Annotated in this window: 50 protein-coding genes (1 of these 50 running past the window's edge); 36 read left to right on the top strand and 14 right to left on the bottom strand. The window is 70.4% G+C overall.

Annotation, left to right across the window (positions count from 1 at the left end; genetic code table 11):
* Together VF632_RS06130 and VF632_RS06125 are read left to right on the top strand one after the other, a co-directional pair.
* Window positions 1–103: the final stretch of a response regulator transcription factor gene (locus VF632_RS06130; protein ID WP_331021980.1), read on the top strand. 500 nt of this gene lie to the left of the window's left edge; only the last 103 of its 603 coding nucleotides appear in the window; the start codon falls outside the window, past its left edge; it ends in the stop codon at window positions 101–103.
* Window positions 103–651 (top strand): nuclear transport factor 2 family protein, encoded by a 549-nt coding sequence (locus tag VF632_RS06125; protein ID WP_331021979.1) that lies wholly within the window; start codon window positions 103–105, stop codon window positions 649–651. Before VF632_RS06130 ends, VF632_RS06125 begins: the two co-directional genes overlap by 1 nt.
* A 1-nt stretch (window position 652) precedes the next feature.
* Here VF632_RS06125 and VF632_RS06120 read toward each other — a convergent pair whose 3' ends face one another.
* Window positions 653–1,933, bottom strand: a complete 1,281-nt coding sequence (locus tag VF632_RS06120) for a radical SAM protein (RefSeq protein WP_331021978.1) — start codon at window positions 1,931–1,933, stop codon at window positions 653–655.
* Window positions 1,934–2,473: 540 nt separating this feature from the next.
* Window positions 2,474–5,053, bottom strand: a complete 2,580-nt coding sequence (locus tag VF632_RS06115; protein WP_331021977.1) for a TonB-dependent receptor domain-containing protein — start codon at window positions 5,051–5,053, stop codon at window positions 2,474–2,476.
* A gap of 219 nt (window positions 5,054–5,272) precedes the next feature.
* Here VF632_RS06115 and VF632_RS06110 point away from each other — a divergent pair, with 219 nt between their 5' ends.
* The 6 genes from VF632_RS06110 (at window position 5,273) to VF632_RS06085 (ending at window position 10,633) form a co-directional block, all read left to right on the top strand.
* Window positions 5,273–6,151, top strand: coding sequence for an aldo/keto reductase (locus VF632_RS06110; RefSeq protein WP_331021976.1), 879 nt, complete (start codon window positions 5,273–5,275; stop codon window positions 6,149–6,151).
* Window positions 6,152–6,165: 14 nt separating this feature from the next.
* On the top strand, window positions 6,166–6,606 hold the full coding sequence (locus tag VF632_RS06105) for an OsmC family protein (RefSeq protein WP_331021975.1): 441 nt from the start codon (window positions 6,166–6,168) through the stop codon (window positions 6,604–6,606).
* Entirely contained in the window at window positions 6,606–7,769 is a 1,164-nt protein-coding gene (locus VF632_RS06100) for a hypothetical protein (RefSeq protein WP_331021974.1), read from the top strand. Before VF632_RS06105 ends, VF632_RS06100 begins: the two co-directional genes overlap by 1 nt.
* Window positions 7,770–7,886: 117 nt before the next feature.
* The gene (locus VF632_RS06095) at window positions 7,887–8,090 is read left to right on the top strand and encodes a hypothetical protein (protein WP_331021973.1); all 204 of its coding nucleotides are present in this window, start codon (window positions 7,887–7,889) and stop codon (window positions 8,088–8,090) included.
* A gap of 146 nt (window positions 8,091–8,236) precedes the next feature.
* The gene (locus VF632_RS06090; protein ID WP_331021972.1) at window positions 8,237–8,683 is read left to right on the top strand and encodes a DUF1801 domain-containing protein; all 447 of its coding nucleotides are present in this window, start codon (window positions 8,237–8,239) and stop codon (window positions 8,681–8,683) included.
* A gap of 414 nt (window positions 8,684–9,097) precedes the next feature.
* Entirely contained in the window at window positions 9,098–10,633 is a 1,536-nt protein-coding gene (locus VF632_RS06085; protein ID WP_331021971.1) for a mercuric reductase, read from the top strand.
* 66 nt (window positions 10,634–10,699) lie between these two features.
* On the opposite strand, the gene VF632_RS06080 is transcribed toward VF632_RS06085, so the two are convergent.
* The gene (locus VF632_RS06080) at window positions 10,700–12,907 is read right to left on the bottom strand and encodes a S9 family peptidase (protein ID WP_331021970.1); all 2,208 of its coding nucleotides are present in this window, start codon (window positions 12,905–12,907) and stop codon (window positions 10,700–10,702) included.
* 189 nt (window positions 12,908–13,096) lie between these two features.
* Here VF632_RS06080 and VF632_RS06075 point away from each other — a divergent pair, with 189 nt between their 5' ends.
* The 6 genes from VF632_RS06075 (at window position 13,097) to VF632_RS06050 (ending at window position 18,838) form a co-directional block, all read left to right on the top strand.
* Window positions 13,097–14,464 carry an APC family permease gene (locus VF632_RS06075; RefSeq protein WP_331021969.1) on the top strand — a complete coding sequence of 456 codons (1,368 nt, stop codon included), beginning with the start codon at window positions 13,097–13,099 and terminating at the stop codon, window positions 14,462–14,464.
* A 277-nt stretch (window positions 14,465–14,741) separates the two neighbouring features.
* Window positions 14,742–15,602, top strand: coding sequence for an RNA polymerase sigma factor RpoD/SigA (locus VF632_RS06070; RefSeq protein WP_331021968.1), 861 nt, complete (start codon window positions 14,742–14,744; stop codon window positions 15,600–15,602).
* A gap of 292 nt (window positions 15,603–15,894) precedes the next feature.
* The gene (locus tag VF632_RS06065) at window positions 15,895–16,257 is read left to right on the top strand and encodes a type II toxin-antitoxin system RelE/ParE family toxin (RefSeq protein WP_331021967.1); all 363 of its coding nucleotides are present in this window, start codon (window positions 15,895–15,897) and stop codon (window positions 16,255–16,257) included.
* A 21-nt stretch (window positions 16,258–16,278) separates the two neighbouring features.
* Window positions 16,279–16,665, top strand: coding sequence for an XRE family transcriptional regulator (locus VF632_RS06060; protein WP_331021966.1), 387 nt, complete (start codon window positions 16,279–16,281; stop codon window positions 16,663–16,665).
* A 50-nt stretch (window positions 16,666–16,715) separates the two neighbouring features.
* The gene (locus tag VF632_RS06055; RefSeq protein ID WP_331021965.1) at window positions 16,716–17,951 is read left to right on the top strand and encodes a cysteine desulfurase-like protein; all 1,236 of its coding nucleotides are present in this window, start codon (window positions 16,716–16,718) and stop codon (window positions 17,949–17,951) included.
* 5 nt (window positions 17,952–17,956) lie between these two features.
* Window positions 17,957–18,838, top strand: a complete 882-nt coding sequence (locus tag VF632_RS06050) for a hypothetical protein (protein WP_331021964.1) — start codon at window positions 17,957–17,959, stop codon at window positions 18,836–18,838.
* A gap of 87 nt (window positions 18,839–18,925) precedes the next feature.
* Here the strand turns inward: VF632_RS06050 and VF632_RS06045 are convergent, their stop codons facing one another.
* Both VF632_RS06045 and VF632_RS06040 read right to left on the bottom strand, forming a co-directional pair.
* A complete protein-coding gene (locus VF632_RS06045; protein ID WP_331021963.1) occupies window positions 18,926–20,476 on the bottom strand; it encodes a M28 family metallopeptidase in 1,551 nt (516 codons plus the stop codon).
* A gap of 152 nt (window positions 20,477–20,628) precedes the next feature.
* Entirely contained in the window at window positions 20,629–22,605 is a 1,977-nt protein-coding gene (locus VF632_RS06040; RefSeq protein WP_331021962.1) for a M1 family metallopeptidase, read from the bottom strand.
* Between the two features lie 142 nt (window positions 22,606–22,747).
* On the opposite strand from VF632_RS06040, the gene VF632_RS06035 reads away from it, so the two are divergent.
* The 9 genes from VF632_RS06035 to VF632_RS05995 all read left to right on the top strand — a co-directional run bounded on the left by VF632_RS06035 (window position 22,748) and on the right by VF632_RS05995 (window position 32,293).
* Entirely contained in the window at window positions 22,748–22,942 is a 195-nt protein-coding gene (locus VF632_RS06035; RefSeq protein WP_331021961.1) for a hypothetical protein, read from the top strand.
* Entirely contained in the window at window positions 22,939–23,586 is a 648-nt protein-coding gene (udk, locus tag VF632_RS06030; RefSeq protein ID WP_331021960.1) for a uridine kinase, read from the top strand. The genes VF632_RS06035 and udk overlap by 4 nt, the downstream gene beginning before the upstream one ends.
* A gap of 121 nt (window positions 23,587–23,707) precedes the next feature.
* Window positions 23,708–24,127 carry a hypothetical protein gene (locus tag VF632_RS06025; protein WP_331021959.1) on the top strand — a complete coding sequence of 140 codons (420 nt, stop codon included), beginning with the start codon at window positions 23,708–23,710 and terminating at the stop codon, window positions 24,125–24,127.
* Between the two features lie 278 nt (window positions 24,128–24,405).
* Window positions 24,406–25,206, top strand: coding sequence for a class I SAM-dependent methyltransferase (locus tag VF632_RS06020; RefSeq protein WP_331021958.1), 801 nt, complete (start codon window positions 24,406–24,408; stop codon window positions 25,204–25,206).
* A 12-nt stretch (window positions 25,207–25,218) separates the two neighbouring features.
* Window positions 25,219–26,442, top strand: coding sequence for a Xaa-Pro peptidase family protein (locus tag VF632_RS06015; protein ID WP_331021957.1), 1,224 nt, complete (start codon window positions 25,219–25,221; stop codon window positions 26,440–26,442).
* Window positions 26,442–27,101 (top strand): GvpL/GvpF family gas vesicle protein, encoded by a 660-nt coding sequence (locus VF632_RS06010; RefSeq protein WP_331021956.1) that lies wholly within the window; start codon window positions 26,442–26,444, stop codon window positions 27,099–27,101. Before VF632_RS06015 ends, VF632_RS06010 begins: the two co-directional genes overlap by 1 nt.
* 690 nt (window positions 27,102–27,791) lie before the next feature.
* Window positions 27,792–28,823 (top strand): dipeptide epimerase, encoded by a 1,032-nt coding sequence (locus tag VF632_RS06005; RefSeq protein WP_331021955.1) that lies wholly within the window; start codon window positions 27,792–27,794, stop codon window positions 28,821–28,823.
* A gap of 1 nt (window position 28,824) precedes the next feature.
* Window positions 28,825–31,299: a primosomal protein N' gene (priA, locus tag VF632_RS06000; RefSeq protein WP_331021954.1), complete on the top strand. Its 2,475-nt coding sequence runs from the start codon at window positions 28,825–28,827 to the stop codon at window positions 31,297–31,299.
* A 370-nt stretch (window positions 31,300–31,669) separates the two neighbouring features.
* Window positions 31,670–32,293, top strand: coding sequence for an HNH endonuclease (locus VF632_RS05995; RefSeq protein WP_331021953.1), 624 nt, complete (start codon window positions 31,670–31,672; stop codon window positions 32,291–32,293).
* 443 nt (window positions 32,294–32,736) lie between these two features.
* On the opposite strand, the gene VF632_RS05990 is transcribed toward VF632_RS05995, so the two are convergent.
* The 3 genes from VF632_RS05990 to VF632_RS05980 all read right to left on the bottom strand — a co-directional run bounded on the left by VF632_RS05990 (window position 32,737) and on the right by VF632_RS05980 (window position 34,196).
* Window positions 32,737–33,096 (bottom strand): C4-type zinc ribbon domain-containing protein, encoded by a 360-nt coding sequence (locus VF632_RS05990; protein WP_331021952.1) that lies wholly within the window; start codon window positions 33,094–33,096, stop codon window positions 32,737–32,739.
* A 16-nt stretch (window positions 33,097–33,112) separates the two neighbouring features.
* The gene (locus tag VF632_RS05985; protein WP_331021951.1) at window positions 33,113–33,565 is read right to left on the bottom strand and encodes a PTS sugar transporter subunit IIA; all 453 of its coding nucleotides are present in this window, start codon (window positions 33,563–33,565) and stop codon (window positions 33,113–33,115) included.
* 94 nt (window positions 33,566–33,659) lie between these two features.
* Window positions 33,660–34,196 carry a nuclear transport factor 2 family protein gene (locus VF632_RS05980; protein WP_331021950.1) on the bottom strand — a complete coding sequence of 179 codons (537 nt, stop codon included), beginning with the start codon at window positions 34,194–34,196 and terminating at the stop codon, window positions 33,660–33,662.
* A gap of 229 nt (window positions 34,197–34,425) precedes the next feature.
* Here VF632_RS05980 and mutS point away from each other — a divergent pair, with 229 nt between their 5' ends.
* The 4 genes from mutS to VF632_RS05960 all read left to right on the top strand — a co-directional run bounded on the left by mutS (window position 34,426) and on the right by VF632_RS05960 (window position 42,443).
* Window positions 34,426–37,008: a DNA mismatch repair protein MutS gene (gene mutS, locus VF632_RS05975; protein ID WP_331021949.1), complete on the top strand. Its 2,583-nt coding sequence runs from the start codon at window positions 34,426–34,428 to the stop codon at window positions 37,006–37,008.
* Window positions 37,009–37,157: 149 nt separating this feature from the next.
* On the top strand, window positions 37,158–37,541 hold the full coding sequence (locus VF632_RS05970; RefSeq protein WP_331021948.1) for an energy transducer TonB: 384 nt from the start codon (window positions 37,158–37,160) through the stop codon (window positions 37,539–37,541).
* Window positions 37,538–38,959, top strand: coding sequence for a pyridoxal-phosphate dependent enzyme (locus tag VF632_RS05965; protein ID WP_331021947.1), 1,422 nt, complete (start codon window positions 37,538–37,540; stop codon window positions 38,957–38,959). Before VF632_RS05970 ends, VF632_RS05965 begins: the two co-directional genes overlap by 4 nt.
* 247 nt (window positions 38,960–39,206) lie before the next feature.
* Complete coding sequence (locus tag VF632_RS05960) at window positions 39,207–42,443, top strand: TonB-dependent receptor (RefSeq protein ID WP_331021946.1); 3,237 nt, start codon at window positions 39,207–39,209, stop codon at window positions 42,441–42,443.
* 435 nt (window positions 42,444–42,878) lie between these two features.
* Here the strand turns inward: VF632_RS05960 and fabF are convergent, their stop codons facing one another.
* The 5 genes from fabF to VF632_RS05935 form a co-directional block, all read right to left on the bottom strand.
* Window positions 42,879–44,138: a beta-ketoacyl-ACP synthase II gene (gene fabF / locus VF632_RS05955; RefSeq protein WP_331021945.1), complete on the bottom strand. Its 1,260-nt coding sequence runs from the start codon at window positions 44,136–44,138 to the stop codon at window positions 42,879–42,881.
* 113 nt (window positions 44,139–44,251) lie between these two features.
* Window positions 44,252–44,725: a type II toxin-antitoxin system RatA family toxin gene (locus tag VF632_RS05950; protein WP_331021944.1), complete on the bottom strand. Its 474-nt coding sequence runs from the start codon at window positions 44,723–44,725 to the stop codon at window positions 44,252–44,254.
* A gap of 113 nt (window positions 44,726–44,838) precedes the next feature.
* Window positions 44,839–45,912, bottom strand: a complete 1,074-nt coding sequence (locus VF632_RS05945) for a M42 family metallopeptidase (RefSeq protein WP_331021943.1) — start codon at window positions 45,910–45,912, stop codon at window positions 44,839–44,841.
* A 32-nt stretch (window positions 45,913–45,944) separates the two neighbouring features.
* Window positions 45,945–46,142: a hypothetical protein gene (locus VF632_RS05940; RefSeq protein WP_331021942.1), complete on the bottom strand. Its 198-nt coding sequence runs from the start codon at window positions 46,140–46,142 to the stop codon at window positions 45,945–45,947.
* A gap of 69 nt (window positions 46,143–46,211) precedes the next feature.
* Window positions 46,212–46,826, bottom strand: coding sequence for a CoA pyrophosphatase (locus tag VF632_RS05935; RefSeq protein ID WP_331021941.1), 615 nt, complete (start codon window positions 46,824–46,826; stop codon window positions 46,212–46,214).
* A 117-nt stretch (window positions 46,827–46,943) separates the two neighbouring features.
* Between VF632_RS05935 and ilvA the strand changes: the two genes are divergently transcribed.
* The 3 genes from ilvA (at window position 46,944) to VF632_RS05920 (ending at window position 49,378) form a co-directional block, all read left to right on the top strand.
* Complete coding sequence (gene ilvA / locus VF632_RS05930) at window positions 46,944–48,152, top strand: threonine ammonia-lyase (protein ID WP_331021940.1); 1,209 nt, start codon at window positions 46,944–46,946, stop codon at window positions 48,150–48,152.
* Window positions 48,149–48,454, top strand: coding sequence for an HNH endonuclease (locus tag VF632_RS05925; protein WP_331021939.1), 306 nt, complete (start codon window positions 48,149–48,151; stop codon window positions 48,452–48,454). The genes ilvA and VF632_RS05925 overlap by 4 nt, the downstream gene beginning before the upstream one ends.
* A 414-nt stretch (window positions 48,455–48,868) precedes the next feature.
* Window positions 48,869–49,378, top strand: a complete 510-nt coding sequence (locus VF632_RS05920) for a hypothetical protein (protein WP_331021938.1) — start codon at window positions 48,869–48,871, stop codon at window positions 49,376–49,378.
* A gap of 4 nt (window positions 49,379–49,382) precedes the next feature.
* On the opposite strand, the gene hisIE is transcribed toward VF632_RS05920, so the two are convergent.
* Window positions 49,383–50,066, bottom strand: a complete 684-nt coding sequence (gene hisIE / locus VF632_RS05915; protein ID WP_331021937.1) for a bifunctional phosphoribosyl-AMP cyclohydrolase/phosphoribosyl-ATP diphosphatase HisIE — start codon at window positions 50,064–50,066, stop codon at window positions 49,383–49,385.
* A gap of 192 nt (window positions 50,067–50,258) precedes the next feature.
* Here hisIE and otsB point away from each other — a divergent pair, with 192 nt between their 5' ends.
* The 6 genes from otsB to VF632_RS05885 all read left to right on the top strand — a co-directional run bounded on the left by otsB (window position 50,259) and on the right by VF632_RS05885 (window position 56,523).
* Window positions 50,259–51,026 (top strand): trehalose-phosphatase, encoded by a 768-nt coding sequence (otsB, locus tag VF632_RS05910; RefSeq protein ID WP_331021936.1) that lies wholly within the window; start codon window positions 50,259–50,261, stop codon window positions 51,024–51,026.
* A gap of 165 nt (window positions 51,027–51,191) precedes the next feature.
* A complete protein-coding gene (gene aroA / locus VF632_RS05905) occupies window positions 51,192–52,490 on the top strand; it encodes a 3-phosphoshikimate 1-carboxyvinyltransferase (protein WP_331021935.1) in 1,299 nt (432 codons plus the stop codon).
* 380 nt (window positions 52,491–52,870) lie between these two features.
* Entirely contained in the window at window positions 52,871–53,590 is a 720-nt protein-coding gene (gene cmk, locus VF632_RS05900; RefSeq protein ID WP_331021934.1) for a (d)CMP kinase, read from the top strand.
* A gap of 104 nt (window positions 53,591–53,694) precedes the next feature.
* Window positions 53,695–55,644: a 30S ribosomal protein S1 gene (locus VF632_RS05895; RefSeq protein ID WP_331021933.1), complete on the top strand. Its 1,950-nt coding sequence runs from the start codon at window positions 53,695–53,697 to the stop codon at window positions 55,642–55,644.
* 220 nt (window positions 55,645–55,864) lie between these two features.
* Window positions 55,865–56,092 (top strand): FitA-like ribbon-helix-helix domain-containing protein, encoded by a 228-nt coding sequence (locus tag VF632_RS05890; protein ID WP_331021932.1) that lies wholly within the window; start codon window positions 55,865–55,867, stop codon window positions 56,090–56,092.
* On the top strand, window positions 56,083–56,523 hold the full coding sequence (locus VF632_RS05885) for a PIN domain-containing protein (RefSeq protein ID WP_331021931.1): 441 nt from the start codon (window positions 56,083–56,085) through the stop codon (window positions 56,521–56,523). The genes VF632_RS05890 and VF632_RS05885 overlap by 10 nt, the downstream gene beginning before the upstream one ends.
* Window positions 56,524–56,644: the final 121 nt, after the last annotated feature.

Genomic DNA, 56,644 nt, shown 5'->3' with positions numbered 1-56,644 from the left:
GGAGGGCACCGTCCGCAACTATCTCTCCGCCGCCATCTCCAAGCTGGGGGCGGCCAACCGCGTGGAGGCGGCGCGGCTGGCGCGGGAGAAGGGATGGCTCTGATGCGTGCGAAGCTCGGGATCATGCTCGTCGTCCTGCTCGCCGCGTGCGGGCGTCCATGCGGCCCGCGGTTCACCATGTCGCCGCAGCCCACCGTCCAGGTAGATCCCGCGCCGGTCGTCGTGATCGAACCGCGGGACGTGGTCTCCGCGGCGCCCGCTCGATCCGTCGCGCAGTATTCGGTTGAGGTCGCCGCCACCGTGGCGCGCTTCCACCAGGCGCTGGAGGCCGGAGACAGCGCCGCCGTCCTGGCGCTGCTCGCGCCCGACGCGGTGATCCTGGAGTCGGGCGGGGTGGAGGACGTGGCGGAGTACCGCGGCCATCACCTGCCCGCCGACATCGAGTTCGCCCGTGCCGTCCAGTCCACCCGCACACCCGTGCAGGTCCGCGTACAGGGCGACGTAGCGTGGGCGTCCGCGACAAGCGTCGCTCAGGGCCAGTTTCGGGGACGCGCGGTCGCTGCCACAGGCGCGGAGCTGATGGTGCTCGCCCGCACCGCGGATGGCTGGCGCATCACCGCCATCCACTGGTCCAGCCGCACCCGCCCCTGACCTACCGGAAGGTGCCGGGGCTGACGCTGTAGGTCAGGTGATGGCGGCCGGTATCATCGTCCGGGCCCCAGAACCCAAGCTGCTCCGTCCACTTCACCGTCTGCAGGCGCTTGCCGCCCAACGTCAGGAACCCCGCCGCGCGCGTGGTGACCGCGCCCAGCTTCCGCAGGTCCGCCAAACCGCGCAGGACGGTGGTCGCACGCTCCGCCACGATGCGCTTCGCCGTCCCCGGCCCAATTCCTGGGACGCGCACCAGGTCTTCGTACGAGGTCGTCTTCACCTCCACGGGAAAGCGCTCCGGGTGGGCGAGCGCCCACGAGGTCTTGGGATCGTTGCCCAGCGGCAGGTTGCCGCGCTCGTCGAACACCACCTCGTCTGCCCCGAAGCCGTACTGGCGCACCAGGTAGTCGGCCTGGTACAGCCGGTTCTCGCGTAGCACCGGCGTTTCGGGCGCGTTCTCCAGAGGGGTGTCGCGGATGGGGCGAAAGGCGCTGAAGTGCGCGTGATGGATGCCGCCACGGGCGTACAGCTCCGTCACCTTGCCCAGCAGCGTGCGGTCGCTGTCGGGCGTGGCGCCCACGACGAACTGCATGGTCATTCCCGAGGCTCCGCCGGGGTGCAGCGGGTCGCCGGGCTTGCCGTCGCGCCGCTCCCCGCGCTCGCGCGAAACCAGCCTGCGCGCCTGCTCCAGGCTGGCCAGCGAGGTGTCGAGGCTCTTTTCGGGCGCGATCTGCGCGAGCGACGATCCGCAGGGCGCCTCCAGGTTCAGCGACACGCGGCTGGCCAGCGCCGTCAGCCGCTCGATCTGCGCCGCCTGCCCGCCCGGCACCATCTTCACGTGGACGTATCCGGTAAAGCGGTGCTTCTCGCGTAGCAGCTCCATCACCTGGATCAGGTCGTCCATCACCTTCACGGGCCGGCCGGGAATGCCCGTGGTGATGAACAGCCCGCTGCACCAGCCGCGATGGAAGGCATCGAGGAAGATCTTCACCAGCTCCTCGGGCTTCAGCAGCGTGCGCGGCATGGCGCGGTCGCGGCGCATGGGGCAGTAGTGGCAGTTGAAGCTGCACGCGTTGGTCATCAGGATGCGCATCAGCGACAGCTTGCCTTTGCCGGCCACGCGCAGCTCGCGGATGTTCACCGGCCGCAGCGCGCCCACGTCGTTGGCGTGTCGCAGCCGGGGCGGAAGCATTGCGCGGTCCTTACCAGGCGCCCCGTCGCGGTCGTCGCCCGCCAGGCCGATCAGCAGCTCCAGCTTCTGCTCCAACGTCATCGCATCCATCGAACACTCCTGCTTCGGGTTCTCTTCGTATCCGAATAAAACCCGAAGTGGATGACGACGCAAGACTCCGCCAACGCGCATCTGTCATCCCGACGGAGCGGCCCGTGGATTCCGCCCATACCTGCCGAAGCGCGTCTGTCATCCCGACGGAGCGGCCACGGCTGACCTGCCTGTACGCCTCACCCGGCAGCGACCGAGGGATCCGCCACACAGCAGGCGAAGCGCACGAGAGTCTTGGATTGCGCCCGGGTCCAAGGCGCACCGGAGTTTTGGATGCGCCACGCCTCATCGAGCGGGGTGAACCCGCCGCTCGGAAAGCGGAAAGCCCCGACGCGGGCCGCTGTCGCGTCCCGCTCGGGGCTTCACCTGCACGCGCATCCCACCATCCGAAGGGCGGCCAACCACGCGAGCAGTCCGCGAAGGCGGACTTCGTGCCTTTCCAGCCGCGACTTTAGTCGCCACAGCGGGGCCGGGTCAGCGGATGACCGCCTCCTCTTCCTGGACCCCGCGGAGCCGGGGGGTCGACGCGACGGTCAACGGTCAGCGGATGACCGACTCCTCCTGCTCCTCGTCTTGAGCCCGGTCGCGCCGGTCGCGTGGCGGGCGGCCGAACGCGTACGAGAAGCTCAGCGTGGCGCTGCGCGCGCTCCACTGGCTGCGGCCGATCTGCACGTGCGACGGGTCGCTCGTGGTGAACGACGAGCGGTACAGGTCGAACGGGTCCGTCACCATCAGGTTCAGCGTCGCGCGGTTGTTCCACAGCTGCTGGCGCAGCCCCACGTGCGTCATCAGCGACGACGACACGCGGCCCTGCGGCACGTCGCGCGCCGGGTTGTACGAGGCCATCCCCTGCATCGCCAGCGTCTCGGTGATCCGCGCGCTCACGTTCCCGCGCGCGCCCCAGCGGAACGCATCGCCCGAGTAGTCCAGCGCCAGGTTGCTGGCGTTGCGCACCTCGCGCGCACCGTTCACGCTCACGTTGCCGCTGATCCCCCCGATCGGCCGCACGGACACGCTCAGCGAGGTGCCGTACGATGTAAGCGAGGCCACGTTCTCCCACGTCACCGTCGACACGCCGGCCGCGTCCACCGTCTTGATCTGCGTCCAGTCGTTGTCCGTGCGGCGGTAGAAGGGCGAGGTGCGCAGCGTTCCGAACGCCGTGGTCCAGCTGGCGTCCAGGCTCACGGAGCTGGAGTACTGGGGCTCCAGCTCCGGGTTGCCCACCGTGCGGTTCAGCGGATCGGTGGACAGGTTCGTGGGATTCAGAATCTGCGGCCGCGGGCGCCGAACCCGCCGCGAGTACGAAAGGCGCAGGTCGCGCCCATCGCCCAGATCCCACCGAACGTTGGCGCTGGGAAAAAGGCTGAGGTAGGCGTTGTCGTACTCCTGCACCGCCCCGGGCAGCGTCAGCCTGGTGTCGGCGTGCTCGGCCCGCAGCCCGCCCTGCAGCGTGAACGCGCCCAGCGTGCGCGACGCGGTGCCGTACGCCGAGTGCAGCGTCTGCCGGTAGGCGAACGCCATGTTCGTGGCCACGATGCCCGGCTGGCCCTCGTCCGCGAACACCTCCAGCATCCGGTCGTCGTCGGTGTCCTGCACCTCGGCCCGGTATCCCACCTCCAGCCGCCCCTTGGGTCCCCACGGGCGCACGTAGTCGGTGCGCAGCTGCATCTCGCGCTCGGCACCCACGTCGTCGCGCACCCGCAGCTCCACGGGCTCGTCCGTGGGGCTGCCGTCGTTTTCGAAGAGCTCGCGCCGCGTGCGGCTGAACGTTTCGTCCTCGCCCGCCTCGAACTCCACATCGATGGAAAGCTCGTGCTCGCCGCCCATGAACACACCGCCGCCGCCGCCCCCAGGACCGCCGCGGCCGCCGCTGTATCCACCGGGTCCACCCGGCCCGCCATGCCCACCGGGTGCGCCCCGGCCCGGGGCGCCCTCGCCCCCACGCTCCGTCGTCCGCCGGCGCGCGGCGGCGGCAAAGCTGTGGCGGAAGCCCGCCGAGAAGTCCGCCGACACGCTGTTGCGGGAATCGTCGAGGGCGCGGTCGTACAGCTCCAGCGGGGTGCGCGCCTCGTTCATCCGGGTGTAGCGCGTCACGCCGTCGGCATCGTTCTGGTTCCGCCAGACGGCCCCTTCCGCGTGGAGCGAGGAGGCGCGGCTCAGCTGGTACTCGGCGGAGAAATCCAGGTTGCCGGAAAGGCCCTGGTCTTCGCGCCACGCGTCCTGTTCCAGCAGGGTCACGGGCGAGGCCAGCAGGTTCTGCCGCAGGTCGAAGCTGGTGGTGCGCCGGTCGGAGCGGCGCAGAAAGCCGCCGCCGAACAGGGTCCACGCCCCGCTCTGGTACGTGAGCCGTCCACCGGCGCCGACCTCGCCCCGGCTGCTGGCGTTGGTGAACACGTTGCCGCTCAGCCCCAGGTCTACGTCGCGGTGCAGCACCACGTTCACGATGCCGCCCGCGCCCTCGGCCTCGAACCGCGAGGAGGGGTTGGGAATCACCTCGATGCGCTCGATGCGGTCTGCGGGAAACTGCTGAAGGAACAGCTCCAGCTGCTCGCCCTGCATGGGCGCCGGGCGGCCGTTCAGGTAGATCTGCGCCGCGGTGCCGCGAAGCTGCACGCCGCCGGTGACACCCACCTCCAGTTCCGGCACGGCGCGCAGCACGTCGTTCGCCACACCGCCGCTGGCCACGGGCATGTCGCGCGTAGTGTAGATGGTGCGGTCCGGCGCCACGACCACCGCGGAACGCTCGGCCACCACCTCTACCTCGCCCAGCAGCAGCACGGACGAGGCAAGGCGGATGGTCCCCAGGTCCGCCGGTGCCCCCGCCGGCACCACCGCGTCCGCGCGATGCGGCGAGTATCCCAGCAGCGCCGCCCGCAGGGAGTACCGACCCGGCGCGGCCTGGATGCGGAACCGCCCCGCCGCGTCCGTCTGCGCCCCCGCGACGGCCGAAGTGTCGCCCCCCGCGTGAAGGGTCACACGCACTGACGCCAGCGGCCGCCCGTCCGCGGCCTCCACGACCGTGCCGGTGACGGTGCCGGCCTGTGCGTGCGCGGCGACGGGAAAAGCCGCCAGGGCGGCCGAAAAGGCGAGCATCCGCCCGAGGAACTTGAAAGGACTCATCTTGTTTTCCGCTGTCGGCGCGCCGTGTTGGCAAGGCTCGCCGGTGAACGATCCATGTGCAGGGTAGACCACCGGCCCCGCCTTTTCGTTGGGTCTCCGCCCGGGCGCCACGTTCCGGTGGCCCGGTTCCTGACGACATGAAAGGACGCGCCGCGCCGGGGCACCTTCCGCTCCGACCGCGGGCGGAACCGTGGAATCAATCGGACGAGGAGAAGCGGGATGGCGGATCGGCTGGATGCGGCGGCGAGCGGAACGTTCCTGGTGGGCGGCGACATCCCGGTCGACCGGCTGGGCTTCGGCGCCATGCGGATCACGGGGGAGGGCGTCTGGGGCCCACCGAAGGACCGCGAGGAGTGCATTCGCGTGCTGAAGCGAACCGTAGAGGTCGGGGTCAACCTGATCGACACGGCGGATTCCTACGGTCCCAACGTCAGCGAGGAGCTGATCGCCGAGGCGCTGTACCCGTATCCCCGCGGGCTGCTGATCGCCACCAAGGGCGGCTTCACCCGCTCCGGGCCGGGCAAGTGGACCGAGAACGGCCACCCGAAGCACCTGCGGGCCGCGTGCGAGGGAAGCCTGCGGCGGCTGCGCCTGGACACCATCGACCTGTGGCAGCTTCACCGCATCGATGCCGCCATCCCCGCCGAGGACCAGGTGGGCACCGTGGCAGACCTGCGGCGCGAGGGAAAGATCCGCCACGTGGGGCTGTCGGAGGTGACGGTGGAGCAGATCGAGGCCGCGCGGCGCGAGGTGCCCATCGCCACGGTGCAGAACCGCTACAACGTGGCGGACCGCGAGTGGGAGGGCGTGCTGGAGCACTGCGAGCTGCACGGGATCGGGTTCATCCCATGGTACCCGCTGGCGGTCGGCAAGCTGGCGGAAGAGGGCGGACCCCTGGCCGAAGCCGCGCGCCGGCGGGGTGTGGCCGCGTCGCAGGTGGCGCTGGCCTGGCTGCTGCGGCGCTCGCCGGTGATGCTGCCCATCCCGGGTACCTCCAAGGTGGCGCACTTGGATGAGAACGTCGCCGCCGCCGCCGTGGAGCTGGCGGACGACGAGTTCCGCCGCATCGGCGAGGCCGCGGGCGGCGACGAAGGCTGATCCACACACGGGGGATGCAGAACGTGGCGAGCAACGACGTGGTCGCCCGCATCGGGCGGGAGCACTATCGCACGGAGATCGAGGTCGGCGGAAAGAGCGTCGTCGTCGACGAGCCCGCCAGCTTGGGCGGGGGCGATTCCGGCCCGACGCCCTACGACATGATCCTGGGATCCATCGGCGCGTGCACGGCGATGACGGTGCGGATGTACGCCGATCGCAAGGGCTGGCCGCTGGAAAGCGTGACGGTGCGCCTGCGGCAGGCGCGCAGCTACGAAAAGGACTGTGAGGACTGCGATGCGCAGGCGCTTCCCGGCATCACCATCGAACGGGAGCTGGTGATGGAGGGCGCGCTGGACGACGAGCAACGTGAGCGGCTGACGCAGATCGCCGACCGCTGCCCCGTGAAGCAGGCGCTGGAGCGCGGCGTCCACGTTCAACCGGCGCAGCCCGCGTGATGCGTCGGTCCTGGCTTGCCGTCCTCCCGCTGGCGTGCGTGCTGTCGCTGGCGGCTTGCGGCTCGGGGGTGGAGCTGGTCGCGGAGAGCGACGGGCCGCCGCCTTGGCGCACGGCGTTCACCGAGCGTGCGGCATTCGTGGCGGCTCGCGACAGCAACACCCTTCACGTGCTTCCGATCGACAGCGCCGGCCAGCCGAGCGCCGCCGGGCGGCTGCGCGTTCCCGGCCGCATCGACGCGATGGCGGCGCGCGGCACGCACGTGTTCCTGGGCATCACCCTTCACCAGAACGCGCTGCAGGAGCCGCTGACACGCGAGTGGATCGACCGGGGATGGCTGCTCATCGACGAGCGGTTCTCGTCCGGCGGCGCGTTCCTGGGCGGGAGCAACCTGGTGATCTTCGACGTGGCCGATCCGGCGCGCCCGCGCTTTGTCTCGGCGCTGGTCACCACCCCCATGCCGATGACGGACATCCGCGAGATCGTGCTGCAGGACGGCCGGGCGTACCTGGTGACGGACGTAGGCGTGTGGCTCGCCGACGTCGCCGATCCCGCCGCCCCGCGGCTGGTGGGCCGGGTATCCGAGACTGGCGTGGCGGTGGCGGCCGGCCGGCACCTGTACGTGGCCGAAGGCGCGGCGCGGCCGGGAGATTCGGCCGGAGCGCGGAACGTGGGCGGCGGGATGAAGATCGTGGACGTGTCCAACCCCGCCGTGCCGCACGTACTGGGCCGGCTGGACGCACGCGCGCTGGGCACGCGCGAGGACGCGGGTGTGTACGGCGCGGACGTGGACGTGATCGCCGCGGGCGAGCGCCACGTGTACCTGGACGCCGAGGTGCGGGTGGGTGCGCGCACCCGCGACTTCCTGGTGACGGTGGACGTGTCCGATCCCGCCCAACCGCGCGAGGTGGGGCGCGTGGAGGTGGATTTCCTGGACGGGCTCGTCGTGCGCGGCCGGACGCTGTACGCCTACGGCACCGGCGGATCGCGCGCGCTGGTGCGGCGCTACGATCTATCCAACCCCGCGGCGCCCCGCGAAACGGGCCGCTACGACCTTGACGACGCCACCGACATGGAATCCGTCGGCAACCTGGAGGCGGCGAACGGCCTGGTGTACGTGCAGAACGACGACCTGGGGGTCTCGGTCTTCCGCCTGCCTCGCTGAGGCTGGAGTTCGCGGCGGGTCGCCTCGCGGAAAAAAAGTACGAGCGTTTCGGGCGGCCGGGTGCTATTATTGCGATGTCCCCTCAGGGTCGGACACACCAGGCACCCAGGACGCACCATGCATGGCAACAAGCAGGCGTACCAGGCCGCGTACGAACGCGCGCTCTCCGGCAAGAGCACGCGGAGCCTCCTCGACATGCTGACGTGGCCGTTCGAGGACAACTACAGCCGCCAGTCGCGCGAGCAGGGCGCCCGTGACGGCGCCGCGGCCCGCCTGGCGCAGGGAGCCGCACAAACCTCGAGCGCGCCGACGCAGCACTGAGGCCGCCACGGCCCGGCGCTTCGCCGGGCCGTCTCGTTCCTCCGCCGGGTCCGCCGCACCCGCTCGACGGGTGGGGCCGGTTCGGCTATTCTCCGCGAGTTCAGAGTACCTCCCCGCTCCCAACCTCCCACCTACCTGATCGACCCATGGCGAGCAGCAAGGCCGCGACCGTCGAAGAGTACCTCCAGGAACTGCCGGAAGACCGCCGCGAGGTCGTCTCCACCGTGCGCGACGTCATCCTCCGCAACCTTCCGGACGGCTACACGGAAACGATGGCGTGGGGGATGATCACCTACGGCATTCCCCTGGAGCGCTATCCCACCACCTACAACGGCCAGCCGCTGGGATACGTGGCGCTCGCCGCGCAAAAGAACAGCTACTCGCTGTACCTGTTGGGCGCGTACATGGACCCGGCGCAGGAGGAGGCGCTGCTCGAGGCGTTCCGGCGGGAGGGGAAGAAGCTGGACATGGGCAAGTCGTGCGTCCGCTTCAAGAAAACCGCGGACCTGCCACTCGACGACATCGGCCAGCTCATCGCCGCGACCACGCCCGAGCAGTTCATCGCACGCTACGAAGCCAGCCGCGCCCGGTGAGCTGAACTGCGGGTCTCACGCGGAGGCGCCGCGACGAGCACAGTGGCAGAGGCCTCGGCCCTGCTGGGGCGACTGAAGTCGCGGCTGCAACATCACGAAGTCCGCCTTCGCGGACTGCACGCGCAGTCGAGTGCGCGGTGCCATCCGAAGTGCAATTCAGGTCTCCCCCTCCCCTGCGCAGCGGGGGACGGGGGCCGGGGGGAGGGGGCTCCCAAGGCATTCACCGGCAGCCCGCCCATCCGATGTGACGTCTCCCCTCTCCCGGCGCAGTTTGCCGGGGGAGGGGCCGGGGGAGGGGCCCGCCGCGGCGTGCCCCGGGGTTAGTCGAAACGCGGTCCGTATCGTACTTTCCAGGGAGGAGCCCCGCGGCTCCTCCTTTTGCTTTTCGACCACTGCCCGATCCGTGCGGACACCATGGCTCACGATCCGACCTCCATCCCCGCGGTGCAGCCGCTGGATTCGCACAACCGGCGGCTGCTGGAGAACGTCCATCCCACCACGTGGACCAATCCCACGCCGCCGAAGGGCGGCTACCACCTCGTGGTCGTCGGCGCGGGGACGGCGGGGCTGGTGACCGCCGCCATCGGCGCGGCGGTCGGCGCGCGGGTGGCGCTCATCGAGCGTGCCTTGATGGGGGGCGACTGCCTGAACGTGGGCTGCGTTCCGTCGAAGGCCCTGCTCGCGGCGGCCAAATCGTGGCACGCGGCGCGGGAGGCGGCGGAGCGGTACGGCGGTCCCGCGGCGGGCGGGGATGGCGATTTCGGCGCGGTGATGGAGCGCATGCGCCGCATCCGCGCCGACCTCAGTCCCGTGGACGGCGCCGCGCGCTTCCGCGACCAGATCGGTGTCGACGTGTACCTGGGCGATGGGCGCTTCGTGTCCAACGACGCCGTGGAGGTGGATGGAAAGCGCCTGCGCTTTCACCGCGCCGTGATCGCCACCGGCGGACGCGCTGCGGTTCCGGACGTTCACGGGCTGGCGGATTCCGGCTATCTCACCAACGAAACCTTCTACTCGCTCACCGAGCGCCCCGAGCACCTGGCCATCCTCGGCGGCGGACCGATCGGGTGCGAGATGGCGCAGGCCGTCGTGCGCCTGGGCGGGCGTGTGACCCTCATCGAGTCCGGCGAGCGCCTGCTGAAGAACGACGATCCCGACGCCGGCGAAGTGGTCGCGTCCGCGCTCCGGCGGGACGACGTCAAGGTCCTGCTGGGTGCGCGCGTGAAGTCGGTGCGGGCGGACGGGGCGGGGAAGACCCTGCGGATTTCGCACGAAGGCGCAGTGCGGACGATGGCGGCTTCGCACCTGCTGGTGGCCGCCGGACGCGCGCCGAACGTGGAAGGACTGGGGCTGGAGCAGGCCGGCGTGGGAGTCGATGAGCACGGCGTGGCGGTGGATGAGCGGATGCGCACCTCCAACCCGCGCGTCTACGCCATCGGCGACGTAGCATCCAAGTTCAAGTTCACCCACGCGGCCGACGCGCACGCGCGAATGGTGGTGCGCAACGCCCTCTTCTTCGGGCGCGGCAAGGTCGCGGACCTGGTGATCCCCTGGTGCACCTACACCTCGCCCGAGGTGGCGCACGTGGGCATTTCTCCCGACGAGGTTCGGCAGCGCGGCGACCACGTGCAGACCATCACCATCCAGATGGAGGAGGTGGACCGGGCGCGGCTGGAAGGCACCACGGAGGGATTCTTCCGCGTCCACCTGAAGGCGGGTTCTGACACCATCCTGGGCGCCACCCTCGTGGGCGAGCACGCCGGCGATCTCATCACGCAGGTGACGCAGGCGATGACGGCGGGGATCGGGCTGGGGAAGCTGGGCGAGGTGATCTACCCGTATCCCACCACGGCCGAAGTCATCCGCAAGGCGGCGGACGCCTGGCGCCGCGGCAAGCTGACGCCTACGGCCAAGAAGGCGTTCGGAATCTTCTTCAAGCTGGTGAAGTGACCGCCGCCCGCCGCCACGTGGGCGGCGGGCGGCGGATTTTCCCTGACCATCCCCCGAACCTGTGGATCACAGGTTCGCCAGCACCCAGTCGGTCATCATGGTGAACAGGTGCGCGCTGGTGGGCCCGCCCGAGATGGAGTGGTTGCGGTTGGGGTAGGCCATGAAGGTGAACTGCTTGCCCGCGGCCTGCAGCGCGTTGGCGAGCCGCACGCTGTTCTGAAAATGCACGTTGTCGTCGCCCGTGCCGTGCACCAGCAGCAGCTTGCCGCGCAGGTTGGCGGCCTCGCCCACAGGGCTGCGGCGGTACCCCTCGGGGTTTTCCTGCGGGGTGCGCATGAAGCGCTCGGTGTAGATGGTGTCGTACAGCCCCCAGTCGGCCACGGGAGCCACCGACACGCCGGCCTTGAAGGGCGAACCCGGCTGCATCATGCTGAACGCCGTCATGAAGCCGCCGTAGCTCCACCCCCAGATGCCGATGCGCTGCGCGTCGACGTACGGCTGCCGCGCCAGCCACTGGGCCGCGGCGACCTGGTCGGCCGCCTCGTGCTCGCCCAGCCGCAGGTACGTCACCTTCTTGAAGTCGCGCCCGCGCCCGCCCGTGCCGCGGTTGTCGACGCTGACCACCAGGTAGCCGTTCTGGGCCATCACCTGGTGCCACAGGTACCGGTTGCCGCCCCAGGCGTCCGTCGCCGTCTGCGAGCCCGGCCCGCCGTACACGTACATCAGCACCGGGTACTTCTTCGACGGATCGAAGTTGGCCGGGCGGATGATGGTCGCGTTCAGCATCGCCCCGTCGGCCCCGGGCACCTGGATGAACTCGGGCTTGCGGATGGCCAGCGCCTCCAGCGTCTGCCGCACGCGGGCGTTGTCGGCCAGGGTGCGCACGTGCGCGCCGTCCGGCCGCCGCAGCGAGATGACGGGCGGCACGCCGGCCTGGGAGTGGAAGTCCAGCCAGTAGGTGCCCGCCGGGCTCAGCGCGGCCACGTGCGTCCCCCGCTCGCGGCTCACCTGCTGCACGCCGCCGCGCCCGTTCAGCCGCACGCGGTACACGTGCCGCTCGGTGGGCCCTTCCTCCGTGGCGCCGAAGTACACCCAGCCGTTCTTCTCGTCGATCCCCAGGACGCTGGTGACCTCCCAGTCGCCGCGCGTCAGCTGGCGGGCCAGCGAGCCATCGCGGTTGTACACGTACAGGTGGTTGAAGCCGTCGCGCTCGCTCGTCCACAGGAACTGGCGCCCGCCGTTCAGCCAGCGGAAGTCGTCGCCCACGTCCACCCAGGCGCTGTCGGTTTCGGTGAACAGCACGCGGCTGCGCCCCGTCCCGGCGTCGGCCACCATCACGTCCAGGCGGTTCTGGATGCGGTTGGTGCGCTGGATGACGATCTCCGACGGCGAGGCCGCCCACTCCATCCGCGCCAGCAGCACCGACGGGTCGCTCCCCGTGTCCATCCACCGCGTCTCGCCGCCCTCCGCGCTCACCACGCCGATGCGGGCGATGGGGTTGGGGGTGCCCGCCTTGGGATAGCGAAGCGCCACCGGCTGCGCGTACAGGCTGTCCGTCTCCTGCATCATGTAGAAGGTGCGCACGGGAGACTGGTCGATGCGCCAGTAGGCGATGCGCCGCCCGTCGGGGCTCCACCGCCAGCCGTCCTGCAGCCCCAGCTCCTCCTCGTATACCCAGTCGAAGGTGCCGTTGATGATCTGCTCGCCGCCATCGCGCGTCAGCCGCGTCTCGCGCCCGGTGGCCAGGTCGGTGACGAAGAGGTCGTTGTCGCGAACGAAGCCCACCTTGCCGCCGTCGGGCGAGAACTTGGCGAACTGCTGCCAGCCGGCGGCGGTGGAGACGGGCGTCAGCCGGCGCGCGGCGACGTCCCACACGTAGAAGGTGCCCTTGGTGTTGGCGCGCCAGACGGGCTGGCTGTTGGTGTACACCAGCAGCTTGCGCTCGTCGTCGGACCACTGGTAGTCCTCGATGTCGATGGCTTCGCCCGCCCCCGCGGGCACCAGCGCGTCGGCGTCCACGATCACGGACCGGGTCCCGGTGGCGGCGTCCTCCACCATCAGGTCGCCGTCGGCGCCCACGAAGGTGAAGCGCTGGCCGTCGTTCATCCACTGCACCGCCGGCAGCGACTGCAGGCGGAACTCGGGCGAGGCGAAGATGCGCTCGACGGAAAGCCGCGACGGGTCCTGCCGCTGCGCGGGCGACGCCTGCGGCACGGCCGTGGACAGCGCCAGCACGGCCAGCAGCGCGCGGCGGGTGACGAGAGTGTGTGACATGGTTCGTGTTGGATGTCGGGACGCGCGCCGCAGTACGGAAGGCGCCGCGGGCAATGGCGATACTGGCGATTGATACGGGACGGCGCCAGTGCGGGTTCCCTCGCGTCCCTGTTGTCGCGCCGCCCGCACGGAGTATCTTGCGTGCTCCGGCTTCCGATCCTCCGCCACACAGCATCCGCCACCCCGCACATGAGCGTACCGCATGCGGCGCCGCACGCCGCGCCCGCAGACCACGACACCGGCACCTTCGTCGACGAGCTCCCGCGCAGGCTGGGCATCTGGAGCGCGGCGGCGGTGCTGGTGGGCTCCACCATCGGCAGCGGCATCTTTCGCGTGCCCGCCCCCGTGGCCGAACGGGTGGGCACGCTGGGCGCCTTTTCACTGATCTGGATCGTCGGCGCGCTGGTGGCGCTGATGGGCGCGCTGACCATCGCCGAGCTGGCGGCCATGTTCCCGCGCTCGGGGGGCGTCTACGTCTTCCTGCGCGAGGCGTACGGGCCGCTCCCCGCGTTCCTCTTCGGCTGGACGGAGCTGCTGGTGATCCGCCCCTCGGCGCTGGGGGCCATCGCCATGATCTTCGCCGAGTACGCGGGGCGGATGTTCGGCTACGGGCCGGGGTGGGTGCGGTGGGTGGCGGCCGGCGCCATCCTGCTGCTGGGGCTGGCCAACATCCGCTCGGTGAAGTGGGGCTCGATCGTCCAGAACCTGAGCACGGGCGCCAAGGTGATCGCCATCGTGGGGCTGGCCTTCGCCGCGTTCCTGCTGGGGGACGGCGGCGGCGGCGCGCTGGCCAGCCCCAACGGCCTGGCGCCTACCTCGTGGGTGGGCTTCGGCCTGGCGCTGGTGTCGGTGATGTGGGCGTACGACGGCTGGGCGGACCTCACCTTCATGGCGGGCGAGGTGAAGGACCCGGGCCGCACCATGCCGCGCGCCATCATCGGCGGAGTGCTGGCGGTGGCGGCCATCTACCTGACCATCGTGGCCGGCTACCTGTACGCGATGACGATGCCCGAGATGGCCAAGAGCACGCTGGTGGCCTCGGACGTGGCGCAGAAGGTCTTTGGGCCGGTGGGCGCCTCGGTGGTGGCGGGGATGGTGATGATCTCCACCTTCGGCGCCCTGAACGGGTCCACGATGACGGGGCCGCGCATCCTGTACGCGATGGCGGCGGACGGCAACTTCTTCAGCCCCATCGCGGCGGTGCACCCCCGGTGGAAGACGCCGTACGCGGCCATCGGGCTGGCCGCCAGCCTGGGGATCGCGTACGTGCTGGGGCGCAGCTTCCAGCAGCTGGCCGATTCGTTCGTGCTGGGGATCTGGCCCTTCTACGCGCTGAGCGTGCTGGCCGTGTTTCGCCTGCGCCGCACCCGGCCGGACCTGCCGCGGCCCTACCGCACGGCAGGGTATCCCGTGGTGCCGGTGCTGTTCCTGGTGGGCGCCTGCGGCATGCTGCTGAACTCGGCCATCAACGACACCGCCAACTCGGCGCTGGGCTTCGGAATCATCCTGCTGGGCATCCCCGCGTACTACCTGTGGCGCGCCGTGTCGAAGGCCTGAGCGGCTCCCGGCGCGCAACTTGCGGCGCCGCGGCGCGCCATTTTCAGGGCGGAGCGAGCGGAACCTTTCGGAACGGGCAGGCTATCAGGGCCGGAAGCACCGTGCGGAGCGCGCCCGGGAGAAAAGATTGACTTTGGACGCCTTGCGGCCTACATTGACCTGTTATGAGACATCATTTCCGGGGGGATACAAACCGCTCCGCGTGAATTGAGAGCAGCGAGCCTCGCACACCACCGGGGCTCGCTGCTCTCGTCATTTTACCCAAAGGACGAGCCACATGTTCTTGAGCTCACGGGCCCTGGATTCGTTCGACCAGTACCTGCAGGACGTCGAGAAATATCCCCTGATCGACGATCCCGCCGAGGAGCGCGCCCTTGCCCACCGGGCGCGCGCTGGAGACAAGCAGGCCGCCGAGCGTCTCGTGACGGCGAACCTCCGTTTCGTGATCTCCTACGTGAAGAAGTACCAGGGCCGCGGCCTTGGGCTGGCCGAGCTGGTGTGCATCGGCAACGAGGGACTCCTGAAGGCCGTGAAGAAGTTCGATCCGGACAAGGGGGTGAAGTTCATCTCGTACGCCGTCTGGTGGATCCGCCAGACCGTGCTGCAGGCCCTGGCCGAGCAGACGCGGTCGGTGCGCATTCCGCTCAACCAGAACAGCAACCTGGTGCGCCTGTCGCGCGTGGAGACGGCCCTTACGCAGCAGCTGGGCCGCTCGCCGACCGACGAGGAGATCGCCGACGACATGGGCGAGCCGGTGGACACCATTCGCGCCCTGCGCCGCGTGGCCGCCAGCGAGCTTTCGCTCGACGCCCCGCTGGACCGCGGCGACCGTGACAGCGCCAGCTTCGGCGAGCGCTTCGCGGGCAGCGAGGCCGAGCAGATCGAGGAAGAGGTAGAGTCGCAGGCGCGGCGCGAGTTCCTGGAAAAGATGTTCGAGAAGTACCTCACCGAGCGCGAGCGCAAGATCCTGTACCTGTACTACGGGCTCGACGAGGGCGAGGAGCGCACGCTCGAGGAGATCGGCTCCATGCTGGGCGTCACGCGCGAGCGCATCCGCCAGATCCGCAACCGCGCGTTCGAGAAGCTGCGCGAAAGCGCGGACGGCGCGGCCCTCGAGGGGTTCTGGGCGTTGTCGTAAGACCATGGCCGCCGGGCTCCACGGCCCGGCAGGTTCCCCCAAAAGAGAGGGGTGGAGACGGGTTCCGTCTCCACCCCTCTCTTTTTCTGCCTGAGGCCGAACGCACCTGCGCGCCTGAGGCGCATTCGGCCCGCCCCGCCCGCCCCACTCCCTCGCCCGCCCCCGTCCGCGCCCGCGGACCTCCCGCCCTCCGTCGAAGCCCCGACGCGCTCCCTCTTTCCCCGTTCACGCCCGCGCGGGAGTGCGGGTGTGAATGCCCTTGACGGAATATTCAACGGAGGTTATGTTGCCCATGAGCTTCGAAGTGGAGTATACGGACGAGTTCGGCGGGTGGTGGGACGGCCTGTCCGAGCGGGAGCAGGACTCGGTGGCCGCGTCGGTGGGCCTGCTGGAGCAGAAAGGCCCACACCTGCCGTTTCCGCACAGCAGCAGCGTTCGGGGATCGCGCTACAGCCACATGCGCGAGCTTCGGGTGCAGCACGAGGGGCGGCCGTACCGGGTGTTGTACGCCTTCGATCCGCGTCGCGTCGCCATTCTCCTGATCGGGGGCGACAAGACGGGCGACGGGCGCTGGTACCAGCGGTTCATTCCCGTGGCCGAGGCGCTGTACGACGAGCACCTGGACGAAGTCGCGGCAGAACTCGAAGGAATTTGACCATCAACGCGGGAGCACGTCATGGCCAAGAAGTTCCGAGACCTGATGGCGGACTGGAGCCCGGAGCGGATCGCCTCCGTCGAGGCCGAAGCCGCCCGCATGCTGCGTGAGATGCCTCTACACGAGTTGCGGCACGCCCGTAACCTGACGCAGCAGGAACTCGCGTCTACGTTGCGGACGACGCAGGCCAGCATCTCCAAGCTGGAGCGCCGCACCGACGTGTACGTCAGCACGTTGCGGCGGTACATCCGCGGAATGGGCGGTGAACTGGAGATCATCGCCCGGTTTCCCGACGGGGCCGTGCGCCTGGAGCAGTTTTCCGAACCCGGCGCGGACGGGCACGACCACGACGACGTGCCGTTCGGGCTTCCGGAACCCGTGGTAGCCGGGCGGCGCGCGCGGCGCTAATCTGTCGGCCCGTTTCGTCGTCCCTGAACACCAGATTTCAGACGCATCGCATGCCTGACCAGTTCTCAGCCCGAGTCCGCGCCGACTTCCCCGTGTTCGAGCGGCGCATCGGCGGGCGGCCCATCGCCTTCTTCGACGGGCCGGGCGGAAGCCAGGTGCCCCGGCAGGTAGCCGACGCCATGAGCGACTACCTGCTGATGCACAACGCCAACACGCACGGGGTGTTCGCCACCAGCGCCGAGACGGACGCCATCCTCACCGGCGCCCGCGAGGCGATGGCGGCGTTCCTGAACGCGCCCTCGCCGCGCGAGGTGGTGTTCGGGCAGAACATGACCACGCTCACCTTCGCGCTTTCGCGTGCCCTGGGCCGCGACTGGGGCCCGGGCGACGAGGTGATCGTCACGCAGCTGGACCACCAGGCCAACGTGGCCCCCTGGCGGCTGATGGCCGAGGACCGCGGGATGACGGTGCACGTGGTGCCCTTCTGCACCAAGACGTACGCGCTGGACTACGACGCGCTGGCCGGGCTGCTTTCGCCCCGGACGCGGCTGGTGGCCGTGGGCGCGGCCTCCAACGCCATCGGCACGGTGAACGACGTGGCGCGCGTGGCGGCGATGGCGCGCGAGGCGGGGGCGCTGTGCTTCGTGGATGCCGTGCACTTCGCGCCGCACCGGCTCCCCGACGTGCAGGCCATCGGCTGCGACTTCCTGGCGTGCTCGGCCTACAAGTTCTTCGGGCCGCACCTGGGCATCCTGTGGGGGCGCACCGAGCACCTGGAGCGGCTGACCCCGTACAAGGTGCCGCCCGCCAGCAACGCGGCGCCGGAGCGGTGGGAAACGGGGACGATGAACCACGAGGGGATCGCGGCGACCGCGGCGACGGTGGAGTGGATCGCCTCGCTGGCGCCGGAGCAGGGCGGCAGCCTGCGCGACCGGCTGCGGAGCGCATACGCGGCCTTCCACGCGCACGAGCAGGCGCTGTTCGCGCGGCTGTACGCGGGGCTCACCGCCATCCCCGGCGTGCGGGTGCACGGGCCGGGCGCGGACGGGGAGCGGACGGCGACGGCGGGGTTCGTGATCGACGGGGTGTCGCCGGACGAGGCGGCGCGGGCGCTGGGCGAGGAGGGCGTGTTCGTGTGGAACGGCGACTTCTACGCGACGACGGTCTGCGACGCGCTGGGCCTTTCGGATTGCGGGGGGCTGATCCGCGCGGGCGTGGCGCCGTACGTTACCGAGGACGACGTGGACCGGCTGGTGGACGGCGTGCGGCGTCTGGCCGGCGGCTGACGCCGATGCCGCGGCGCGACGAGGCGGTTCCGTTCCGGTGGGACGTGTCTCGCCGCGAGCAGCTGGGGCGGCTTCCGGAGGCGCCGCTGCCCTCGCCGTCCTGGCCCCCGCCGGTGCGGTTCCGGACGCTGTTTCCGGAGGTGCGCTCCTGCGCCGCCCGCGTGATGGCGCGCGCGGGAAATGCGCGGCTCGTGTTCGTGGGGCGGTCGCCAGAGAACCTGTTCGACTACTTGACCGGCGTCCTGGCCGACACGGTGTGGTGCGACCGCTGCGAGCTGCTGGTGGTGTCGCTGCGGTGGAACGACGACCGCGCGCACCGCGAGGCGCGCGAGGCGTTCCGCGCGCAATTGCGTGCCGTGGGGCTGGCACCCGGAGCGATCGCAACGGCGCCGCAGCCGGTGTGCTTCGTAGACATGGTGGCGTCGGGAACCACGTTCGGGCGGCTGTCGGATGAACTGGCCGCGTGGGGACGCGACGAGGGCGTGGACGTGAACGCAGTCCGCCGGCGCGTGCGCTTCGTCGGGATCACCGAGCGGGGGAAGAACAGCCCCAACGCGTGGCGGTGGTTCCAGCGGGTGCCGTGGCGCGTCGACTACCCCCGAAGCGCGTTGCGGGGGGTGTCGGTGCCGTACTGGTTCTGGCGCGAGCTGGGCGACTGGCAGGAAAAGACGGTGCCTTCGCACTACTGGTATCCCTGGGGGACGGACGCGATGCACCCGCCGATCCGCCATCCGGAACACCTGCGGGCGCTGCGCATCGCCGTGAAGCTGCACGAGCGCGGCCGCATGCGCGAGGAAAGGGAGCGATTCTGCGCAGAGCTGGTCGAGCGGCCGGAAATGCGCGAGCCCTGGCTGCGTTCGCTCGTGGTGCAGATCCGCGCACGCTGAGGCGGGGAAACTTCGCCTCACACGGAGGGCACGGGGGACACGGAGGAGGCTTTCCTCCGTGCCTTCCGTGCCCTCTAGCCGTTCAGGTCAGGTGCACGGCGTGCCGAGGGGCGGAACGGGCTGGTCCACGCGAGGCCGCGCCGGGCGGTTGGCTACTTCCACGCCGATGTCGGCGATCAGCTGCGTCACGCGCGCCAGCTTGTCGTAGTCGATCAGGTGGGCCTCGTCCTGCGGCTTGTGATACTGGTCGTGGAGCCCCGTGGTGAAGAAGGTCACCGGGATGCCGTACCGCGCGTAGTTGTAGTGGTCCGACCGGCAGTAGATGCGCTCCGGGTGGTTGGGCGCGTCGAACGAGTAGTCGAAGGCGAAAGGCCGCGCCTGCGTGCGGTTCACCGCCTCCACCAGCTCGCCCAGCTCGGTGGAAAGCCGCCGGGAGCCCACCAGGTACACCGAGTCCGGCGTGTTGCGGCCGATCATGTCGATGTTCAGCTGCGCGACGATGGACTCGCGCGGCACCGTGGGCGTGCGCGTGAACGCCTCCGAACCCAGCAGGCCCTTCTCTTCGGCCGTGTGCCAGACGAAGAGAACGGAGCGCGCGGGCGGCTGCCGCACCAGGCGCTCGGCGATCTCCAGCATGGCCACCGTGCCGCTGCCATCGTCGTCGGCCCCGTTGTAGATGGAGTCTCCATCCACCGGCTGGCCGATGCCGTCGTGGTCGTAGTGCGAGCCGATGGCCACGTACTCGCCCCGCCGCGCCGCGTCGGCGCCGGGGAGCACGCCTACGACGTTGAACGCCTGGATGGGCGAGCTGGTGCGGCGGAGGGCGTAGCGGAACGCGCCCAGGTCGGCCATGGGGCGGGTGGCCTGCGCCAGCGGCCGGCCGATCATCCGCTCCGCGCCCGCCGGGTTCGTGAGGAATACCGTGGGCAGCGCGCCCGCGGCGGGCGCGGCGGTGTCCGGGGGAGAGACGCTGCCGTTGCGGGCCACCCCCTGCGCGTACGCCCAGAACTGCTCCAGGTCTCCCTCGGCGATCATGATCACGCCGGCCAGCGGCGACCCGGGGCCCAGCAGCGCGCCCACGTTGTAGCGCGGCTGTCCCGGCTGCGCGCCGGGCGCCACGCCCATCCGCAGGATCAGCACGCCGCCGCGCATCTGCTCCGGCGTCAATTCCTCCGCGGCGGGAACGGAGGGGTCCACGATCCATCCGCCGTACAGCAACCTCCCCTCCGCCTGCTGGCGGGTGTTGGCGGGCAGCCCGCCGGTGCCGCTGACGGCGACGATCACGTCCGCGCCCAGCGCGCGTCCGCCGAGGCTCACGTCGGCGTCCGCGCGCATTCGGACCAGCGGCACCGCGTTGAACCAGGTGCCGCCGTCGCCCGCGGGGCGCAGTCCCAGCCGTGTCATCTCCGCCACCAGGTAGTCGGCCGCCTTGCGGATGCCGGGCGTGCCCACGTCGCGGCCCTCCATGCTGTCGTGCGCCACGATCTCCATCCGGTGGCGCAGGTCGGCCGCGGTGATGGCGGTTCCGGTAGGGGTCGCGGGGCCGGGCATCGGCGCCGGGCCGGTCGCGGGCCCGGCGCAGGCGGCCAGCGCGGCGGCGAGGGCCGGGGCGGCGGCGCGAAGGGAGGTTCTGCTCACGTGAATCTCTGCTGCGGGTGGAAAGCCCCGATGCGATGCGCCTCTGAGCCTTCCGCAAGCTCTCCCGCGTGGACGGCATGCGCAAGGAAGGAAACGGACGAGGGCCCGCCTGGAACGCTCCCGGGCGGGCCCTCGTCGGCGTGCGGAAGCGGTCAGGGGCGCGTCCACACGTTGTTCTGGCGGTCCACGTCGGGAAAGGCGTTCTCGGCGTCGATCTCCACCCGCACGATGGGCGACGCGGCCGCGGCGGGAAAGGCCAACGTCGCCGTCTTGCGGCCGGACAGCCACTCCTCCACCGGCACCTCCAGCGTTTGCGTCGCCCCGTCCTGGCGGGTGATGGTGACGCGCGCCGGCATGGGTGCCAGCCCCCGGTCCTCGATGACGACCACGGCGCCGCTCCCCGACTCCGTCACGCTGGCGACGGCCTGGTCCAGCGTCCACGTCTCGTAGAACCAGGTGCGCCAGAACCAGTCCAGGTCCTCGCCCGCCACTTCCTCGACCGTGTTGAAGAAGTCCCACGGGTAGGGATGCTTGAACTTCCAGCGGTCGTGGAAGGTCGTCCAGGCGCGGTTGAACGTCTGCTCGCCCAGCAGCCCGCGCAGCGTGGCGAAGACGGCGGCCGGCTTGGGGTACGACGCCGTGCCGAACGCCGCGGAGGTGTAGTGGAAGTCGCTGCGCCGCATGATCTCGCCCTCGGCGCCGGCGCGGGCCGTGCCCAGGTACGACGCGCGATCCTCCAGCTCGGGGGTGGTCCCCGGAAAGGTGTCCCTGCGGGCCTGGGCCTCGTGGAAGGTGGTCATCCCCTCGTCCATCCACGAATAGCGGCGCTCGTCGACGTTCACGATCATCGGCACCCACATGTGCGCCAGCTCGTGCGCCGTCACCGCGTACAGCGCCGAGTCGCCCTGCGCCGTGTATCCGCCGATCAGCGTCATCATGGGGTACTCCATCCCCCCGCCGATGATGCCCTGTCCCTCCACCGCCGTCATGTGCGGCCAGGGATAGGGCACGCCCGTGTAGCCGGAAAGAAAGCGGATGGAGTGCTGCTCGTACCGCGCCACGTGGCGCCAGCGGGGCGCGCTGGGGCGCCAGAAGGCATGGATGGCCGCGTGGTCCGCGCGCCCGTCGCCGTTGCGGTCGCCCACGGAGGTGCGGGTGGCGTCCCAGTTGGACTCGCGGGTGACGCTGAACGCGGCGTCGCGCACGCTGTCGGCGCGGAAGCGCCAGGTGAGCACGCCCCCCTGGCCGGGCTGCGTGGCCCGCCCGAAGTCTGCCTGCGTCAGCACGTGCACCACGGTGTCGCTCTGGACGCCCGCGCGGTAGCGGGCCAGGACGGCCGGGGCCAGCACCTCCTGCGGGTTCTGCAGCGCGCCCGTGCCGAACACCACCCACTGCGCGGGCGCCTCGACGGTGATGTCGTAGCTGCCGAAGTCGGCGTAGAACTCGGCCGTGCCGCGGAAGGGGTCCGGGTGCCATCCCACCACGTCGTCGTACACGGCCATCGCCGGATACCAGTACGCGAAGAAGAACAGGTTGTCGGCGTCCCACCCCATGCGGCCGCCGGCGCCCTCCTTGGGAACGGTGAAGCTCCAGTCCACCTCGATTCGCGCCGTGGCGCCCGGCTGCACCGGCGCCGCGGGGGTCACCACCATCCGCGTGCCGTTCACCACGTAGCGCGCGCCCTGGGTTCCGCCCGCGGACAGCGCCTGGCCGCCCACGGCGACGCGGGTGAGGGTGACGCCGCCGGTCACCTCGGCCGGCTCGTTGCGCACCACGCCCGGCGCGTGGTGGTTCATCGTCAGGTCCACGTGCAGCTGCGCGAGCGCGTCGGGCGAGTTGTTGGTGTAGGTGATCACCTGGCTCCCCTCCAGCCGCTTCTGCGCGGGGAGCACGCGAGCGCGGATGGCGTAGTCGGCGCGGTTCTGCCAGTACCGAGCGCCCGGCGCACCCGTCGGGGTGCGGGTGCCGCGGTCCACGGCGCGCTGGTGCCCGGCGGGCGGGGTGACGGGGTAGGGGATGGGGCGCTCCAGGCGGCCCGTCACGGGCGCCGGGCCCACCACCGGCCCCGCCTGCGGAGTGCACGCCGCCAGGGACAGCGCGGCGAAAAGCGCTGGGGACCAACGCGTCATCGATGTTCCTCCGGTTGAGGGTTGCCGGGCAAGCTAGGGCGGCGCTGGGGCGCTCGGCAACCGGCCGGGCGCGCTTGCCGGGGCGGGGCGGGGGCGGCTAGCTTGCGGCCCTCCGGTCCCAGCCGTACCCACCAGGCAGGCCATGCGCAGGATCCTGATCGCTCTCGCCCTCGCGGCGCTTCCCTCCGCCACGCGCGCGCAATCCACGCGCGGCGACGTCTCGCAGCTGCTGACGCAGGCCGCTGGCGAGGCGCGGCAGAAGGGCCATGCCTCCGAGGCACGCGTGGAGTGCCGGACGGCGCTGTGCGATTTCGGCGTGAAGGTACTGGCGCGATGAAGCCGTTCCTGATCGGCATCGCGGGCGGAACGGGGTCGGGCAAGACCACCGTGGCGCGGCGGATCTACGATTCGCTGCACCTGGACTCGGCCGTTTTCATCGACCACGACTCGTACTACAGGGACCTGTCGCACCTTTCGCTCGAGGAGCGGGCCGGCGTCAACTTCGACCACCCGAACTCGCTGAACAACGACCTGCTGATCGCGCACCTGACGGACCTGGTGGAGGGGCGCGCCATCGACAAGCCGGTGTACGACTTCGCCCGCCACACGCCAGCCCCGGAAACCATCCGCACCCACCCGCGCGGCGTGATCCTGGTGGACGGCATCCTGCTGTTCGCCGAGCCGCGCCTGCGCGAGATGTTCGACCTGCGCATCTTCGTCGACACCGACGCCGACGTGCGCTTCATCCGGCGCCTGCGCCGCGACCTGGAAGAGCGCGGCCGCTCGCTGGACTCGGTGATCGAGCAGTACCTGACCACCGTGCGCCCCATGCACTTCGAGTTCGTGGAGCCCTCCAAGCGCTACGCCGACGTCATCATCCCCCGCGGCGGGCAGAACCGCGCGGGGATCGACGTGGTGGCCGCGCGCATCCGCGAGCGCCTGGCCGAGAAGGCGCGCGACCAGGCCGCGTCCGAGCCGTAGGCCGGGGAACAGATGGCGCCGCGGGACCTTGCGCCATTTGCCGCCACCGGCGAGTTTTGGCGGACGGTCCTGCTGCTCGCCTGGGTAGCAGACTGATGAAACCCCGCCGCACTCTCCTCGCATGACACGCTCTCGCATCATCTTCGCACCGCGCACCATCGTGGGCGCCCTGCTGAAGCTCTCCGTCGTCGCCGCCCTCCTGCTCCTGGTTTCGCCCGCGCTGCGCACGCGCGCCGCGCCGCACGTGGAGCCGCTGGTGAACCCCATCCGCCGGATCACCGTCGGGGACCGCGTCAACAACCTGGCGCGGCTGGTGGAAAAGGAGATCCACCGCACGGGCGAGGCGCCGCAGCCGCGCGACCTGGCCGGCATCCTCAAGCGGATGTACCCCGGCCGCGACGACGCCACGCTGGATCCCTGGGGCAGCCGCTTCCTGCTGCGCCGCCGCGCCGGCTCGTTCCACGTGCTTTCCACCGGCCCCGACCGCCGCCAGGGCACGTCCGACGACATCGTGTCGGACCCGCTCCCCATCCCCGACTAACGACCGAGCTTCAGGCGCCAGTGACCGCGGAGCGGAGGCGGCCGCGAGGTGGAGAACGGGCCGGCTCCCCGCGCGGGAGCCGGCCCGTCCTTCGTCTGACACGCGTCGAAAGCCTGTCGCGGAGGGTGTGATGGCATCGGACGATCGATCCCGCGCCCTGGCCGGAACTGGCGCCCGCTAGCGACGGGCCCACCGGCTAGCCTATACTGTTCCGCATGCCTGCGCGCGATCCGCACGATCTGCCTGTACCACCGCGGCCGCGGGAAGGTGGGCCGTCGATGCTCGACCTGGTCCGCCTCAGCCGGGACGCGGTCTTCCCGCCCGGCGGCGAGGAGCTGTACCGGCAGATCGGCCGGCTGACGGAGCTCGGCGCCGGCCACGAGGTGATCGACGCGGCCTGCGGGCGGGGCATCAGCTCGCTCTTCCTGGCCCAGACGTTCGGGTGCGCCGGGGTGGGCATCGACCCCGACCAGGTGCTGGTGGACCAGGCCGAGGGGCGGGCGCGCGACAGCGGGGTGCATGGGCGCTTCACCTTCGAAACCGCGGCGCTCGACGACCTGCCGTTCAAGGACGGCACCTTCGACGTGGCCATCGGCGAGATCGGCCTGGCCGCCGAGGCCGATCCCGCGCGCGCCGTCCGCGAGCTGGCGCGCGTGGTGAAGCCGCACGGCTGCGTGGTGCTGGTGCAGCTGATCTGGACGGGGCACGTGGACCCCGCCCGCCGCGAGATCCTGGTGCAGCACCTGGGCGCGCGGCCCATGATCCTGGTGGAGTGGAAGCAGCTGCTGCGCGACGCCGGGGTGGTGGACCTGACGGTGGAGGACTGGTCCGACGCCCCGTCACCCTTCCGGCCGTCCGCGGGCGGGCCCTTTCCCGACTTCGCCGAGATCTTTTCGGCGCGCGAACGGTTCGACATCCTCCGCCGCGCGTTCCGGCGCTGGGGATGGAGCGGGGTGCGAGGCGCCGTGCTGCGCGAGCGCGAAATCCACCGGCTGCTCACCCGGGAACGGGTGCTGGGGCTTTCGCTGATCAAGGGAACCAAGTGGCCGGCCCCGGATGCGCCGGCCGCCACAACCTGAACGAGACCCGAGATGGCCGTCGTCGAAGCAACCGTGCAGCTGAGCCGCGAAACCGTAGACCGCGTGCGCGAAGAGCTGCGCGCCCTGAAGGTGGACGGCTGGCTGCTCTTCAACTTCCTGGGCAGCAACCCCATCGCCGGCGAGCTGCTGGGCCTCCCCGCGATGACCCGGCGCTACTTCGTGTGGATCCCGGCCGAAGGCGAGCCCGTGGCGCTCACCCACCGCATCGAGCAGCAGCCGTGGACGGGGTGGATCGGCGAGAACTGGCCGTACTCGTCGTGGCGGGAGCTGGAGAGCCGCCTGGCGCAGCTGCTGGCCGGCAATCCCCGCGTGGCGATGGAGTACGCCCCGGGCGACGCCGTTCCGTACGTGGACCGCGTTCCGGGCGGCGTCATCGAGATGGTGCGCGCCACCGGCGCCGAGGTGGTGACCTCCGCCGACCTGGTGAGCGCCTTCTACGCCCGCTGGACGCCGGAGGGTTTGGCCAGCCACCACCGCGCCGCGACGGTCGTGTACGAGACGGCGCACACCGCCTTCCGCATGATCGCCGACGCCATCCGCCACGATAAGCGCATCACCGAGTGGGAGGTGCGGCGGTGGATCGCCGACGAGTTCGCCCGCCGCGGCATCGTCGTGGGCGCCGACTCCATCGTGGGCGTCAACGGCAACGCGGCCAACCCGCACTACGCGCCGTCGGCGGACAAGCACTCGGAGATCAAGCGCGGCGACCTGGTGCTGATCGACCTGTACGGCAAGGAAGGGGGCGCGGAGGCCATCTACGCCGACCAGACGTGGATGGGCTACGCGGGCGAGCAGGTTCCCGAGCGCATCGCCGAGATCTTCGCCGCCGTGCGCGACGCACGGCTGGCCGCCATCGACCTGGTCCGCCGCCGCTGGGACGCGGGCGCGCCGGTCGCCGGCTACGAGGCCGACGACGCGTCGCGGAACGTGATCGTCGAGCGGGGCTGGGGCGACGCGTTCATCCACCGCACGGGGCACTCCATCGACCGGCAGCTCCACGGCTCGGGACCCAACATCGACAACCTGGAATCGCGCGACACCCGCCGGCTGATCACGGGCATCGGGTTCTCCGTCGAGCCGGGGATCTATCTTCCGGGCGATGTCGGCTTCCGTTCGGAGGTGGACGTGTACATGGGGCCGGACGGGCCCGAGGTCACCACGCCCGAGCCGCAGACCGAGGTGTACGCCCTGCTTTCGGATCCGCGCTTCGCCTGATGCCGCCCGATCCCATTCCGCTCCGGCGGCGGGCCCCGGCGCACGGGCTCACCCTGCTGGCCGTGGTCCCGGCGCCGGCGGAGGAAGGCGCGTGGGAGCCGGCGGACCCCGCGTTCGGATCGGAGCTGGTGGGGGAAGGCGACCTGGCCGCGCTGGTGGCCCCGGCGCCCGCGCCCGGAGCGGACGCGGCACCGGAGCACGTGACGGCCCGGCACTGGGAGGTGCACCGGGCACTGCTGCGCGGCGACGTGGCTCCGGCGCCGGTGGGCATCGTGTTCGACTCGGCCGACGACGTACGGGCGTTCCTGGCCGAGTCGCACGCGGCGCTGCACGGCGCGCTGGACCGGGTGGCGGGCCGGTGGGAGTTTCGCCTTCACGTGGGCGTGACGGAGCAGGGGCTGGCGCGGCAGATGGCGCTGGACCTGTCCACGCACATTTACGCCGAGCTGCGCCGCATCTCGGCCGGGGCGATGACGCTGGCGCCGGCCGCGGGCGGTGTGCTCAGCGCGGCGTTCCTGGTGGAGCGGTCGGCGTCGGTCGCCTTCCAGGACCGCGCCGAGGTGCTCGGCCACCTGAACGGCGCGCTGGCCCTGGACCTGACCGGCCCCTGGCCCGCGTACGACTTCGTGCACATGCACGCGGTGACGACGAGTGCGTGAGTGCGTGAGTGCGGGAATCTGCGGGAATCTGCGGGAATCTGCGGGAATCTGCGGGAATCTGCGGGAATCTGCGGGATCACGAACTGGACAGCGGACCCGCCGATGAGCCTGTCATCCTGAGGCCCAGGCGCACTGCACGCGCCCGTGGCAGACACTTCGCGGGCCGAAGGATCTAGCCGCGGACACGTACAAGGTCGGGCGCGGCAGCGGTCACGAAACCCGAGGCCTCGGCTGCCGTGGGGCCCTCACCCGTCCGCGCTGACACGCGTCCACCCTCTCCCACAAACAGCGTGGGAGAGGGGGTACACTTCGGATGTGGATGTGGGCAGGCAGGCCCGGCGCTCGGGCTGGCGCCCCCCATCCCCAACCCTTCCCCCGCAAACTGCGCGGGGGAAGGGAGCCAGTCGAGTGCGCGGACCCAGCCGAAGCGCAATCGAATTCTCCCTTTCCCCTGCGAAGCGGGGGAGAGGGCCGGGGAGAGGGGGCTCCGCGGCATGCACCGGCAGCCCGTCGAACCCCGCGCGAAGTTCTCCCCTCTCCCGGCGCAGTTTGCCGGGGGAGGGGCAAGGGGAGGGGCCCACCGCGGCATGCACCGGCAGCCAGCCTCATCCGGCACGACGTTCTCCCCTCTCCCGCGCGGTTTGCGGGGGAGGGGCCGGGGGGGGGAACCACCACACGACCGAGAGCCGAATGAAGCTGGACTTCGAGATCGTCGAGCTGAACACGAAGCACGCGTTCAACATCGCGCGCGAAAAGGCGCCACCCTCGCGCCGGCTCGTCTGGGTGCGCATCCGCGACGAGGACGGCATCGAAGGCTGGGGCGAGGCGTCGCCCCAGCCGTTCTACGGCGAGACGGCGGACACGGTGCTCGCCGTCCTCCCCCGCCTGGCCGACGCGCTTCAATCCGCCTCCGGCGGCGACCCGTTCGCGCTGGAAACGGTGGACGAGGTACTTCACCACGCGCTGGCGCACCACGGCTCGGCCCGCGTCGCCATCTCGTGCGCGCTGCACGACCTGGTCGGCAAGAAGCTGGACGTGCCCGTGTGGAAGCTGTGGGGGCTGAACCCCGCCGCCGCGCCGAAGTCGTCGTTCACCATCGGCATCGACGAGCTGGCCGTCATGCGGGCCAAGGTGCGCGAGGCGGCGGGCTATCCCATCCTCAAGATCAAGGTGGGCACGCCGCACGACCGCGAGATCCTGGCGATGATCCGCGAAGAGGCCCCGGCTGCGGTGATCCGCGTGGACGCCAACACCGGCTGGACGGCCAAGCAGACCATCTCCGCCATGCCCATGCTGCAGGAGTTCGGCGTGGAGTTCGTGGAGCAGCCGCTCCCCGCGCACGACTTGGCCGGCCTGAAGCTGGTGCGCGAGAACTCGCCGCTCCCCATCATCGCCGACGAGTCGGTGGAGACCGCGGCGGATGTGGCGAAGCTGGCGGGCGTGGTGGACGGGGTGAACATCAAGCTGTCCAAGTGCGGCAGCCTGCGCGAGGCCATCCGCATCGTCCACGCGGCGCGGGCGCACGGGATGAGCGTGATGCTCGGCTGCATGGTCGAATCGACGCTGGGCATCGCCGCCGCCATCCAACTCACGCCGCTGGTGGACTACGCGGACCTGGATGGAGCCGCGCTCCTCGCATCGGACCCGTTCCGCGGCCCGGGGCTGGAGGCGGACGGAACGCTGCGATTCAACACCGAGCCGGGACTGGGAGTCACGCGCTAAGTTGTTCGTCGAAGTCGCCCTGCCGCTTCCCCTTCCGCGCACGTTCACGTACGCGGTTCCGCCCGAGTTGCGCGATGCCGCGCGGCCGGGCGCGCGCGTGCTGGTGCCGTTCGCCAACAAGGAAAAGATCGGCTGGATCGACCGCGTGGCTGACGAGCCGCAGCGCGCGGACCGGATCAAGCCGGTCACCGCCGTCCTCGACACGACACCGTCCGCCACGCCCACCGTCCTGCGCCTGAGCCGGTGGATCGCCGAGTACTACCTGGCGCCCCTGGGCCAGGTGCTCCGCACCGCGCTCCCCGCCGGCCTGGCGGACTCGTCCACCGACTTCATCGTCCTGGCCAGCGACCCCGGCGACGAGGGGCTGACGCAGCACGAGGCGAAGCTGGTCGACTTCCTCCGCGGGCGCGAGGGGCCGCAGCCCGTCGCCCGCGTTCGCCGCGAGCTGGGCGAGCGTGCGTCCTGGCCCATCATCCGGCGGCTGGAGGAGCAGGGAATCCTCCGCGTAGAAACCGAGGCCCCCCGCGAGCAGCCGCCCGTCCGCACCCGCCGGATGCTGGCGATCGCCCGCGTGCTGCCGACGCTGCTGGCGCGGGAGGAGGCGTTCGGCCGGGCGAAGCGCCAGCGCGAGGCGTACGAGGTGATCGAAGGGCTGGGCGGCCGGGTGGAGGCGGCCCACCTGACCGGCCAGCTGGGATTCACCACCGAGATCGTCCGGCATCTGGTGAAGAAGGAGCTGCTCGCGGTGGAGGAGGAGGAGGTCTCCCGCGACCCCTACGCGCAGATCCCGGACGGCGTCGCCCCGCGGCTGAGGCCGACGGAAGCGCAGGCCGGTGTGATCGTGCACCTGCAGCACGCGTCCCGAACCGCCACGCCCGGGACGTTCCTGCTGCGCGGGGTGACGGGATCGGGCAAGACGCTCGTCTACATCGAGCTGCTGCGCGAGGTGGTGGACCGGCAGGGGAAGACCGCGATCGTCCTGGTGCCCGAGATCGCCCTGACGCCGCAGACCGTGGGGCGCTTCAAGGCCGTGTTCGGCGACCGCGTGGCCGTGCTCCACTCCGCCCTTTCCGACGGCGAGCGGTACGACGAGTGGCGCTCGCTGCACTCGGGGGAAAAGCGGATCGTCGTGGGCGCCCGCTCCGCCGTGTTCGCGCCCATGGAAAACGTGGGCGCCATCATCGTCGACGAGGAGCACGAGGGCTCGTACAAGCAGGGCGAGGCGCCGCGCTACCACGCCCGGGAGGTGGCCGTCGTCCGGGCAGCCATCGAGGGCGCGGTCTGCCTGCTGGGCTCGGCCACGCCGGCGCTGGAAAGCTGGGCGAACGCGAAGGCAGGCAAGTACACGCTGCTGGAGCTTCCCCACCGGGTCGGCGGGCAGCCGCTGCCGCCCATCCGCATCGTCGACCTGCGCAAGGAGCGAGAAAAGATCAAGAAGACCACGGGCCCCCTCCAGGAGCCGTCACCCGTGGTCGTTTCCGACGTGCTGGCCGAGGCCGTCCGCGAGCGCATCCGCAAGCAGGAGCAGACCATCCTGCTGCTCAACCGGCGCGGGTACGCCACCTTCGTGCAGTGCCGCGAGTGCGGGCTGGTGTGGCACTGCCCGCACTGCAACGTGTCGCTGACGTACCACCGCAAGCGCCACCGGCTGACCTGCCACTACTGTCTTCACGAAGAGCCCGCGCCCAAGCACTGCCCCTCGTGCGGGTCGGACGAGCTGAGCTTCAAGGGCGTGGGGACGGAGCAGGTGGAGCGCGCCGTCGAGGAGGCCTTCCCCTCCGCCCGCATCGCGCGGATGGACGTGGACACCACCGGCGGAAAGTGGGCGCACCACGACATCCTGGGGCGGGTGGAGCGGGGCGAGGTCGACATCCTGTTGGGCACGCAGATGATCGCCAAGGGGCTCGACTTTCCCAACGTCACCCTGGTGGGGGTGATCAACGCCGACACGGGGATCAACCTTCCCGACTTTCGCGCCACCGAGCGCACGTTCCAGCTGCTGACGCAGGTGGCGGGGCGCGCCGGGCGTGGGCCCAAGGGGGGCGACGTCTTCATCCAGACGGCGCTGCCCAACCACTACGCCATCATTTCCGCCACGGAGCACGACTTCGTCGGCTTCGCCGAAAAGGAGTTCGACACCCGCCGCGACCCCGCCTATCCGCCGTTCTCGCGGCTGATCAACGTCGTCGTCAGCGGGGTAGACGAACAGCTCACGCAGGAAGCCGCCGTCGCCGCCGCCGACTGGATGTCGGGGCTGCTCACCGCGCGCAAGGTGGCGGACGTCGTGCTAGTGGGCCCGGCGCCGTGCCCCATCGACCGCATCCGCACCCGCTGGCGCTGGCACTTCATCCTGCGCTCGCCCAATGCCAAGGTGCTGGGACAGGTCGGGCGCTATTTCTACGAGAAGTACCGGATTCCCGCCAACAAGGCCGACCTTCGCATCGCATTGGACCGCGATCCCGTCGCGCTGCTGTAACGGGGATTTGCGTCGCGTCCCGCAACTATTTGAGGCTCTTCGGGTTACGGAGGATGGGTGCGGAACATGGCTCATCCGATGCGATTCGTGTGCACGATGGCGGCTTCCACAACATGTGGTACTCCGCCTTGACGAATGCCCCACCCGTGGCAATCATTAGAGTGGGCGCACTGGATCGTGCGGCCAACTTCCGGAGGGATGTCGTGCGGAGGGCGGGGCAAGGACGTGCGGGGGCTCGTGAGTGAGCCCGGCCTGCACGCCCCGGACGCCTGCTTGTTTTCGTCGCACGATCCTTGATCATCCACCATCCAGCCGATCGCCGACCGCAGAACAGGAAACCGTCTAATTCGCCGAAAGGAGGGGCGAGCCCATGGGGTGTCTGGCACTGAACGCATCGTACGAACCGCTGACCATTCTGCCGGTTGAACGAGCCCTCAGGCTGGTGTTCGATCGCAAGGCCGAAGTGCTCGAGGCGGACGACCGGCGCATCTACCGTTCGGCCAAGGAGCGCGTCGCGGCGCCCCTCGTCATCCGGCTGAAGCGGTTCGTGCACGTGCCGCGCAAGTTCCGCCGCCAGGTGACCAACACCTTCCTGTTCGCGCGCGACGGCTACCGCTGCATGTACTGCGGGCGCACGAAGACGCAGCTTCGCGGGCGCGAGTTCCTTACGCGCGACCACGTGCTGCCGCTTTCGCGCGGCGGGCTGAACACGTGGGACAACGTGGCCACGGCCTGCTCGGGCTGCAACAACCGCAAGGCCAGCCACCTGCCGGAAGAGTGCGGAATGCACCTGATGCAGACGCCCTCCGAGCCCAACTACGTGGAGCTGGTGTGGGCGGTGCGCCGGGTGACCCGCGTGCAGGCGAAGTACATTGGCATGTTCTACGGTGACGAGGTGCTCGACGCCCTCATCCGCCACGCCGACGACGAGCACGAGCCGAAAGGCCCCGCCGCGGAGCACGAACCCGTGCGCCACCTGGCGCTGGTGTCGTAAGGCGGGCCCGTCGAAGCTGACCGGCCCGCCTTCTTTTTGGGATGATGCCCGCTCCGGCCCACGCCGGGGCGGGCGTTCGTTATTCCGAGTGTCGCGGAAGAACTTCGTCGAATCGGGGCTGGGTCTGGCGCATGCCTCGGCCGCCCCCCATCCCCAGCCCTTCCCCCGCAAACTGCGCGGGGGAAGGGAGCCAGTCGAGCGCGCGGGGGCCAGCCGGAGCGCACTCGAATTCTCCTCTCCCCCATGGGGTTTATGGGGGAGAGGCCGGGAGAGGGGGGCGGCCGCGGCATGCGCCGGCTCACGTCGAAGCACTTCAACACCAGCATCCCCACTTCCCAACGGCGGGTTCACCCGCTTTTGCCCTGAGTAACGGCGCGAACAAAAGCCCCCCTCCAGTCGCCTGGAGAGGGGCTTTCGTTCGCTCGGTCCGATCCGGACTCCGATCAGTCGATCAGGTACAGGAAGCGGCCGCAGCTCTGGCAGGAGCGGATCTCTTCGTTGCGGTCGGCGTCCGAGGCCAGGGCCGTCGGCACCTGCACGAAGCAGCCGTAGCACGTGCCGCGGATCACCGGCACCACCGTGCGGGGGTGCTTGGCGCTCATCCGCGTGTAGCGGCTGCGCACCGGGGGCGGCAGCGAATCCACCATCTCGTCGATCTTCAGCTCGATCTGGCGGACGGCCTCGTCGGCGCTCAGGCCGAAGACCGATTCCTGGACCTCGCGATCGGCGCCGGCCTGCTCCAGCTCGCGGCGCTGCGTCTTGAGGTCCTGAATCTCCAGCAGGACTTCCAGGTGAGGATGCATGGTCCCTTGTCGTTGGTCAGGCGGCCTTTTCCTCGAGCAGCGCCAGGAACTCCCTGGGCGTCTGCACCTCCGAAAGCCGGCCCGGCACGTCGGCCTCCTTCACGAAGCCGGCGATCTTGCCCAGCACCGGAAGGTACTGGTTGGAAACCTCCAGCGGCGGCGCCACGATCAGAAAGAAGTACTGCACCGGGCTGTCGTCGATGGCCTTGAAGTCCACCCCCTCGTTCCTGCGGCCGAAGGCCACGCGAAGCCGGTTGACCACCAGCGAGCGGCAGTGCGGGATGGCGATCCCCTTGCCGATGCCGGTGGAGCCCAGGTTCTCGCGCCGCTTCAGCATCTTGAAAAGGATTCCCTGCGCCTTTTCGTCCAGCCCCAGAAGACCGATCAGCTCCTTCAGGATCTCGTCCTTGGACGAGCCCTGCAGGTCCAGGTTGATCGCGTCTTCCGTGAAGAACTCACGAAGTTCCATATGTCAAATCCCGTTGGGCAAAGCTGTTCCGTGTGTCGGCGTCCAAAAGACCCGGCAATGTAAGCCCGGCCTCGGGGCGTGTCAAAAACACGGTTTATGGCGATGGGGAAGCGCCGGACGGGGCCGGAGCCGGGGCCGGCTGGGCGGGGGGCGGCGATGCGTGCCAATGGGCCAGCTTCCACGCACCGTCAGCGGTGCGGCGGAACACCAGAGAGCGGCGCGCCGGCCGTTCTCCACCCAGGTGAAAGCTCACGGCCGCCGCGTCGGCGCCCAGCATCTGCACGTGCATGTCCCTGGGCGCCAGCCCCTGCCGCGTGCGCCCGCTCTCCCGCAGGCGCACACGCCCCTGCTCGAAGAACGGGCGGAAGCGCGCCTCCACGGCGTCCCGCCCGTCGTGCCGGGCGGGTGCGTCGGGAAACGGAAAGAACATCGTGATGTCGTCCGCCAGGTAGGCCCGGAACGGTTCCCAGTTCAAGGAGTCGAACGCCGCCAGGAACCCACGCGCCGCCGCCGCCGCGCCGGCCGAATCGGGCGCCGCCGCAAGGGTGGTGCGCGGCGCGGGGCCGGCGCTGCACGCGGCCAGCGTGCCCAGTACCAGGGCCAGGCCGAGGAGAAGAGCGGGTCTGCGCATGGTGGATTCGGTTGAGGGGGGCCAGCGTCGTGGCGGAGAAACGTTTGGTGCCGGGGCGTGATGATGCCGGAGGGAGCCGCCCGGGGCAAGGGTTCGCCGCCCTTTCTTGTACGCGCGGTGGCGGAAAGCATCCTGTTGCCGGGCCTGCGCTCCATGCGTACATTTTCAGCCTTCTCGGCGTGGTTTCACGGGCCGCACGCGCCCGCTCTTTCCATCGGCATCCCCAGAGATGGCGTCCGACGATACACCGCTGATGCAGCAGTGGCGCGAGGTCAAGGCGCGCCACCCGGACGCGCTGATCTTCTTTCGCGTCGGCGACTTCTACGAGCTCTTCAACGAGGACGCCGTCGAGGGTTCCAAGCTCCTGGGCCTGACGCTCACCTCGCGCAACAACGGCAGCAGCAAGGCCCCGCTGGCCGGAATTCCCGTGCACGCGCTGGAAAACTACCTGCGTCGCCTCGTGGGCTTCGGCAAGCGCGTGGCCATTTGCGACCAGGTGGAAGACCCCGCCCTCGCCAAGGGGCTGGTGCGCCGTGCCGTGACGGAAATGGTGACGCCGGGCGCCGTGTTCAGCGACGCCTTGCTGGATTCGCGGCGCAACAACTACCTGGCCGCGGTCGCCGGCGACGCGGCAGGCGAGGGCGACGTGGGCCTCGCCCTGGCCGATCTGACGACGGGCGAGCTGACCGTGCGGCGGGTGGACTGGGACGAGCTCCCCGACGTCCTGGGCATCCATCAGCCCGCCGAGCTGCTGCTGCCGCGTACCTGGGAGCTGTTTCCCCTCCCCGGAGCGGGGAAGGCCACGCTCACCTACCGCGGCGATTGGCTGTTCGACCCCCGCGGCGCCGCCGAGGAGCTGACCCGCCACTTTCGCGTCGCCAACCTGGCGGGATACGGCTTCGAGAGCGGCGACCAGTGGCTGGCGGCGGCGTGCGGCGCCCTCGTGTCGTACCTGGGCGAGGTGCAGCCCGCCGGGTTCGCCGGACTCCGTCCCCCGCGCGTGGAACGCCCCGGCACCGCCATGGTGCTGGACGAGATGACGCGCCGCAACCTGGAGCTGGTCGAAACCCTGCGCGGCACCGGGACGGACGGCACGCTGCTCAAGGTGCTGGACGAGGCCTGCACGCCCATGGGCAGCCGCCTGCTGCGCCGCTGGCTCCTGGCCCCACTCCTGAAGCCAGACCACGTGCAGGCGCGCCTGGACGCCGTTGGGGAGCTGTTCGACGACGACGGGATGCGGCGCGCGGTGCGGGATGCGCTCGGTGGCGTAAAGGACCTGGAGCGGCTGGCCGTGAAGGTGGGCGCCGGCCGGGCGACCCCTCGCGAGATGCTGGCGCTCTCGGCCTCGCTTTCCCGCGTTCCCCCGCTGATCGAGGCGCTCGCGCCCGCGCGGGCCAGCATGGTGGCCGTCCTGCGGGATGGGCTTGAGGCCATGGACGACATCCGCGGGGCCATCGACGCCGCGGTGGACCCCGAGGCCCCCGTCTCCCTGGGCGAGGGCGGGGTGATCCGCGCCGGGCACCACGCCGACCTCGACGAGCTTCGCTCCATCCGCGACGGCGCCGTGGACTGGATCGCCCGGCTGCAGGCCACGGAGCGCGAGCGCACGGGCATCGGCTCGCTGAAGGTGGGCTTCAACCGCGTCTTCGGGTACTACCTGGAGGTCACCCGGCTGCAATCCGACCGCGTGCCGGCGGACTACCATCGCAAGCAGACGCTGGCCAACGCCGAGCGCTACTACACGGCCGAGCTCAAGGAGTGGGAGGAGAAGGTCCTCGGCGCCGAGGAGCGCATCGGCTCGCTGGAGCAGCGGCTGTTCGCGGAATTGCGCGAGGCGGTCGCCGCCGAGGTGCCGCGCATCCAGCGCGTGGCGGACCATGTGGCGGCGCTGGACGTCCTCGCGGCACTGGCGGAGGTGGCCGTCGTCCGCGACTTCGTGCGGCCCGCCGTCGATGGGGGATTCGCGCTGGAGATCCGCGGCGGGCGCCATCCCGTCGTCGAGACCATGATGCCGCGCGAAGACTTCATCCCCAACGACGTGAAGCTGGACGAAGCCGCTCGGGTGATGATCCTCACCGGCCCCAACATGGCGGGCAAGTCCACCACGCTGCGCCAGGTGGGGCTGATCGTGCTCCTGGCCCAGGTGGGCTCGTTCGTCCCCGCGCGGGCGGCGCACGTGGGCGTGGTGGACCGCATCTTCACCCGCGTGGGCGCCTCGGACAACCTGGTCCGCGGCCAGTCGACCTTCATGGTGGAGATGAACGAGACGGCGGCCATCCTCCATGGCGCCACCCCGCGGTCGCTGGTGCTGCTGGACGAGATCGGCCGGGGGACAAGCACCTGGGACGGTCTTTCCGTCGCCACGGCGACCACGGAGCACCTTCACGACCAGGTGGGCGCCAAGACCATCTTCGCCACCCACTACCACGAGTTGACGCGCCTGGACGAGCGCCTGGCCGGCGTGGTGAACTTCAGCGTGGCGGTGCGCGAGGTGGGCGAGGACATCGTCTTCCTCCGCCGCCTCGTCCCCGGCGGCGCGGACCGCTCCTACGGGGTGGAGGTGGCGCGGCTGGCCGGCCTTCCCGAAAGCGTGGTGGACCGGGCGCGGCAGATCCTGCACGAGCTGGAGGAGCAGTCGGCCGCGCAGGCGCGAGGCGGCGCGCCCGACCCCAACCTTCAACTCGGCCTGTTCGACGGCGGCGGCCTGCCTCACCCGGCGGTGGAGCGGCTGCGCCAGATCGACCCCAACGCCGTCACCCCCATGCAGGCGCTCGTCCTCCTGGCCGACCTGGTGAAGCAGGCAAAGGGCTGACGCGGCGGGTTGCGCCGGGCCGCCCGATCAGCCATTTTGAGACGGAGAAACGGCGTTCCCCCGGGACCAGCGGCGGGGACGCCGTGGCGTGCTTTCGGAGGCTTCCACCGCCCCCGCGCCGCCCGCCGGACGCCCCTGCCCCCGCGCCGATGAACCGCCTTTCCGCCGTCCTGCTGGCCGCCGCGGCGCTCGCCGCCTGCGAGCGCGAGCCCGTCGTCGAGACGGCGCCCCGCCAGCTGACGCCGCCCCCCTTCCAGTATCCCGAAGAACTCTGGGACGCGGGGGTGCAGGGCAAGACGGTGCTCAGCATCCGCGTGAGCGAGCAGGGCACGGTCGATTCGGTGAAGGTCGACACCACCAGCGGCCACAAGGGCTTCGACTCGGCCGCCGTAGCCGGGACCCGCGAGCTTCGCTTCGCCCCCGCCACGCGCGGCGGCGCCCCCGTGGCCCGCTGGGTGGTGCTGCCGGTGGAGTTCCAGATCGAGCCTTCCGATTCCGCGGCCACCGCCGCCCCCGACGCAGCGACACCATGACCACGTCTGTGCTGGACCTCGCCTTTTCGCGCCCGCGCCACGCGCGGCCGTACGGCACCGTGCTCGAGACCATCGGGTGGACGCCGCTGATCCGCCTGAACCGCGTGGCCGAGGGCATCCGCACGCCCGTGTACGGCAAGGCCGAGTTCATGAACCCCGGCGGCAGCGTCAAGGACCGCATCGGGCCGGCCATCATCGAGGCGGCGGAGGCGGCGGGGACGCTGCGCCCCGGCGGCACCGTGGTCGAGGGCACCAGCGGCAACACCGGCGTGGGGCTGGCGCTGGCCGCGGCCATCAAGGGCTACCGCTGCATCTTCACCATCCCGGACAAGATGAGCCAGGAAAAGGTGAGGCTGCTCAAGGCCTTTGGCGCGGAGGTGATCGTCACCCCCACGGCCGTGGCGCCCGACCATCCCGACAACTACGTCATGATGGCCAAGCGCATCGCCGAGGAAACGCCCAACGCCATCCTGGCCAACCAGTTCTACAACCAGGCCAACCCCGCGGCGCACTACCGGACCACCGGGCCGGAGATCTGGGAGCAGAGCGAGGGGCGGGTGACGCACTTCGTTTCGGCTGCGGGCACCGGCGGCACCATCACCGGCGTGGGGCGCTACCTCAAGGAAAAGAACCCGGAGGTCCGCATCGTCGGCGGCGATCCCGTGGGCTCCATCATCCGCGGCTACTGGGAAACGGGCGTCAAGCCCGAGTCGGCGCCGTACAAGGTGGAAGGGATCGGGCAGGACAAGATCCCGGGAACGCTCGACATGTCCATCGTCGACGAGTGGCGCTCGGTGGACGACCGTTCGGCGATGACGATGGCCCGGCGGCTGACCCGCGAGGAGGGGCTGTTCGTGGGCGGCAGCACCGGGCTGATCGCCCACCTGGCGCTGGAGCTGGCGCGCGAGATCGACGACCCGGAGGCGCTGGTGGTGTGCCTGCTCTGCGACACGGGCGAGCGCTACCTGTCGAAGGTGTTCAACGACGAGTGGATGCGCGAAAACCAGCTGCTGGAGCCGGCCCGCGTCCGCGCGGCCGACATGGTGGCCGGCAAGAGTGACGGGGCGCCCCGGGAGATCGTCTCGGTGGCGCCGGAGACCCCGGTGCGGCAGGCGCTGGGGCTGATCACGCAGCACGACGTGTCGCAGCTTCCCGTGGTGGCCGAGGGCGACTGCGTGGGCCACCTGGCCGAGACCACGCTGATGGCCCGCGTGCTGGAGGACATGACCCTTCTCGACAAGTCGGTGCAGCACCTGATGGACCCGCCGCTGCCGGTGGTGGACGCGCACGTGGACCTGCCGGGGGTGGCGCGGCTGCTGTCGCGCCAGAACCCCGCGGTGCTGGTGCGCCGCAACGGGCGGCTGGAGGGGATCATCACCCGCCACGACGTGCTGCGGTACATGACGGCGGGGCGGTAGGCGAGGCGGTTTGGACGGGGCGCGGCCGGAGGTCGGCGGCGCCGGGGGTTCCCCGCGCGGAGGTTCCGCCGGGGAACAATGTGTTTCCCGGCCTTGGGCCGGCGGCGGCGGCATTCGTGAACATTGACGTTTGTTCCGATGCTGTTACAATTCGGGTCTGCCCGCCGCACCCGAAGTTCGGTAAGCTCATGCGGTCCCGGCCGGAGCGGCGGGGCAGTCACGCACATTCATCCTGGGGATATACCACATGAAACACTGCTGGAGGGCGGCAAGCCTCCTGCTGTGCGCGCTGGTGCTGGCCCTTGCGCTACCGGGCGGTGCCCACGCGCAGGGAGCCGTCGCCGGTGCCATCAGCGGCCGCGTCACCTCGGCCGAGGCCGAGGGGATCGCGGGAGCTCAGATCACCATCCGCAACCAGTCCACCGGCCTGGTGCGCACGGTGGTCACGCGCGAAGACGGACGCTACCGCGTGCCGGCCCTTCCCATCGGCGGGCCGTACACGGTGAGCATCACCGCCATCGGGCGGGCGCCGCAGCAGCGCGGCGGCCTTCAGGTGGCCCTGGGGCAGGACCTGCGGGTAGACTTCGAGCTGGCCACGCAGGCCCTGGTGCTGGAAGGCATCACGGTGCAGGCGCAGCGCAACCCGGTGCTGTCGCCCACCAACAAGGGGCTGCAGACGGCCATCTCCGACACGGCCATCCAGCGGCTTCCCACGCTGAACCGCAACTTCACCGACTTCGTGCGGCTGGCGCCCCAGGTGTCCAGCAGCGGCCCCGGCCTGTCGGGCGGCGGCGTGAACAACCGGTTCAACAACATCCAGATCGACGGCGCCAGCGCCAACGACCTCTTCGGCCTGGGCACCACCGGCCAGCCGGGCGGCCAGGCGGGCGGCAAGTCCATCTCGGTGGAGTCGGTGAAGGAGTACCAGATCCTGCTGTCGCCCTTCGACGTGCGGCAGGGCAACTTCGCCGGCCTGCTGGTGAACGCGGTGACCAAGAGCGGCACCAACGACCTGACCGGCTCCGCGTACTACTACACGCGCAACGAGGGCCTGGCGCGCGAGCAGGACTACATCCAGAAGTACGAGCAGACGCAGTACGGCTTCTCCCTGGGCGGCCCCATCATCCGCGACCGGCTTCACTTCTTCGTGAATCCCGAGTGGCAGGACCGCACGGTGCCCGCTTCCGGCCCCTTCTTCGGGCAGGACACCTCGGCCAACCCCAAGGTGCTGATCAGCTCGGCCCAGCTGGACTCGTTCACCACCATCCTGAACGGCTACGGCATCGAGCCCGGCAGCACGGGGCAGGTGAACAACACCAACCCGCTGGGCAACTTGTTCGGCCGGCTGGACCTGCAGCTGCCGGAGCTGAACAGCCGGATGGTGCTGCGCCACAACTACGTTCGCGCCGAGGACGACAACTTCAGCCGCTCGTCGAGCGTCTTCAACCTGTCGAGCAACGGCTACTTCTTCGAGTCGACGAGCAACTCGACCGTGGGCCAGCTGTTCACCAACTTTACGCCCGACCTGTACAACGAGCTGATCGTCGGCCTGAACACCATCCGCGACTCGCGCACGCCCAACGTCCGCGCGCCGCAGATCACCGTCGACATGGGCACGCAGGACCTGCGCGCCGGTGGTGAGGCGAGCTCGCAGGGCAACACGCTGGACCAGGACATCTTCGAGATCACGAACAACCTGAGCTGGCAGCGCGGCGCGCACCGGCTGGACTTCGGCTTCAAGAGCGAGTTCTACCACATCGACAACTTCTTCGCCCAGAACTCGTTCGGCACCTACGAGTTCCCGAGCCTGGCGGCGTTCGCGGCGGGCAACCCGAACAGCTTCACGCTGGCGGCCAACCCGCGCGACCCCACGGCCTCGCTGCCGCACGCGATGTTCGACGCGTCGCAGCTGAGCTTCTGGGTGCAGGACCAGTTCGAGCCCAGCGAGCGCCTGTCGCTGACCTTCGGCATCCGCGGCGACCGCCCGGTGATCGACGACCGGCCACTGTTCACGGCTGTCGTGGACTCGGTGTTCGGCCGCCGCACCGACCAGGTGCCCTCGGGCAACCTGCAGCTGTCGCCGCGCGTGGGCTTCAACTGGGACGTGACCGGCGACAGCCGCACGCAGCTTCGCGGCGGCGTGGGCGTGTTCGTGGGACGCCCGGCGTTCGTGCTGCTGGGCAACGCCTTCCAGAACAACGGCACCGGCATCGCCCTGCTCACCTGCAACGGCACCGCCGGGCGCACGGCGCCGAAGTTCAGCCCGGACCCCGCCACGCAGCCCACGGCCTGCGGCAACGGGCAGGGGCTGGCCAGCGGCATCATCGGCCAGGTGAACCTGGTGGACGACGACCTCCGCTTCCCGGCGACGCTCCGTGCCTCGCTGGCGTTCGACCACGAGCTTCCCGGTGGCTTCATCGCCTCGCTCGAGGGCCTCTACACGCGGGCTTCGGAGCAGTTCTTCTACCAGGACATCAACCTGAAGAGCCCCGGCGGGCTGGTTGACGCCAGCGGCGCGCCGATCACCGACCGCAACGGGCGGACGATGTTCGGCACCATCGCCGCGAACGGCAACGCAACGGCGTCGCGCGTGTCGGAGCGGTTCACGCAGGTGGTCGACGTGATGAACCAGTCCAACGACTGGGCGTACAACCTGACGGCCGGCCTGCAGCGCCGCTTCCAGGGCGGGCTGGAGATGCGTGCCTTCTACACGCACACGCGGGCTCGCGACGTGATCTCGGCCACCAGCAGCACGGCCCAGTCGCAGTACCGCTTCGGCCGCGTGCTCAGCGGGCCGCACACCGACCGGTCGGTGAGCATCTCGGCGTTCGACCAGCCGCACCGGATCTCGCTGTCGGGCGTGTACAACCTGCCGTGGGACCGTTTCCCCACGTCGCTGTCGGTGATCTACAGCGGCACCTCGGGCGATCCGTTCACCTACGTGTACGGTGCCAGCAGCTCCACCCGCGGCGACCTGAACGCCGACGGGTTCAACGGCAACGACCCGCTGTACGTGCCGCTGAACGCGCTGGACCCGAACGAGATCCGGTTCCAGACGCTGACGTCGAACAACATCACCTACACCCCCACCCAGCAGGCGGAGGCGTTCGAGCAGTTCATCAAGGAGTCGAACTGCCTGAGCGAGCAGCGCGGCCAGATCCTGAAGCGCAACACCTGCCGCAACGGCTGGAGAAACTCCGTCGACGTTTCGCTGCGCCAGGCGGTGCCCACGTTCGGTCGCCAGAACTTCTCCGTGCAGGTGGACGTGTTCAACTTCCTGAACCTGCTCAACGAGGACTGGGGCATTCAGCGCAGCGCCTCGGGCCAGTCGACGGCCAACCTGCTGACCCACGTGGCCCAGTCGAGCGCCGACATCCGCACGGCGGTTCCGGTGGTGCAGTTCAACCCCACGTTCCAGCAGTTCCTGACGGAGTCGCTGAGTTCGAACTACCAGATCCAGCTTTCGGGCCGCTACAGCTTCTAAGCCGAACGGGATCAGGACGAGGAAAAGCGGGGCGGCTTCGGCCGCCCCGCTTTCGTTCGTCTCCACCTCGCTCCCGAGCGCAGAACAGCCCGCAGTGCATACCATGCAGGGCCGTGGGATCTTGCCGCGGGAGCCACTTCGCTCGGGCGCGGCAGCGACACGGAACCCTGAGCCTCGGTTCTGGTCCCGCCTGAGGAGCGGCCCAAGGCCTCCCCGGGCGAATAAATTCGCTGCAACAACCACACGATGTCCACCTTCGTGGACTGCCTGCCGCGGTGTTTGTTATCGCTTGTGGCGCGCCTTTGCTGTAGCGAGCCCGCCGCTCTCCATTCGGGACCCGCAACGGCCATCTGTCATCCAGAGGCCCGAGCGAACGCAGAACAGCCCGCGGCCGTCACCGGCCGCGGGCTGTTCGCATCGATCGGTGCCGCGGGCTCAGTCCACCGCGCCGAAGGCCAGGGCCGCGTTGATGCCGCCGAAGCCGAAGGAGTTGGAGACCACCGTGCGCACGGGCATCGTGGCGCCCTCGCCGGTGACGTACGCCAGGTCGCACTCGTCGCCCGCGCGCTCCAGGTTCAGCGTCGGCGGCACCCAGCCGCGCTGGATGGAGAGCGCCGAGATGGCGGCTTCCAGCGCGCCGGTGGCGCCCAGGCAGTGGGCGTGATAGCCCTTGGTGCCGCTGACCTTCAGCCCGTCTGCGTGCTCGCCGAAGACGTCGCGGATCACCCGCGACTCGGTGCTGTCGTTCAGCGGGGTGGACGAGCCGTGCGCGTTGATCACGTCCACGTCCCCCGGCTGCAGCCCGCCCGTGCGCAGCGCCGCGCGCATGGCCCGCGCCGCCTGGCTGCCGTCGGGCCGCGGCGCCGTCATGTGGTGCGCGTCGTTGCTGGTGCCGTATCCCCGCACTTCGGCGTAGATGCGGGCGCCCCGCGCGCGGGCGTGCTCCAGCTCCTCCAGCACCAGGACGGCGGCGCCCTCGCCCATCACGAAGCCGTCGCGGTCGGCGTCGAAGGGGCGCGAGGCGCGCGACGGGTCGTCGTTGCGGGTAGACATGGCGCGGATGATGGCGAAGGCGCCGTAGCAGAGCGGGGCCAGCGGGGCCTCGACGCCGCCGGCGATCACCACGTCGGCCTCGCCGGCGCGGATGGCGCGCCACCCGTCGCCGATGGCGATGGCGCCCGAGGCGCAGCTCATCCCGTTCGTGGAGTTGATGCCCGTGAAGCCGAACTCGATGGCCACGTTGCACGAGGCGGCGCCGTTGAACACCGCCAGGGCGAGCATGGGGTCCACGCCGCGGACGCCCTTGTGGACGTAGCCGGTGAACTGGTTCTCCCCGTACGCCACGCCGCCCAGCGCGCTTCCCATCAGCACGCCCACGCGGTCCGGGTCTTCCGAGCCGGGATCCAGGGCGGCGTCCTCGATGGCCTGGCGCGACGCCGCCAGCGAGAACTGCGCGTACCGCTCGGTGCGGCGCGCGCGGTTGCGGTCCATGTAGTCCGTCGGCTCGAAGTCGTTCACCTGGGCGGCGATGTGCGAGCGGAAGGGCGACGGGTCGAAGCGGTCGATCTTGCGGACGGCGCTTTCCCGCTTTCGCAGCCCGTCCCAGAACCCCTCGACGCCGCTGCCGATGGGGGTGATGGCGCCGATGCCGGTGATGACGACACGGCGCGCGCCGCTGTGGCTGGACTCGCTCATGAACCGCAGGTCGGGTGAAAAACAAAGACGCGGGAGAAGGCATCCGCCGCTCCCGCGCCGTATTACGCAGGGACTTGCGCCCCCTGTACCCCGCAGCCGCCGCGAGGTGCGCCTCAGCCGCCTTCCAGGTGCCGCTTGATCCCGGCCAGCGTGCGCGAGGCCACGTGGTGGATGAAGACGGGCCCGATCACCGCGTCGGCCACCGCCCGGCGCGCCGGGGAGGGAAGGGGCCAGCGCGGCCCCTGCTTCCACCCGTGGACGATGCGCACCAGCGTGCGGCCGTCCGGCTGGGGATGGAACGTCCACTCCACGTCCATGCCGGTGGTGATGCCGTCCACGTGGCGGTAGACCACGGCCGGCCGCTCGGCATCCAGGTGCATCTCCGACACCCACCACACGGGCCAGGGCAGGGGCCCGAACCCGCGGCGCGCGGCCATCTCCACGCGTCCCGTGCCGAAGCCGTCCCGCCGCTGGAAGCGCACGTAGCGGTAGTGCGGCAGCCACTCCGGCCACCGCTCCACGTCCGCGCCCGCGCGGAAGCACGCGTCCACGGGCGCGCGGATGAGGATTTCGTCGACGGTGTACATCGCAGGGGCTAGGGGCGGTGTGGGAAAGGGCCAAGTACCAAGTACCAAGTACCAAGTACCAAGTACCGGGTACACTCCCCAGGCACTTGGTACCAGGCACTTGGTACTTCAGTTCACCGTGGAATGAAGTCGTCCTCGGCCGTGACCGACCGGCAGAACGCCGTGATCAGGCGGATCGTCGCGTCCACGTCCGCCAGGTCTACCACCTCGTTCGGCGAGTGCATGTACCGATTGGGGATCGAGACGACCGCCGTGGGCACGCCGGCGCGCTGCAGGTAGATGGCGTCGGCGTCGGTGGAGGTCATCCGCGGGCTGCCCTGGATGGTGTAGGGGATGCCCTCTTCCTCGGCCAGAGTGGCCAGCCGCTCGAAGACGATGGGATGGATGGCCGAGCCGCGCGACAGCACGGGACCGCTCCCCAGCTTGTGCTCGCCCACCTGCTTCTTTTCCACCCCCGGCGCGTCCGTCGAGAAGGTGAGGTCCACCACGATGGCGATCTGCGGGTCCAGCTTGTACGCCGAGGTGCGCGCCCCGCCACCGTGGTAGCCGATCTCCTCCTGCGCCGTGGCCACCGCCGTCACCTCGGCCTGGTCGGCCTCGCCGGTAGAGAGGGCGCGGAGCACCTCCAGCACCACGTACGCGCCGATGCGGTTGTCCACCGCGCGGCTGGCGATCAGGCCGTCGCCCAACTCGATCAGCCCCGCGTCCACCACGCCGGGGTCGCCCACGCGGATGCCGCGGGCCACCGCGCCGTCGCGGTCGCGCGCGCCCACGTCCACCCACAGGTCGCTGAGCTTGACGGCCTTTTCCTTTTCCTCGGGCTTGATCAGGTGGATGGGCTTCTTGCCCACCACGCCCACCACGTCGCCCTTCCGCGTGAGGAAGCGGATCCGCTGGCCCACCAGCACCTGCGGGTCCCACCCGCCGATGCCGTCCACGTACAGGAAGCCTTCTTCGTCCACGTGCGTCACCATCAGGCCGATCTCGTCGACGTGCCCCGCCAGCATGATGCGCGGGCCGCCCTCCCGGCCGATGGTGGCGTACGAGTTTCCGGCGACGTCGATGGTGACGCCCTGCGCGAACGCCTCGGCCTCGGCGCGCCAGACGCGCGCGGCGGCGGTTTCGAAGCCCGACGGGCCGGGGGCGTCGAGCAGGCGCTTCAGGAACTCGAACGAGGTATCTTCCATGGACGTGCTCTGGGATGAAAATCCGGTGTCGGTCAGGGCGTGTCCCCGCCGGGCGCCCCGCCCGGCGCGGCCGCGCGCCGGGCCACGTCGGGGGTGTAGGCGTGGTACAGGTGCTTGGCCAGCACCTCGGCCGCGTACACCTCGGGCGGAAGGTCTTCCAGCTCCGCCAGCGCCCGCAGCGCCTGGGCCTGGCGGGTGGTCAGCTTCAGCGTAACGGCTTCGTGCGGCATCGATCGTTTCTCGTCAGCTTTCCTCGGACCGCGCGTTCCACTGCATCTCTCGTGCGGGCGCGCCGCCGGTCAGTCCAGGGGCAGCGCCAGGAACTCCGAAACGATGCGGTGGGTGAGCCCCCAGACCACGTAGCCGCGGGTGCCCAGCGCCGGAAACCGCATCGCCCCGATCCCCTCCATCTCCAGCAGGTGCTCGGTGACGGCGCCCGGGGCCCGCAGCTCGGCGAGTGGAATCCACACCGCCGCGTCGACCTCTTCGTTGGGCACCGCCCGGGTGCCGGCGGGCACGGCGAACACGAAGGGGCGCACCAGGATGTTCGGCGCCCGCGCGGAGCGGGGCCACACGGGCTCCAGCGCGCCCAGCAGCCGCCCGCCCGCGTGCACGTCGATCCCCACCTCTTCGCGGGTTTCGCGCGCCGCCGTGTCTTCCGGCGCGGCGTCTTCCGGCTGCTCCCGGCCCCCGGGCAGCGCCACGTGCCCGGACCACGGGTCTCCCGCGCGCTCGGCGCGGCGGATCAGCAGCAGCTCCAGCCCCTCGCGGCCCAGGCGCAGCAGCAGCGCCACCGCGGCCCGCGGAACCGCCAGCTCGGGCATCGGCTCCCACGGCGGGCGCGCCGCGAGGGCGCGCGCGACGGCCGTGAATTCCGGCGGATGGGGAACGTGAGTCGTGTCCTGTGATTCCATCGGCGCGTCGGCAGCAGCGCCGGAGACCGCTTGCCCCCGCCGCGCGGAGAGGTTATCACATCGCGTTCACTTCGGCAACGTCGGCCGTCCATTCTGTCTCATATCTTGCGCGCTTCCATGGTTACGCTCCAGGACATCCGCGAGGCGCGGGAGCGCATCGCTGGGCAGGTGGTGCTCACCCCGTGCACGCCGTCGGAAACCTTCGGCGAGATGTTCGGCGGGAACGCGTGGTTCAAGTTCGAGAACCTTCAGCGCACCGGCAGCTTCAAGGAGCGCGGCGCGCTGAACCGCATGCTGCTGATGCCGGAGGGCGACCGCGCCCGCGGCGTGATCGCCGCCAGCGCCGGCAACCACGCGCAGGGCGTAGCCTACCACGCGGCGCGGCTGGGCATTCCCGCGACCATCGTGATGCCCGAGCGCACCCCGCTGGTGAAGGTGTCGGCGACGGAAAAGTACGGCGCGCGGGTGGTGCTGCACGGCTCCGTGTACGACGAGGCCATGGTCGAGGCCCTGCGCATCCGCGAGGAGGAGGGGCAGACGCTCATCCATCCCTTCGACGACCCCGGGATCATCGCGGGGCAGGGCACCATCGGGCTCGAGGTGCTGGAGCAGGTTCCCTACGTGGACGTGGTGGTGTGCGCCGTGGGCGGCGGGGGCATCATCTCAGGCATCGCCACGGCCATCAAGGAAACCCGCCCCGGCGTGCGCGTGGTGGGGGTGGAGTCGGCCGCGCTTCCCGCCGCGCTGCGCGCCCGGGAGGCGGGCGAGCTGGTGACCATCCCCCCGGCGGAAACCATCGCCGAGGGCATCGCCGTCCGCAGGATCGGCGAGAACACCTTCGGCCACATCGAGCGGTACGTCGACGAGCTGGTGGTGGTGAGCGAGGAAGAGATCGCCGCGGGGGTGCTGCTGCTGCTGGAGCGCGAAAAGACGGTGGCCGAGGCGGCGTGCGCCACCACGGTGGCGGCGGTGGTGGGCGGGCACGTGCCCGACGTGGCGGGAAAGAACGTGGTGATGATCCTGAGCGGGGGAAACATCGACGTCACGCTGATGTCGCGCATCATCGACCGCGGGCTGGTGCAGGACGGCCGGCGGGCCACCCTGCGGGTGCGGGTGAAGGACCGGCCGGGCGCCCTGGCGGCGCTGACGGCGCGGCTGGCGGAGACGGGGGCCAACGTGCTGCGGCTGGACCACAACCGCGCCATGGCCGACCTGTGGGTGACGGAGGCCGAGATCGACCTGATGCTGGAGCTGCGCGGGCGCGACCACCTGCGCCAGGTGATCGACTCGCTCCAGACGGGGGGATTCGAGGTGCACCCCGGATGAGGGACGACGCCAGCCTGCGCGAACGCATCTTTGCCCGCGACGGCAACCGGTGCGTGTACTGCGCCGGCCTGTTTCCCCCCGAGCAGCTTTCGCTGGACCACGTGCAGCCCCGCGCCCGTGGGGGAGACAACTCGCCCGGCAACCTGGTGACGGCCTGCCTGGCCTGCAACACGCGCAAGGGCCACCAGCCCGCCTGGGCCTGGCTGGCCGAGCTGCCTGGCGAGCGGGCCAACTTCCTGCGCTACGGCACCGCCGTGTGGACCCGCCTGCGCCGCGCCGTGGAGGAAGCGGCGAAATCCTGAATCCGCCACATCTCGCATATCATTTTACCGCACCTCGCCTGCCCCGCGCCGCCTTGCGCCGCGCGGGGCACGCGCGTTCACGAGCCCGGCGCACGGTTGGTGCCGGATCGTGCGCGGAGGCTGCTTTCCATCCTGTTCTGCTGGCGCGCTTTCCGCGTACTGCCAGCCACTTACCCGTGCACCGCCGCGCCCATCGGCACGCCCGCGCCCGTTTCCGGCGGGTGTGCCCGGTGATCCCTCAATCTTTACGCAAACCCTCTCCCGTGGCTCCGGGTTTGCATAGGCGAGCGGGTGCCGGTGTCGTCGCGGAGGGAGGCGTTCAGCGCCACCAATCCGCCGAAAAAAGAAGTTACCGAAGCCGGGGGGTAGGACGTGTCGCGAAGCAGGACCCAGCAGCTCGAGCGCACGCTTGGAATGGCCACGCGCTTCCTGGACGAGGTACGGTCCGACATCGGCAGGGCGGCCATGGACGGAGAAGACGTTCCGCCGCGCATCCGGAGCGTGCACGAAAAACCGGGGCACGCCACGCCGGAGTTCCGCACGCTGGCCATCCCCATCCCGGGCGACCTGGGAGGGTCCTCGCCCGAGATCCTGTCGGGGACCATCCGGAAATACGCGGAAACGCGGAAGCCCGACTGCCTGCTCCTGGCGATGGAGGCGCAGATGGATTGGGACGGCAGCCCCCACGCGGTGCTGATCGCCGAGGCGCGGGACCGCACGGGCACGCGGATGTACTGGATGCAGCCCTACCGCCCGGACGGCAGCAAGGTGGATTGGGACGACCCGGTGGAGGGCGGCTGGCGCGACCCGGGCGAGTCGGAGATGATCCTGGACGCGGCGTTTCCGCTGCGGGTGGAGGTGGACGACGTTCCCGCCGTCCGGCGGCGGGGTCGCCGCGTGGGCGACCCGCCGCGCGCCGACTAGGGCGTCAGGATCCGTCCGCCGAGCGGCTGGCGCGCGCCGCGGTGCTGCCGGGGCGCGGCGCCTGCCCGAAGCGGCGCTCCAGCTCGCCCCACACGTCGGCGGCATCCAGGCCGCGGGTGCGCCACAGCACCATCAGGTGAAAGAGCAGGTCGGCGGATTCGCTGCGGAGCTCGGCGTTGTCGCCGTTCTTGGCGGCGATCACCGTTTCGGTGGCCTCTTCGCCCACCTTCTTGAGCACCTTGTCGATGCCGGCGGTGAACAGGTACGTGGTGTACGAGCCCTCGGGCCGCTCCTGCTCGCGCGTGGCGATGATCTCGTCCAGCCGCTCCAGCATGTGCCGCGCGTCCGCCCCTTCGCCCACCGCTTCGCCGTCGATCCCCCGATGGAAGCAGCTCCGCTCGCCGGTGTGGCAGGCGGGTCCCGTCTGCCGGACGCGGTACAGCACGGCGTCGCCGTCGCAATCCATCCGCACGTCTTCCACTTCCTGCACGTGGCCGCTGGTTTCGCCCTTGGCCCACAGCGACTTGCGCGACCGGCTCCAGTAGTGGGCGCGGCCCGTGCTCCGGGTGAGCTGCAGCGCTTCGGCGTTGGCCCACGCGAGCATCAGCACCTCGCCCGTGCGCGCGTCCTGCGCGACGACGGGCACCAGGCCGCGCTCGTCGAAGGTGATCTGGTCCGTCCAGGGCATTGCGTGGGGGCGTGCTGGTTGTCGTCGTCTGCGAGCGCGGGAAGGTAGGGCGGGGGCAGGGAGTAGGGAATGGGAATGATGGGAATAGGGGATAATGAACCGGAGCCCATCCCGAAGCGGCACGCCTCTCGCCCGCGACTTTCGCACTTTCGCACTCTCGCACTTCGTCACATGCAACATGCCCTGGAACGCGTGCCTGCCTGGCGCGATGCGTGGACCCGTAGCGGACAGCTGGTCCTGCTGCTGGATTTCGATGGGACGCTGGCGCCCATCGTGGCGCGTCCGGAGATGGCCGCGATGCCGGAGCGCACCCGGCGTGCGCTCGATTCGTTGATGGCGCTGCCGGGGGTGGAGGTGGCGGTGGTCAGCGGGCGTGGGCTGGCGGACGTGCGGGAGCGCGCCGCCATCCCGGGGATCGCCTACGCGGGGAACCACGGGATGGAGATCGAGGGCGCGGGGCTGCACCGCATTCACCCCGAAGCCGCGGCCGCGCGTCCCGAGCTGGAAGTGGTGGCGCGGGAGATCGGGTACGTGCTGGGGGCGATCGACGGTGCGTTCGTCGAGGACAAGGGGCTTACGCTGAGCATTCATTACCGCCAGGCGGCGGACCACGAGGCGGAGGTGCGGAACGCCGTCTACGGGGCGGCGGACGGGCGCTCCGGGCTCCACGTGACGGAGGGGAAGATGGTGCTGGAGGTGCGCCCCCGCGTGGAGTGGGACAAGGGTCGCGCGGTGCTCTTTCTCCTGGACCAGATGTGCCCGCCGGAGGGAGCCCCCGTGCTGTACCTGGGCGATGATCGTACCGACGAGGACGCGTTCCGCGCGCTGGAAGGCTGGAGCCCGTCCGCCGAGGGCGTGCTCATTGCCGATCCGCTCCCGGCCGAGAGCGCCGCCCGGTCGTACCTGCGCGACCCGGCGGAAGTGGGCGAGTTGTTCGAGGCGCTGGGCGGCAGCAGGTGATCCCTGCCACCTGCGGCACAGAATCTCGACATCGATGCGGATCGAGAGCACCGTTTCGACAGACGGGCCACGCGATGGTTTTCGTTCGCGGCGCAGGCGTTGCGATGGCGCGCGGCGGATCGGTAGCTTGGCGGCCCTGAACGCAATCCTGACGAGCGAGCCTCGATGAAGCTGCACGTGTCCGGCGACGTCACCGTTCCGGGCGACAAGTCCATGACGCACCGCGCGCTGATGTTCAGCGCCGTGGCGGACGGCGAAAGCCGCCTGCGCGGCCTGCTGCCGGGCGCCGACTGCCGGAGCACCGCGTCCGTGCTGCGCGCGCTCGGTGCGGACGCGGCCGACCCGCCTGCGGACGGCTCGGAGATCCGCGTCGTCGGCCGGGGGATCGGCGCGTGGAGGGAGCCGGGCGACTGGCTGGACTGCGGCAACAGCGGGACGACGGCGCGGCTGATGATGGGCCTTCTCGCCTCGCGCCCGTTCACCGCGACGCTCACGGGCGACGAGTCGCTGCGCAGCCGCCCGATGCGCCGCATCACCGCCCCGCTGGAGCGGATGGGCGCGCGGTTCCAGGAGCTGGGCGCATCCGGCACCCTGCCGATCGAAGTCGGCGGGGGGGAGCTTCGCCCTCTGCACTACGCGTCGCCCAAGGCCAGCGCGCAGATCAAGAGCGCGGTGCTGCTGGCCGGCCTGGGCGCGGGCGTGCCCGTCTCCGTCACCGAGCCCGTCCTGTCACGCGACCACACCGAGCGCATGCTGCGGGCGCTAGGCGAGTTCGTGCAGACCAGCGTGGCGGACGGCGCGGTGCACGTCAGCCTCACCCCCAGCGGCCGCGCGCTGCCGCCGCTGGACCTGTCCGTGCCCGGAGACCCATCGTCCGCCGCGTTCCTGGTGGCGCTCGCGCTCCTGGCGGACGAGGGCGAGCTGCGCATCCGGGACGTGTGCGTGAACCCCACGCGGACGGGGTTCTTCGAGCTCGTCGCGCGCATGGGCGCCCGCGTCACGCGCGAGAACCAGCGCGAGGAGGGCGGCGAGCTGGTCGCGGACCTGGTCGTTCGCCCGGCGCGGCTGCGGGGGATCGAGGTGGGGGGCCACGAGGTGCCGGCCGCCATCGACGAGATCCCCATGCTCGGGGTGCTGGCGGCGCGCGCGGAGGGGGAGACGCGGATCACGGGCGCCGGCGAGCTGCGCGTAAAGGAGACGGACCGCATCGCCGCGGTGGCCGGCAACCTGCGCGCGCTCGGGGTGAATGCCGAGGAGCTGGAGGACGGGCTGATCGTCCGCGGAACGGACCGGCCGCTCTCGGGTGCGGTGAAATCGTTCGACGACCACCGGATCGCGATGGCGTTCGGCGTGCTGGCCGCGAGCCCGGAGAACGCGATCGAGATCGACGACCGCGCGGTCGTGGACGTGAGCTTCCCGGGATTCTGGGAGCTGCTGGATCGGGTGACGCGGCAGTCGGACTGAGGCGCGGGCCTTGGCCAAGATCGGTGCCCAAGCCCTGCACGGGCGAATGAATTCGCTGCAACAACCACACGAAGTCCGCCTGCGCGGACTGGCTTGCAGCGGTGTGAGTTAGGGCCGGTGGCGCGCCCCAAACCCTGTGCAGGTCTCCCCCTCCCCTGCGCAGCGGGGGATGGGGGCCGGGGGGAGGGGGCACCCGCGGAGTGCGCCGGAGCAATTCGAAACGGGTGCACCGCCGGCGTCCCCCCGGCACCGGCCGAAGTGCACGGCACTGACTCCCTTCCCCCGCGCAGTTTGGGGGGGAAGGGCTGGGATGGGGGGCGCCGAGGCATGCGGCGATCCAGCCTCATCCGGCATGAAGTTACGCCTCTTCGCATGACACCATGACCGCACACGAGCGCCCGGACGGAATCATCATCGCGCTGGACGGCCCGGCGGGCTCCGGCAAGAGTTCCACCGCCAAGGCCGTCGCCGAGCGGCTGGGGTACCGGCACCTGGACTCGGGCGCCTTCTACCGCGCCATCACCTACGCCGCCCTGCAGGCCGGCATCGACCCCGACCGCTGGGAAACGCTGTCGGGCGACGAGCTGGACCGGCTGGACGTGCACGGCGTTCCCGGTGAGCGCGGCTACGTGATGACCATCGGCGGGCGCGACGTGAGCGCCGAGATCCGGTCCCCCCGGGTGAACGAGCACGTGTCGCGGATGGCCGCCGTCCCCACCGTGCGCGAGTGGCTGATGGACGCGCTCCGCGAATCCGGCGCGCGCGGCGGGCTGGTGGCGGACGGGCGCGACATCGGCACGGTCGTCTTTCCCGGCGCCGAGCTCAAGGCGTACCTGATCGCCGACGCCGAGGAGCGCGCCCGGCGCCGGCTGATGGAGCAGGGGGAGGCGGACCTGTCCGAGCAGCACGTGCGGGTGGAAGCCGCGCGGCTGCAGGGGCGCGACGAGCTGGACAGCAACCGCGCCGCCGCGCCGCTGCGGCAGGCCGAAGACGCCGTGGTCATCGACACCACGCACCTGACGCTGGAGCAGCAGGTGCGGCGCATCGTGGACCTTGCGCGCGAGCGGGGCGGGGTTGACCCGGGCGGGGAAGTGGCGTAACTTTCTCCGTTTCCCGGGCAGTTTTTCAGGCCCTCAACCGCTCACCCTCAAACCCACCGCCGGCACCCATCCCGCCGGCGGGAGTTACGGGAGATCCACACCACATGTCCGACATCACCGCAGCAGACTTCTTGTCCGGCGAGGACGAGGGCGGCGTCGCCGTCGCCCGCGAGCCCTGGCGCCCGGGCAATGAGCTTACCATCGAGCAGATCGCCGAGCGCGCGCGTTCGCTCGGCATTCGCCCCGACCTCTTCGACGAAGACGAGTACACGTCCGAAGAGTACGAGGCGATGCTCGACATGTACGAGCCCACCCTCAGCAACATCGAAGAGGGTGAGATCGTCAAGGCCCGCATCCTTCGCATCACCGACAAGGCGGTGATCCTGGACCTGGGCTTCAAGAGCGAGGGCGCGGTCACCCGCGACGAGTTCAAGGACCCGGACTCGCTGCAGATCGGCGACGAGGTCGAGGTCTTCCTCGAGAACCTCGAGGACGAGGACGGCGTGGTCGTCCTCTCCAAGAAGAAGGCCGACTTCCTGCGCGTGTGGGAGCAGATCCGCGTGGCGTACGAGAACGGCACCGCGGTGGCCGGCATGCTCACCCGCAAGATCAAGGGCGGCGTCACCGTCGACCTGATGGGCGTCGACGCGTTCCTGCCGGGCTCGCAGATCGCGCTGCGCCGGGTTCCGAACATCGAGGACCTGATCGGCGAGACGTACGAGTTCAAGATCATCAAGCTCAACAAGCGCCGCCGCAACATCGTGGTGTCGCGCCGCGTGCTCCTGGAAGCCGACCGCGAGATCAAGCGCGACAAGCTGAAGAAGGAGCTCGAGGTAGGCCAGCAGCGCGTGGGCATCGTCAAGAACATCACCGACTTCGGTGCGTTCATCGACCTGGGCGGCATGGACGGCCTGCTTCACATCACCGACATGTCGTGGGGCCGTGTGGGCCACCCGTCCGAGGTGGTGGGCATCGGCGACGAGCTGGAGGTGAAGGTCCTGGACATCGATTGGGAGCGCGAGCGCCTTTCGCTGGGCCTGAAGCAGCTGCAGGACTACCCCTGGAAGGACGTCGAGTCGAAGTACCCGGTGGGCGCCCGCGTTCGCGGCCGCGTGGTCTCGATCACCAACTACGGCGCCTTCGTGGAGCTGGAGAAGGGTGTCGAGGGCCTGGTGCACATCTCCGAGATGAGCTGGACGCGCAACGTCCGGCACCCGTCCAAGATCGTGTCGCTGGGCGACGAGATCGAGGCGGTGATCCTGAAGGTGGATCCGGAAGGCGAGAAGATCTCGCTGGGCATGAAGCAGATCGAGGAAGACCCGTGGCACGCGCTGCCGGCCAAGTACCCGGTGGGCACGCGCCTTTCCGGCAAGGTCCGCAACCTCACCAGCTTCGGCGCCTTCGTCGAGATCGAGCCGGGCATCGACGGCCTGGTGCACATTTCGGACATGAGCTGGACGAAGCGCATCCAGCACCCGTCGGAAGTCGTCAAGAAGGGTGACGACGTCGACGTGGTGATCCTGGGCGTGGACGCCGAGAACAAGCGCATCTCGCTGGGCCTCAAGCAGACCCAGGACGACCCGTGGGGCGACATCGCCACGCAGTACCACGCGGGCCAGGAGATCGCCGGCCCCATCACCCGCCTGCAGGACAAGGGCGTGGCGGTGGACCTGGGCAACGACGTCGAGGGCTTCGTGCCCGTTTCGCAGATCGGCGTGACCGGCCTGCAGAACCCGGCGGACGTGTTCGCCGAGGGCGACATGCTCGACATGCGCATCACCGAGGTCGACGCGGCCAACCACCGCATCGTCTGCGAAGTGGTGCGGGTGCCCAAGTTCGAGGGCGGCGTGCCGCAGTTCACCGTGGCGGCCACCCCGGCGGTTGCGGGTGATGAGGCTTCCGAGACCACCGCGAGTGCCGACGACGCGCCCGCGGCCGACGAAGCCCCGGCTGTGGAGGCTTCGGCCGACGCGGCTCCGGCGGCGGACGAGGCTCCGGCTTCGGACGACGCTCCGGCCGCGGACGCGGACGCCGGCACGGACGAGCAGGCGTAAGCCTCTCGGACGGGCCCATCGCGCTGAAGATGGGCGCGGAGCTTCGGCTCCGCGCCCGTTTTTGCGCAGGTATGTGCCGGCGACTCACAACGGCGCGGCCGCCGGGGGTGTTGTGGTCTCCGGCCAAAGCGTTCCAAGCCGGTGGGCGACATCCTTGTGCTACTCGCAAGCTTGACGCTTCGTTGGGGTTCCTCCACATTGGAGGACAAAGGAGGATGCCATGGCGACCCTGAATGTAAAGAACGTACCAGACGCCCTGTACGAGGCGCTGAAGTCCCGCGCCGAATCCCGGCACCGATCGGTCGCGCAGGAAGTGACGCACATCCTGTCCGAAGTTCTCGCGCCGCAGCGACTCTCGATCCTGGAGCTTGAGGGACTTGGGAAGGAGCTCTGGTCCGGGGTAGACGCAGGGCGGTACGTGGACGGAGAGCGAGCGTCGTGGGATTGATTGACGACGTGGGACCGGGCCCGGTAGGGGTCGACACCGTTGCGTTCATCTACTTCATCGAGGCGCACCCTACCTATCTCCCGCCGCTGCGTCCGTTGTTTGCCGCCGCCGATCTCGAGGCGGTAACGATTGTTACATCGGCGGTGACACTGCTGGAGGTGCTGGTGGTGCCGTATCGCGCCGGAAACCAGCCGCTGGCCGATCGCTACGAAGCACTCCTGACCCGCGGCAGAGGTGTCGTGCTCCGTGAGATCGACAGACCGCTCCTGCGTGCGGCGGCCCAACTCCGGGCCGTAGCCGGAGGGCGCACGCCGGATGCGCTCCAACTCGCGGCGGCGCTCGCCGAGGGCTGCACCACGTTTGTAACGAACGATCGCCGGCTCCCTGCGCTCCCGGGCCTTCGCATTCTGCAACTGGACACCTACATCTAACGCCCCCGTTCGGCCGAAGCTTCGGCTCCGCGCCCGTGCTTTCTGAGCACCGGCGCTCGTTTGCGCCTCTCTGCCTTGAAACCGAATACACCCGGCGCTTGTCCGAGCAGCGCCGGGACGT

This window comes from Longimicrobium sp., from assembly GCF_036388275.1.
Taxonomy (GTDB): Bacteria; Gemmatimonadota; Gemmatimonadetes; order Longimicrobiales; family Longimicrobiaceae; genus Longimicrobium.
The sequence above is the reverse complement of the archived record's forward strand: the minus strand, read 5'-3'. Positions and strand labels throughout refer to the sequence as shown.

Coding starts and splice junctions, on each gene's coding strand:
- VF632_RS06125 (WP_331021979.1), top strand. CDS start 103: ATGCGTGCGAAGCTCGGGATCATGCTCGTCGTCCTGCTCGCCGCGTGC.
- VF632_RS06120 (WP_331021978.1), bottom strand. CDS start 1,933: ATGGATGCGATGACGTTGGAGCAGAAGCTGGAGCTGCTGATCGGCCTG.
- VF632_RS06115 (WP_331021977.1), bottom strand. CDS start 5,053: ATGAGTCCTTTCAAGTTCCTCGGGCGGATGCTCGCCTTTTCGGCCGCC.
- VF632_RS06110 (WP_331021976.1), top strand. CDS start 5,273: ATGGCGGATCGGCTGGATGCGGCGGCGAGCGGAACGTTCCTGGTGGGC.
- VF632_RS06105 (WP_331021975.1), top strand. CDS start 6,166: ATGCAGAACGTGGCGAGCAACGACGTGGTCGCCCGCATCGGGCGGGAG.
- VF632_RS06100 (WP_331021974.1), top strand. CDS start 6,606: ATGCGTCGGTCCTGGCTTGCCGTCCTCCCGCTGGCGTGCGTGCTGTCG.
- VF632_RS06095 (WP_331021973.1), top strand. CDS start 7,887: ATGCATGGCAACAAGCAGGCGTACCAGGCCGCGTACGAACGCGCGCTC.
- VF632_RS06090 (WP_331021972.1), top strand. CDS start 8,237: ATGGCGAGCAGCAAGGCCGCGACCGTCGAAGAGTACCTCCAGGAACTG.
- VF632_RS06085 (WP_331021971.1), top strand. CDS start 9,098: ATGGCTCACGATCCGACCTCCATCCCCGCGGTGCAGCCGCTGGATTCG.
- VF632_RS06080 (WP_331021970.1), bottom strand. CDS start 12,907: ATGTCACACACTCTCGTCACCCGCCGCGCGCTGCTGGCCGTGCTGGCG.
- VF632_RS06075 (WP_331021969.1), top strand. CDS start 13,097: ATGAGCGTACCGCATGCGGCGCCGCACGCCGCGCCCGCAGACCACGAC.
- VF632_RS06070 (WP_331021968.1), top strand. CDS start 14,742: ATGTTCTTGAGCTCACGGGCCCTGGATTCGTTCGACCAGTACCTGCAG.
- VF632_RS06065 (WP_331021967.1), top strand. CDS start 15,895: ATGAGCTTCGAAGTGGAGTATACGGACGAGTTCGGCGGGTGGTGGGAC.
- VF632_RS06060 (WP_331021966.1), top strand. CDS start 16,279: ATGGCCAAGAAGTTCCGAGACCTGATGGCGGACTGGAGCCCGGAGCGG.
- VF632_RS06055 (WP_331021965.1), top strand. CDS start 16,716: ATGCCTGACCAGTTCTCAGCCCGAGTCCGCGCCGACTTCCCCGTGTTC.
- VF632_RS06050 (WP_331021964.1), top strand. CDS start 17,957: ATGCCGCGGCGCGACGAGGCGGTTCCGTTCCGGTGGGACGTGTCTCGC.
- VF632_RS06040 (WP_331021962.1), bottom strand. CDS start 22,605: ATGACGCGTTGGTCCCCAGCGCTTTTCGCCGCGCTGTCCCTGGCGGCG.
- VF632_RS06035 (WP_331021961.1), top strand. CDS start 22,748: ATGCGCAGGATCCTGATCGCTCTCGCCCTCGCGGCGCTTCCCTCCGCC.
- udk (WP_331021960.1), top strand. CDS start 22,939: ATGAAGCCGTTCCTGATCGGCATCGCGGGCGGAACGGGGTCGGGCAAG.
- VF632_RS06025 (WP_331021959.1), top strand. CDS start 23,708: ATGACACGCTCTCGCATCATCTTCGCACCGCGCACCATCGTGGGCGCC.
- VF632_RS06020 (WP_331021958.1), top strand. CDS start 24,406: ATGCTCGACCTGGTCCGCCTCAGCCGGGACGCGGTCTTCCCGCCCGGC.
- VF632_RS06015 (WP_331021957.1), top strand. CDS start 25,219: ATGGCCGTCGTCGAAGCAACCGTGCAGCTGAGCCGCGAAACCGTAGAC.
- VF632_RS06010 (WP_331021956.1), top strand. CDS start 26,442: ATGCCGCCCGATCCCATTCCGCTCCGGCGGCGGGCCCCGGCGCACGGG.
- VF632_RS06005 (WP_331021955.1), top strand. CDS start 27,792: ATGAAGCTGGACTTCGAGATCGTCGAGCTGAACACGAAGCACGCGTTC.
- VF632_RS05995 (WP_331021953.1), top strand. CDS start 31,670: ATGGGGTGTCTGGCACTGAACGCATCGTACGAACCGCTGACCATTCTG.
- VF632_RS05990 (WP_331021952.1), bottom strand. CDS start 33,096: ATGCATCCTCACCTGGAAGTCCTGCTGGAGATTCAGGACCTCAAGACG.
- VF632_RS05985 (WP_331021951.1), bottom strand. CDS start 33,565: ATGGAACTTCGTGAGTTCTTCACGGAAGACGCGATCAACCTGGACCTG.
- VF632_RS05980 (WP_331021950.1), bottom strand. CDS start 34,196: ATGCGCAGACCCGCTCTTCTCCTCGGCCTGGCCCTGGTACTGGGCACG.
- mutS (WP_331021949.1), top strand. CDS start 34,426: ATGGCGTCCGACGATACACCGCTGATGCAGCAGTGGCGCGAGGTCAAG.
- VF632_RS05970 (WP_331021948.1), top strand. CDS start 37,158: ATGAACCGCCTTTCCGCCGTCCTGCTGGCCGCCGCGGCGCTCGCCGCC.
- VF632_RS05965 (WP_331021947.1), top strand. CDS start 37,538: ATGACCACGTCTGTGCTGGACCTCGCCTTTTCGCGCCCGCGCCACGCG.
- VF632_RS05960 (WP_331021946.1), top strand. CDS start 39,207: ATGAAACACTGCTGGAGGGCGGCAAGCCTCCTGCTGTGCGCGCTGGTG.
- fabF (WP_331021945.1), bottom strand. CDS start 44,138: ATGAGCGAGTCCAGCCACAGCGGCGCGCGCCGTGTCGTCATCACCGGC.
- VF632_RS05950 (WP_331021944.1), bottom strand. CDS start 44,725: ATGTACACCGTCGACGAAATCCTCATCCGCGCGCCCGTGGACGCGTGC.
- VF632_RS05945 (WP_331021943.1), bottom strand. CDS start 45,912: ATGGAAGATACCTCGTTCGAGTTCCTGAAGCGCCTGCTCGACGCCCCC.
- VF632_RS05940 (WP_331021942.1), bottom strand. CDS start 46,142: ATGCCGCACGAAGCCGTTACGCTGAAGCTGACCACCCGCCAGGCCCAG.
- VF632_RS05935 (WP_331021941.1), bottom strand. CDS start 46,826: ATGGAATCACAGGACACGACTCACGTTCCCCATCCGCCGGAATTCACG.
- ilvA (WP_331021940.1), top strand. CDS start 46,944: ATGGTTACGCTCCAGGACATCCGCGAGGCGCGGGAGCGCATCGCTGGG.
- VF632_RS05925 (WP_331021939.1), top strand. CDS start 48,149: ATGAGGGACGACGCCAGCCTGCGCGAACGCATCTTTGCCCGCGACGGC.
- VF632_RS05920 (WP_331021938.1), top strand. CDS start 48,869: ATGGCCACGCGCTTCCTGGACGAGGTACGGTCCGACATCGGCAGGGCG.
- hisIE (WP_331021937.1), bottom strand. CDS start 50,066: ATGCCCTGGACGGACCAGATCACCTTCGACGAGCGCGGCCTGGTGCCC.
- aroA (WP_331021935.1), top strand. CDS start 51,192: ATGAAGCTGCACGTGTCCGGCGACGTCACCGTTCCGGGCGACAAGTCC.
- cmk (WP_331021934.1), top strand. CDS start 52,871: ATGACCGCACACGAGCGCCCGGACGGAATCATCATCGCGCTGGACGGC.
- VF632_RS05895 (WP_331021933.1), top strand. CDS start 53,695: ATGTCCGACATCACCGCAGCAGACTTCTTGTCCGGCGAGGACGAGGGC.
- VF632_RS05890 (WP_331021932.1), top strand. CDS start 55,865: ATGGCGACCCTGAATGTAAAGAACGTACCAGACGCCCTGTACGAGGCG.